Source organism: Enterovirga sp. CN4-39 (assembly GCF_049446235.1).
Lineage (GTDB): Bacteria > Pseudomonadota > Alphaproteobacteria > Rhizobiales > Beijerinckiaceae > Enterovirga.
The window spans coordinates 56,106-113,047 of the sequence record NZ_JBMSEF010000013.1 but is presented as its reverse complement, the minus strand read 5'-3'; the positions used below and the strand labels follow the sequence as shown (position 1 = coordinate 113,047).

Sequence of the window (56,942 nt, the reverse complement as noted above, 5' to 3'; positions counted from 1 at the left end):
CCAGCCCCTGCCCTCGATCCGAGCCGCCGAGGCTTACGAGCGCCTCAGGGACCGGTCCGACGCGTTTCTCGCCAAGGCCGGCGCACGCCCGCGCGTGTTCCTGGCCAATCTCGGCCCGATCGCGGCCTTCTCGGCCCGCGCCACCTTCGCCAAGAACGCCTTCGAGGCGGGCGGCATCGAGGCCGTGACGAATGACGGCTTCGGCAACTTCGACCAACTCGCCGCCGCGTTCCGGGAATCCGGGGCCCGCCTCGCCTGCATCTGCTCGTCCGACGAGATCTACGGCACGCATGCAGCCCAGGCGGCCTCGGCCCTGAAGAATGCCGGCGCAGCAGCGATCTATCTTGCCGGCCGTCCAGGCGAGATCGAGGCGGCGCTGCGCGAGGCCGGCGTCACGGGTTTCGTTTTCGTGGGCTGCAACCTCTTGGCGCTGCTCGAGGCCGCACAGGCCGAAGCCGCGGCCTAGTCGTGGCAGAACTGGCGCAAGAGATCTAAGTTAGAGCGACGGGAGGTCGCGACGACAATGAGCCGGATACCGGACTTCTCCACCCTGCCCTTCGCGGGCCAGAGCGGGTCGACACCGCCGATTGCCGCCGAGCCCTGGGCGACGCCGGAGGGCATTGCCGTGCGCCCGGAATACGGGCCGGGCGATCGGGCGGGGCTCGACTTCCTCGACACCTATCCGGGCCTGCCGCCGTATCTGCGGGGTCCCTACCCGACGATGTACGTCAACCAGCCCTGGACGGTCCGGCAATATGCCGGCTTCTCCACGGCGGAGGATTCGAACGCCTTCTACCGCCGCAACCTTGCGGCCGGGCAGAAGGGCCTGTCCGTCGCCTTCGACCTCGCAACGCACCGCGGCTACGATTCCGACCACCCGCGGGTCTCCGGCGATGTCGGCATGGCCGGGGTGGCGATCGACTCGATCTACGACATGCGAACGCTCTTCGCGGGTATCCCCCTCGACCAGATGAGCGTCTCCATGACGATGAACGGCGCCGTGCTGCCCGTTCTGGCGCTCTACATCGTGGCTGCCGAGGAGCAGGGCGTGCCGGCCGAGAAGCTGGCAGGCACGATCCAGAACGACATCCTCAAGGAGTTCATGGTCCGCAACACGTATATCTACCCGCCCGCCGGGTCGATGCGGATCATCGGGGACATCTTCGCCTTCACGGCGCAGAACATGCCCAAGTTCAACTCGATCTCGATCTCCGGCTACCACATGCAGGAGGCGGGAGCGACGCAGGATCTGGAGCTCGCCTACACGCTCGCGGACGGCGTCGAATACATCCGGGCCGGGCTCGGCGCCGGACTGACGATCGACCAGTTCGCGCCGCGCCTGTCGTTCTTCTGGGCGATCGGCATGAACTTCTACATGGAGGTGGCGAAGATGCGCGCCGCCCGCCTCCTGTGGGCCAAGCTGGTCAAGGGGTTCGAGCCCAAATCCGACAAGTCGCTGCCCCTGCGCACCCATTGCCAGACGAGCGGCTGGTCGCTGACCGCGCAGGACGTGTTCAACAACGTCATGCGCACCTGTATCGAAGCCATGGCGGCCACGCAGGGCCACACGCAGTCGCTGCACACGAACGCGCTCGATGAGGCGCTGGCGCTCCCGACCGACTTCTCGGCGCGCATCGCCCGCAACACGCAGCTCTTCCTGCAGCAGGAGAGCGGAACGACGCGGATCATCGATCCCTGGGGCGGCTCCTTCTTCATCGAGCGGCTCACGGCCGACCTCGCCGCCAAGGCCTGGGAGCACATTCAGGAGGTCGAGAAGCTGGGCGGCATGGCGAAGGCCATCGAGGCCGGGATCCCGAAGCTCCGCATCGAGGAGGCCGCCGCCCGCACCCAGGCCCGGATCGATTCTGGCGCCCAGACGGTCGTGGGCGTGAACAAGTACAAGCCCGACCAGGACCGCCAGATCGACGTGCTTCGGGTGGACAACTCGACCGTTCGTACGCTGCAGATCGACAAGCTGAAGCGCCTCCGCTCCGAGCGCGACCAGGGTGCGGTCGACGCCGCTCTGGCAAGGCTCTCGGAGGCTGCGGCGGGCTCCGGCAATCTCCTCGCCATCGCGGTCGAGGCAGCGCGGCACAAGGCGACCGTGGGCGAAATCTCCGAGGCGCTGGAGCGCGTGTGGGGTCGGCACCGGGCCGAGATCAAGGCGATCTCGGGCGTTTACAAGCGGGAGGCAGGCAAGATGTCCGCAGCGGTCGAGCGCATGCGCAAGCTCGTCGAGATGTTCGAGACCGACGATGGCCGCCGTCCGCGCATCCTGGTCGCCAAGATGGGCCAGGACGGGCACGACCGCGGCCAGAAGGTCATTGCCTCGGCTTTTGCCGACCTCGGCTTCGACGTCGATATCGGGCCTCTCTTCGCCACCCCGGCGGAGGCGGCCCGCCAGGCGATCGAGAACGACGTCCACATCATCGGCGTCTCCTCGCTCGCGGCCGGGCACCTGACCCTGGTGCCCGAGCTGAAGCAGGCGCTGGCCGAGTACGGACGCGACGACATCATGATCGTGGTCGGGGGCGTGATCCCGCCCGGCGACTTCGACGCGCTCTATGCGGCCGGTGCGTCCGCGATCTTCCCGCCCGGGACCGTCATCGCCGAGGCGGCCGAGCGGCTGATCCACGAGCTCAATCTACGCCTCGGTTTCGCGGCCCGGGAGGCGGCCGAGTAAGGCGCTCGGGAAAGGCTCGAGAAAAGCAGGAAAACGTCCCTAGGCGGAGCGGCGATGTAGCCCTCCAGGCGTTCATCCGGTTCCGTCCTGGGCGATGCGATCGTAGCATCGCGTCGCATTCGATGGCGAAAGCGAGCGGCGAGCGTGGCATCCAAGAACTTCCCCGCTGCCTATCAGGCCTCCCCCGGATCGCCGCTCGCCGTCGATCGCACCTTTTATGAACGCGTCGCGTCGATGCCCGGTCGGGAGCTGGTCGACAGCTTCACGATCCCGATCCGCACCGGCCGCGCCTGGGAGGTGCCGGCCGGCCATGTCTTCCGGCTGTTGACCGTCGAGGGCCCGCAGGTCGGCGACCTGAACATCTGGAACCGCCACAACCCGCGCGAGCGCTTCTGGGCCGCGCGCACCCGCCAGCTCCAGGCGGCGCATGTCACGACCTTCGACCGGCTCTGGTCCACCCTGCCCTATCTGCGCCCGCTCGCGACCATCACGAGCGACACGCTCGCCGGGTATGGCACCGACGAATATGGCGGGCGCGTGCACGACCTCCTCGGGACGCGCTGCGACCCCTACGTGAACAAGCTCCTCACGGGTGAGGATTTCGACCACCACTGCCACTCGAACCTGGTTCGGGCGGTCGCGCCCTACGGCCTGACCGAGGTCGACGTGCATGACGTGCTGAACGTCTTCCAGGTCACGGGCCTGAACGCCGAGGACAAGTATTTCATGCGCGACTGCCCGGCCCGGCCGGGCGATCACCTGGAGTTCTTCGCCGAGATCGACCTCCTCTGTGCGCTTTCCACTTGCCCGGGCGGGGACCTCTCCGTTCCGCTCTGGGGACCCGAGGCGCGCGATCCTCTCGACGTGTGCCGCCCGATCGGTGTCGAGGTCTACCGGCTCGATCCGGCTGCCCTCGAAGGCTGGTCCTCGCCGAAGGTGGCCGACTACAAGGGCCAGCACGGCATGCAATTGCGGACACCTTTCTGGGAGGCCTGAGCGTCACCTCCCGACACTCCGGATCTTAAGAGCTTTCTGAGTTTTCTATCCGGCCCGCTGATCTACTCTCCCGTGAGCGCGGCACAGACTGCGCCGATACGGGAGACGTCCATGACAAGGCTCCAAGGTCCTGTGGCGGCGTTCTTCGCCACGATCCTCGCCAGTTCCGGCGCCAGCGCGCAGCCAGCCGCGCAGCCGGCCCCGGCGAGCGAGACGCTGGAGAAGATGTCGAGCTTCCAGACGACGGGTGTCGGCGACCTGCCGACGATCCCGCAGACCGGGCCGAAGGCCGATGCGGTCCGGAAGAACCTCTCCCAGATCAAGCTGCCGCCAGGCTTCAAGATCGATCTCTATGCGCTCGTTCCCGACGCGCGGGCCATTGCTGTCGGGCCGCAGGGGATCGTGACCTTCGTCGGCACGCGGAAGAGCCAAGTCTACGCGGTCACGGACCGCGCCAAGATGGGGACCGCCGAGGAGGTGAAGCGCTTCGCGCCGACCCTGGCCATGCAGGTGCCGAACGGCGTGTGCTTCTCGAAGGACGGCTTCCTCTACATCGTCGAGCGCAACCGGGTGCTGGTCTTCCCCGCCGCCGAGTTCTTCTATGAGGGAGGTGACGTCGCCGTCGCGGAGGTGGTGAAGCAGGGCGATCTCATCCCGAAGGGCGAGGAGAGCTTCAACCACACCGCCCGGATGTGCCGGATCGGCCCGGACGACAAACTCTACATATCCCTCGGGCAGCCCTTCAACGTGCCCGCCCCGGCCAAGATAGACCTCTACACGAAGCAGGGCATCGGCGGGATCGTCCGCATGTCGCGCGAGGGCAAGGAGCGCGAGGTTTTCGCCACCGGGGTGCGGAACTCAGTCGGGATGGACTTCAACCCGAAGGACCGCGTGCTCTGGTTCACGGACAACCAGGTCGACGGGATGGGTGACAACATTCCTCCGGGCGAGCTGAACCGTGCGCCCCAGATGGGCCTGAACTTCGGCTTCCCCTGGTATGGCGGCGGCAAGATCAGGACGACGGAATACAAGGACCAGACCCCGCCCCAGAACGCGGTGTTCCCGCAGATCGAGATGGACGCGCATGCGGCCGATCTCGGGATGGTGTTCTATTCCGGCGACAAGTTCCCGGCAAAGTATCGCGGCGGCATCTTCTCGGCGCAGCACGGCTCCTGGAACCGTACGACCCCGGTCGGGGCGCGGATCATGTTCACGAGCCTGAAGGACGACGGCACCGCGGACAAGACCGAGGTTTTCGCCGAAGGCTGGCTCACCGGAAGCGGCGAGTATCTCGGGCGGCCCGTGGACGTGGCGATACTCCGGGACGGCTCGCTCCTCGTCTCGGACGATTTCGTCGGCGCGCTCTACCGCATCACCTACGAGGGCAGATGAGAGCCTGTCTCACCGCGCTGATCATGGTGTCGGCCGCGCTCGCGGCCGGCACTTCCCCCGCCTGCGCGGGCGATGCCGTCGCCGGCCGCCAGAAGGCCCTCCAGTGCCAAGCCTGCCACGGCCTGGACGGCATGTCGAAGATCCCGGACGCGCCGCACATCGCGGGTCAGGTCGAGGCCTACCTCGTCAAGGCGATCACGGATTACAAAGCCGGCGAGCGCAAGAACGAGATGATGTCGGTCGTCGCACCGAACCTTTCGGACGACGATATCGCCGACCTCGCCGCGTATTACGCGAGCATCGAGATCACGGTGGCGAATCCGGCCCAGTGAAGGAGCTCAGTCGAGTTCCCCGAGCCGGAAGGAGATACCCTCCAGATCGGCGGCCTGCGGCCGCACCACGCCGGAGGCCGGGACCTCGACGATGCTTGCCCAGCCACCTCGGCCCGGCCACCGGTGGACGTAGGTGGTCCGGCTATTCGCCTCGACGACCCACAGTTCCTGCACCCCGTAGCCGGCATAGAGGCGCGCCTTCTGGTTCCGATCGAAACCGAAGCTCGTATCGGCCACCTCCACGGCGAGAAGGATGTCCGGTCCACGCACCTCCCGAAGCTTCAAGCGCTTTGGGTATATCACGAGGTCGGGCTCCACGAGCGTCATCTCGGACATCTCGAGCGAGCTCTCCACGCCCAGCCACAGCTCCGGCGGCAGACCGCGTGCCAGCGTCAGGAGGATGGTCGACTTCACCCGCTCGTGCACGTGGTTCTTGGCGGCCATCGGCACGATCTCGCCTTCGATGAGCTCGAGGTTCTCGCTGTCGTCCAGGATGCCGGTCTCGAACATCCGCTCGAACTCCGCGACGCTAAAGGCGCGCCGCGCGTAACCGTCGAGGGCGCGCGTGATATGAGCGGTCATCGTGCCGGCCTCCCTGGCCTCATCCGATGAACTGGGGCCGCAAGGCTACCATTGCGGGCAGGGCCTGCCCACCCGCATCAGGTTCCCGCCATGATCCCACCGCGCTTCCACGGAAGGCGGGCCTCGATCGCCTTGATCCGCGCTGTATGCGCCGCCCAGAAGGCCCTTCCCGTTCGGCGCGGGCCAGCGCCCCCCACTCTCACGAGACGCCCGGCGACGCGCCGCACCTGCGGGCTCGCTCCTCCCGAGAAGGTCGGCCCGACCCCGCCGGACAGGGTTCCGAACTCGGCCTTTGGCAGAGGACCGGCCGCAAGCGGCGAGCCGATGGCTGCCAGGTGGGTCTTCGCCCGGCGGCAATATTCGACGGACAGCGCCGACATGCGCTCCTGATTGTGCCCGGCGCGGTATTTCATCAGCGCCCGGCAGAGATCGCCATTGGCGAGCTTCCAGGCATCGGCCAGGTAGCTGACCCCCAGCCGGATGTTCGTCGAGGGCTCAGCAAGCTCCTCCAGGGAGCCCTTGAAGCCGAGCATGGCGGCGGTCGGGGGCATCACCTGCATCATGCCCCGCTCGCCGTCTCCCCCGATCGCAGCCGGGTTGTAGGCGCTTTCGATCCGGGCAACGGCATCGGCGACCTCCGGCGGCAGCCCTCTCGCCTTCGCCTCGGCGGCAATCATCGGAAGGTAGAGCTTCCGCCCGCTCGGAAGCGTTGCGTCGACGGCCGACGCGGCGAGAGGCGTGTCCGGCGGCGCCGGCACATCGGGGAAGCTTCCCGGCCGTGGAGGCGGCAGCGGTTGCTCGCCGGCCCGCGCGGCGTCTGCAAGGCACAATGCAAGACATGCCGCGGCGGTTGCGGCCGACATGGTCCGTGACGTCAAGCCAGATCCTCGTTCGCGGCCAAAGACCCGATCAACGGGGCACATTCGTGGCGGGTCAGCATCGCAGCGAAACGTTACCTGAACGCCACCGTCCTGCAGCAACCCACTGCTCTCGTGGCGGTTGCGCGGTGGGGCACCTACATTCGACCTTCCACGAGCTTTCCGCCCGCCGGCGGGAAGCGCCTGCCGAACACTCGATGACGACCATCGCTCTTCGCGTCCTCCTCGCGATCCTGATCCTCTTCATCCTGCCTCTCGCCACCCATGCGCTCTGGTGGGCGCTGCGGCACGACCTTGCGCCGGACTGGTCCCGCGCCGATTGGACGAGCGCCAAGATCCTGCCGGATGCGCGCGAGCACCGCCCGGCCCTCGTTCGCATCTACGCCGCCCGGACGGGGCGCTGGAAAGGCATCTTCGCCCATCACAGCTGGATCGTCGTGAAGGAGGAGGGCGCCTCCCGCTACAGCCGCTATGACAAGGTCGGCTGGGGCTCGCCGGTGCGGACGAATGCCTGGGCGGCCGATGCGCGCTGGTTCGGCAACGACCCGCAACTCGTCCTGGCGATCGACGGCGAGGAGGCGCAGCGGCTGATACCGGAGATCCGCAGGGCCGTCGCCGAATACCCCTATTCCCGTTTCGGGGATTACCGCGTCTGGCCCGGACCGAACTCGAACACCTTCGTGGCCTATGTGGTCGGGAAGATCCCGGCGCTCGGGACGGCACTGCCACCGACCGCCGTCGGCAAGGACTTCCACCCCTTCGGGGACTTCGCCGGCCTGACCCCGAGCCGCACCGGCTTCCAGCTCCAGCTCGGCGGATTTCTCGGCCTCACCGTCGGATGGGTCGAGGGCTTCGAGCTCAATTTTCTCGGCCTCGTGACGGGCATCGACCTTCGCCACCCCGCCTTCAAGCTGCCGGGCTGGGGCCGCATCGGCCTGCCGCTTCCGGCCGAGGCCTGAGCGGAGCGCAAAGGCTCCCTTCGCGAAGAGAGGCTGGACGAGAGCAGCCGCCTGGTCCCAATGGGCTGGTGGACAGCAGCACGCCCCCTTCCCTCCGGCCCTCGCCAGGGCTTCGGCCCGCCTTCGCCGGTGCTGCGGCGACGTTTTCGGGAATAGGGCTCAGTCGCTTCGCCTATGTGCCGCTCTTCCCGGCCATGGTTTCGGCGGATTGGATTACCGGCCCGGAAGGCGCCTTCCTAGGGGCCTTGAACCTCGCCGGCTATCTCGGCGGCGTGGTCGGTGGCCGCGGTCTCGGGCGGCGGCTCGGCACGCCCGCTGCTCTTGATCTCGGGATGGCGCTGGCGGTGCTCGGCTTTGCGGCTTGCGCGGTCAATCTCGGCTCCTATTGGCTTGCCGGCTGCCGCCTCGTCTCCGGGGTGGCAGGCGGAATCCTGATGGGGCTCGCCGGGCCGGCCGTGCAGGGCGCAGTCGATTCACACCTGCGCGGCCTGGCCGGCGGCGTCGTCGTTTCCGGCGTGGCCATCGGAATCATCACGGCCTCGCTGGCGGTGCCGGCCGTCCTGCCGCTCGGCCTCTCGGCCACATGGCTCGTCCTTTCGGCGATCGTGGCGGTGCTCTGGCTCGTCGTTCGCCCGGCCTGGCCCCGAACCCCGATCACAGCGCCCACGGGAACGCCCGCCCGCTCGGCCGTGCTCGAGATCTCCTACGGGATCTCGGGAGCCGGCCTCGTGCCGCACATGGTGTATTTCGCCGACCTCGCGGTCCGGGGCAACGGGCACTCCGTCGGCTTCGGCTCGGTCCTGTGGCTGGTCTTCGGGGCCGGGGCCCTGACGGGCACACTGGTCGGCGGCCGGAGCGCCGACCGGCTCGGCGCCCTTCTGGCCCTCCGCCTCTGGTTCGCCGCGCAGGTCGTCGCGCTTACCCTCTCGCTGTTCGGACATCCCGTCATGCTGCTGCTTTCCGGCTTCGCGGGCGGGTTCAGCGCTGTCGGCCTCGCGGCCATCGCACTCGCCCGGGCGCGCGAGCTCGCGGGCGCGGCTGCAGGAGCAGTCTGGGTCAGAGCCACGGCCGCCTTCGCCGTGGCGCAGGCCGGAGCTGGCTTCGCCCTCGCCGCCTTGTTCGGGCAGACGGGCTCCCATCTTTATGTCTTCGTGGCGGGCCTCGCGCTGTCGGTCGCGGCTCTTCTCATCTCCTTCATCAACGCGGACCGAGCGGCGGCTGAGGCTTGAGGCTCGACGACGCGACGGCGGGACGGCAGAAGACCGGAATGCGCCCTCGTTCCTCCCCCGACCTCGACCGCCTTCTCGCCGGAGATCGTGCAGAACTCGCCCGGGCGATCACGCTGGTCGAGTCCTCGCGTCCCGACCACAGGGCGAGCTCGCGCGACCTGATCAGTGCCGTCATGCCGCACACCGGCAAGGCGATACGCGTCGGGATCACCGGCGTACCCGGGGTAGGCAAGTCGACCATGATCGACTCGCTGGGGGCCTTTCTCATCGAGGCCGGCCACAAGGTGGCCGTGCTGGCCGTCGATCCGAGTTCGACCCGGACGGGCGGTGCGATCCTCGGCGACAAGACCCGGATGGCCAGGCTCGCGACAGATCCCGCGGCCTTCGTGCGGCCCTCTCCCTCCTCCGGCACGCTGGGCGGCGTCGCGGGACGGACGCGTGAGGCCATGTTCCTGTGCGAGGCGGCCGGCTACGACGTCGTCCTGGTCGAGACGGTGGGCGTCGGGCAGTCTGAGACCGCGGTGGCGGACCTGACCGACATCTTCCTCGTCCTCGCCCTCCCGGGCGCCGGTGACGAGCTGCAGGGCATCAAGAAGGGCGTGATCGAGCTCGCCGACATCATCGCCGTGAACAAGGCCGATGGGCCGGGAGGCGAAAAGGCGGCCGCGGCCGCTGCCGATTATCGCGCGGCGCTGCACATCCTGGTGCCGCCCGGTGCATTATGGACTCCGCCCGTCCTCCTCGTCTCCGGCCTTGCCGGGATGGGGCTGGACGGAATCTGGGACAAGGTACTCGAGCATCGCCGTACTCTGGAGGGTGCAGGCGAGCTTGCAGCAAAGCGGCGGAAACAGGACCTCAAGTGGATGTGGGCGCTCGTCGAGGACCGGATCCGCGCCAGGCTCCGGGCGGATCCCCGCCTTCGCGAGCGGGTGCCCGAGCTCGAGGCGCAACTCGCCATCGGAGCGCTCTCCCCCGCCGCGGCGGCCGACGAGATCGCCGCCATGCTGGGGGTCTGAAGGCGCGATGCGACGGCTGCTCGTCACCGGCTTCGGACCGTTCCCGTCCATGCCGCGCAACCCGAGCGCCGCGCTTGCCCGCTCCGTCGCAGCGTCCCCCCGCTGGCGGATCCTGGACATCGAGGCGCAAGCGCTCGTCCTCACCACGGCCTACGCCACCCTGCCGCGGGAGTTCGATCCGGCCCTGGCGGAAAGGCCCGACGCCGTGCTGATGATCGGGGTCGCGGGCCGATCCCGCGCGATCAGGATCGAGTGGCGGGCCACCAGCCGGCGCAGCACGCTCTTCCCCGATGTTGCGGGGGAGCGGGCGGAGAAGCCGCACATGACGAAGCAACGACCCGTGCTGCGGACCCCTCTCCCAGCGCGAAAAACGCTGCTCGCGCTCCGCCGCCACCATCTCCCTGCGCGGCTGTCACGAGATGCGGGCCGCTATCTCTGCAACGCAGCCTACTTCCGCGCCCTCGGAACGGGGCTGCCCATCCTGTTCATCCATATCCCGAGGAACCCGGATCCGACCCGGCCACGGCCGGGAGCGGCCAGGCGCCGGACCGCGACCTGGCCGGACCGGCTCGCCCGTGCTCTCGTCGAGGTCGGTATCGGCATGTTGCGGGAAGCTCGGCCTGCACGCGTTGAAGCCCGAAGCAGGCTCCGGTAAGCCAGAGGCGTCCGGCTGGGCCGGCGCATGAGGGTGCGGATGCAGACGTTCTTCGTCGAGATCAAGTGCAAGCTGGGCAAGACGTACCCGGTCGCGAGCGCTCTCGCAGACCGGGAGATCGCGTCCGAGATCTACTCCACCGCCGGCAATTACGACATCCTGGCCAAGTTCCACGTCGACGACGATGTCGATATCGGCCACTTCGTGGCCGAGAACGTCCACCCGATCCCCGACATCGCCGACACCCGGACGATCATCACCTTCAAGGCGTTCTGACGCCTCGAGTACCTGGGGCCGGCCGCTCAGGCCGGCTCCGCCGCGTGCGCGAGCAGTTGGGCGTTCGTCCGCTCCAGCCGGTTCGCGAGCTCCCGCATGATGGCGATGGACATCTGCGGGAACTGGCTCAGGAGTTCGAGGAAAACGCGCTTGTCGATCCGAAGCGCGGATGACGGTTCCGTTGCGACGACCGTCGCGGAGCGGGGGGAGTCGGACAGGATCCCCATCTCGCCCAGAAGCGCATTGCGGCCGAGTTCCGCAACCTTCACGGCGCCGCCAGGGTTCTCGAGGAGGACTTCCGCGCACCCGTCCAGGATGACGTAGGCCGCGTCCGCCGCATCGCCCTGCGAGAAGAATCGCTGGCCGCGCGCGAAGTGGATGCGCTCGGACGTGAACGCGAGAAGCTTGAGCCGGGACGGATCGATGTCCTTGAACATCGGCACCTGCCGGAGCGATTGAACTTCCGTATCCAGCGTCATCATGACCGGTCCACCACAGTTACTCAGCTGCCGCCCGGGCGCGCTGGTCGCGCCCCGCCTCCCGAGCTGCCGCCCCCTCCTCGACCTGAACCGCGCCGCCGCGGAACTGGATCACCACGTCGAATAGCTTCGGCTGCCTCTCGTTGGGCAATACCGCGATCAAGCTCCGATCCTTCATCTCCTCGGCGATCAACTCAAGAGCCGGACCGACACGGCTCTCGCCCAGCGGCGCCAGCGCTCCGTCGAGAACCAGGATGTCCGGCCGCTTCACCAGGCAGCGCAGGAGATTGACGATCGTCCGTTGAGGAGAGGTTAGGAGGCGGCCGGCCGGACCGACCTGCTGGTCGAGGCCCACCCTTTCGATGCCGGCGCGAAGCGACATCTCGTCGATAATCTCCGCCCCGAGGGCCCGGACGCGCTCGCGCGCATCGGCGATCCGCTCGTTCACGCGGCCGAACAGCAGGTTGTCGCGGACCGTCGCGGCCGGGTTGAGCGTCTGCACGTCGTAGAAGCTGATATCCTCCCGCTCGTGGCGGGCCATGATCTCTCGCACCTGGGCACGCCCGGCGAGCAGACGCTCCATCATTCCATCGTTCAGCAGGCCGAGGCGGTGGCGCGGTTCGACATAGGGCAACGTCAGCGAGAGAAGCCGGCCACGATCCTCCCGCGTCGCTCCACCCCGCCCCGTCATCCCGAGGCGCTTCACGATACCCTCGAAATCCGACAGCTCGTCGGCATGGACGAACGAGAACTGGTCGAAGAGCGGATGGCCGAGCGGAAGGCCCCGGAAGATGTCCACCATCGTCTCGGCGATGCGCGCGCCCATCTGGACGAGGTCCTGCGTGAGCTCAGCCTGGTCGAGCGCCTCGCGGAAGTGGACGTCGTTGGCGAGCGCCCGTCCCATGAGGCTCTGGCTCGTCGGCACGCCGAACAGCAGGTTCTCGGCGACCGTCGCCTGGATGTTGTACCGCTCCGGATCGAAGAACTCGACCAGCTCGGCGAGCCCGTCGCGCTGGAGCCGTTCGTGCAGGCGTTGCCGCGCTTCGAGAAGTCGCTCCGACAGCTCCGGGTTCCGATCCGGGTCGATCGTGCCGGCTAGCCCGAACCGGTAGAGGTCGTCCCCGAGCCCCAAGCCGGTCAGCAGTCGGATGATCCGCTCGTCCAGCTCCTCCCGGGTCGCAGCCCCCGAGCGCGAGAGGTCCACCCAGTCGGCCTCGGGCGTGTCGAGCGAGTTCCCCGTCCACGACGCCTCGAGGCGTCGCCGCCGCTCGACGTCGTCCTTCTCGGCCTCTGTGAGCGGCCGCGAACGCATGCCGTAGAGGATGTTGTCCCGGATGCTGCCCGGGAACAGCACGGGCTCGACGCCGGCATAGGCCATCCGGCGCGCGACCACCGAGTGCGGCAGGTCTGAGAGGTCGTGGCCGGCGATCCGCACCTCGCCCGAAAAATCGATCGGCCGGCGCGCGATCAGGCGAGCGAGGAAGCTGGCCGCCGCCGTTCCGTCGGCGGCGACCGCGACATGCGCCGGCAGGTCGATCCGCAGGTCCGCATGCTGGATGAGAGCCGTACCGTGGGCGTCCAGTATGGTCAGGTCCTTGATCTCGATCGCGCTCTCGAGCGGGAAATCCTGCTCTTCCTGCTCCTTGCTTTCGGGAAGCAGCTTCTCGGCCGCGAAATAGGCGACCACCTGGTCGTATTTCACCTGCACGTCGAGGCGCTGCTGATCCCAATCGATCAGCTCCTTCAGGGGAGGCGGAAGCTCGCGATAGGCCGCAATGACAGCGACGAGCTGGCCGATGTCGAGCCGGCCCTGGAGCGCGAAATAGCCGCCGAAGGCGTAGAAGAAGAACGGCGTGAGCTGCGCGAGCAGGTTGTTCAGGAATTTGACGATGAACTTGCGCTTGTAGATCCGGAACCGGATGTCGAAGAGCTCGAACAGCCGGTGCCCGATCTCGGCCCGCTCCCAGCGCCCGGTATTGTGGACATGGACGGCCTCCATGCCGTCGATCACCTCGCTTACCCTGCCCGCGAGCCGCCGGGAGGCGAGCTGGCGCATGCGGCCGAGCCGGAGGAGCTCGCGCCGCATCCGGGGAATGACGACGAACTGCACCCCGACGACGGCCGCCGCCGCCAGGCCGAGCCATAGGCTCTGCATGATGATGAACAGCAGGGCGGTCGCGGCCTGCGTGCCCAGGAAGACGGGCTGCACGAAGGCATCGCCGATGAAGCCTCCGATGGGTTCAACCTCGTCCTTGATGATGGTCGCGGCCTCCGAGGACTTCACGCCCCGGAGCGTTTCCGGAGTGAAGCGCAGCGCCATGCTGAACAGCTCGAACCGCATGCGGCGCATCATGCGCTCGCCGAGGGCGCCCTTGGAGACGTTGATCCAGTACTTGAAGGCGCCGTTCACCAGCACGAAGAACAGGAACAGGAGCGACAGGCCGAACAGGAGATGCAGCCGGCCGACGTCGAACCCCGGGAAGAGATCGAACCGGTACCCACCGAGCCAAGCGGGGAGCGAGAAGCTGATGTCGAGAAACTTGGCCGTCTGGCGGCCCTGCTCGAACGCGCGGCCCTGAATGGCCTCGTTCACGATCTTCCGCGGGAGATCGAGCGACATGTAGTAGAACGGCAGGGACGCGAGCACGACCGCGAAAATGATCAGCTGGTCGCGCTTCGAGTGCCGCCATATGTAGCGGAACAGACTCTTGTTCATCTCCCTCAAGGTTATCATGCCCGGGACCGGAAGCGAGACCACTTTCCCGGCCCCCGGCCGCTGCAGGTCAACGCCGTCCGGCAGGTCGGCCGGAGCAGTCCTCAGGGGGGTGATCGAGGGGCGGATCCTGTGCTAGGAACGGCACCGCGGTCGCCGCACTTGGCCCACCCTCTGCGCGGACCAGAAAGCATGGCGTTTGGAGGGGAAGAGGATCGCTTCTCGCCTTATGGGATGGTGCAAGCGCAATCAGGGGGCGCGGGATCCGTTCGTGTCCTGAGCTACAGCCACGATACGTTCGGCCTCGGGCATCTGCGGCGGACCAGGGCGATCGCCAATGCCTTGGTGCCGGAACGCCCGAACGCGTCCGTCCTCATCCTGTCGGGCTCGCCCGTCATCGGCAGCTTCGAGTTCGGGCGTGGCGTCGATTACGTGCGCATCCCGGGCGTGACCAAGCAGCCCGACGGCGACTACCGCAGCCTCAACCTCAACCTGTCCATCGAGGAGGCGGTGCGGCTGCGCGAGGCCCTGATCCTGCAGACGGCCGAGACGTTCCGACCGGACATCTTCATCGTCGACAAGGAGCCCACCGGCTTCCGGGGGGAGATCGTTTCGGCGCTCGAATTGCTGCGCGCCCGCGGCTGCCGCATCGTGCTCGGGGTGCGGGACGTGCTCGACGACCCGTCCCTGCTCGTTCCGGAGTGGGAGCGGAAGGGGGCCACCGAGCTTCTTGCCCGCGCCTATGACGAGATCTGGGTCTATGGCCTGCCGGAGGTCTATCGGCCGCTCGCCTGTCTGCCGCTGCCTTGCAACCTCGCCCGGCAGACGACCTATACCGGCTACCTCCGGCGCGACATCCCGACGACGTCGTCGCTGACCTACCATCCGAACCTGACGCGGCAGCCCTTCATCCTCGTCACCACCGGGGGCGGTGGGGACGGGGAAGACGTGATCGACTGGGTGATCTCCGCCTATGAATCGGGTGAGGAGATCGAGCTGCCCGCCCTCATCGTCTTCGGGCCCTTCATCAACCGCGACCACAGGCGCGGCTTCATGGAGCGCATCGCGCGCCACCCGAAACTCGACGCCATCTCCTTCGACACCAAGCTCGAACTCCTGATGAGCAAGGCCGCGGGCGTGGTGGCGATGGGGGGCTACAACACGTTTTGCGAGATCCTGTCCCTGGACAAGCGCTCGCTCATCGTGCCCCGGACAAGGCCGCGCCGCGAACAGCTCATCCGCGCCGTCGAGGCGGAACGCCTCGGGCTCGTCAGGGCACTTGTCGAGGACGGGGACGGCCGCGATCCTGCCTTGATGGCGGCGGCGCTCCGGGCGCTGCCCGGTCAGAACCGGCCGTCTGAGGTCGTGATACCGGGGCTGCTGGACGGGCTGGAGGTGATCAAGTCCCGCCTCTCGGCCGTGCTGGGGGGCGAGGCGGGATTGCAGGCGGCAGAGTGAACCCCAGAGAACCCGACAAAGCCGCGGGCCGGATTGCGATCGTCGTCAAGGGATATCCGCGGCTTTCCGAGACCTTCATCGCCCAGGAGATCCGCGGGCTCGAACAGCGCGGGCTCGAGCTCGAAATCTGGTCCCTGCGCCATCCGACCGAGCGGTTCACGCACCCCGTGCACCGGGAGATCGAGGCGACGGTGCGGTATCTGCCCGAGTATCTCTACCAGGAGCCGGTGCGCGTCGTCCGGGGGCTTCTGGCCGGCCTGAAACGGCCGGGTTTCGGCGCGTTCATCCGGGCGGGCTGGCGCGACCTCAGGCGCGATCCGACCCCGAACCGGATGCGGCGGCTTGGGCAAGCTCTGGTACTCGCGCGGGAATTGCCCGCCGACATCCGGCACCTGCATGTGCACTACCTGCACACGCCCGCCTCCGTCGTCCGGTATGCCGCGATCCTGACGGGATTGCCCTGGACCTTCTCGGCGCACGCCAAGGACATCTGGACGACACCGGACTGGGACCTTGCGGAGAAGCTAGGAGAGGCACGCTGGGGCGTGACCTGCACACGCGACGGGCATGGGAGGCTCGCGGCCCTGGCCCCGGCAGAGGAGAGGGTGGAGCTCCTCTACCACGGCCTCGATCTGTCGCGCTTTCCGGCTCCGCCCGCCAGCCGCCCAGCCCGGGATGGGTCCGACCCTGCCGATCCGCTACGCGTGATCTCCGTCGGCCGCGCCGTGGCCAAGAAGGGCTTCGACGACCTCTTGCGGGCGCTCGCGGGGCTGCCAACCGACCTGCATTGGCAACTCGTCCATGTCGGAGGCGGCGAGGGGCTCCCCCGGCTCAGGGCGCTCTCGGAGAGCCTCGGCCTCGCAGGCCGGGTCGTCTTTCTCGGCCCGAAACCGCAGCCGGACATCGTCGCGATGCTGCGCGAGGCCGACCTGTTCGTGCTGCCGGCAAAGGACACCAAGAGCGGGGACCGCGACGGCCTGCCCAACGTGCTGATGGAAGCGGCCTCGCAGGCACTGCCACTCGTGTCGACGCGCTTCGCCGGGATACCCGAATTCGTCCGCGACGGCCTGGATGGGGTTCTCGTCCCGTCGGGTGATTGGGAGGCGCTCTCCAATGCCATCAACGGCCTCGCCCGCGATCCCGCCCGCCGCGCGACGCTCGGCCGCTCGGCCCGGGAGCGGCTGACGACGACCTTCACGGCGGACAAAGGCTTCGACCGGCTCGCCTCACGGCTGTCCGCCGGGCCTCTCCCCCAGGAGAATTGCAAGGCGCTCGCCGTGGACGCGGCACCGTGAGCCGGCAGCCAATTGCCTTCTATGCACCCCTGAAGGCCCCGGACCATCCGCACCCGTCCGGCGACCGCACCATGGCGCGGCTGCTGCTGCGCGCTCTCGATCGCGCCGGCTTCGCGCCCGCCGTTGCGAGCGGCCTGCGCACTTGGGAACCGGCCGGCGACCCTGCCCGCCAGAATGCGATCCGGGCGGCGAGCTTAGCCGAGGCAGACCGCCTCACGGCCAGCTACGAGGCCCTGCCCGCCGACCGAAGGCCACGCGCCTGGTTCACCTACCATTGCTACTACAAGGCCCCGGACCATCTCGGCCCCGAAATGGCCCGCCGGCTCGGCATTCCCTACGCGATCGCAGAAGCGTCGCGCGCGCCGAAGCGGGCGCATGGTACCCATGCCGCCGGCCACGCCGCCGCCGAGAGGGCGATCGACCGCGCCGACATCCTGTTCGTCATGACGCGCCATGATCGGGCCTGCCTGGAGCGCGCCGCCCGGCCCGGTCAGGCCCTGGTGAACCTGCCGCCCTTCATCGATACGGACGCCTTCGCCATCGCTCCCGGCCCAACCGGGGAGGGGCGCCCTCCCCGGCTCCTCGCCGTCGCCATGATGCGGGATGGCGACAAGCTCGCATCGTTCCGCCTGCTCGGCGAGGCGCTTGCCCGGATCCCAAATCGCCCCTGGGTCATAGACGTCGTCGGAGATGGCCCGGCACGCCCGGAGGTCGAGCGGATCCTCGCTCCCTTCGGTGCCCGGGTGGCGTTTCGCGGTCGGCTCGAGGGAGCGGATCTCGCTGTGGCCTACAACGAGGCAGACCTCCTCGTCTGGCCGGCCGTGAACGAGGCCTATGGCATGGTCCTCCTCGAGGCGCAGGCGAATGGCTGCCCGGTCGTCGCCGGCTGCTTCGGCGGCGTCCCCGACGTTGTGGTCGATGGCGCCACCGGCCTCCTGGCCGAGCCCGGCAATGCGGCGGCTCTTGCCGAGGGGGTCGCATCCCTCCTTGCCGATCCCGCCCGGCGCGCCACGATGGGAGAGGCGGCCCGGCGTTTCGTCCGGGAGGAGCGCAGCCTCGATCGCGCCGCGCGGATCCTCGGCGACGCCCTTCATCCTCTCATTGGGACCGAAGCCGCGTCATGAGCCTGAGGGTTCTGATCGCGGTCACGCATCTTCTTGGGGCCGGCCACCTGACCCGCGCGGCGGCGATCGGCCGGGCGCTGGCCGCTGCCGGCCACGAGGTGACGCTCGTCTCGGGTGGGCGGCCGACCGCAATCCTGAGCGAGGGCGGCTTCCGTCTGGTCCAGCTTCCGCCCGTGCAGGCGCGAGTCGGCGAGTTCACGACGCTACGGGACGCGGACGGCCGCGAAATCGGCGCCGATTACCTCGCCGGGCGCCGCGACCTCCTGCTCGCGACCCTCCGCGAGAGCGCGCCCGACATCCTCGTCACCGAGCTCTTCCCGTTCGGCCGGCGCGTGCTCGCCTCCGAGTTCATGGCCCTTCTCGAAGCCGCGCATGCGCTCCGCCCGCGGCCGCTCGTCGTCTCCTCCGTCCGGGACATCCTGGCCGCGCCATCCGGGCCGGAGAAGCTCGCGCGGACGCACGACCTGCTGGCCCGGCTCTATGACGCCGTACTGGTTCACGGCGATCCTGCGCTCGCACCCCTGGAAGCGTCCTGGCCGGCGCGGGGCGGGATCGGCGCGCCGATCCTCTACACGGGCTACGTCGATACGGAACCGCGAGGCACCGCTTCGCCTCCCGCCACGGACGAAATCCTCGTCTCCGGAGGGTCGAGCGCGGCCGGGCTGCCGCTTTACCGGGCAGCGCTTGCCGCCGCCCGGCTGATGCCGGACCGGCCCTGGCGCATCCTCGTGGGGCGCGGGATATCCGAAGCCGACAACGCCGCTCTCGATCGCGACCGGCCGGACAACGTCCGGCTCGAGCCGGCCCGTCCCGACTTTCGCGAGCTCATGGCGGCGAGCGCCCTCTTCGTCGGCCAGGCCGGCTACAACACCGTGCTCGATCTGCTCGCGGCCCGGCCCCGGGCCGTGCTCGTCCCGTTCGAGCAGGGGAACGAGACGGAACAGCGGCTCCGGGCGAAGATGCTGGCCGAGAAGGGGATCGCCATCGTCCTTCCCGAGGCGGAGCTGAACGGGGACAGCCTCGCCCGGGCGGTCCGCGCCGCGCTCACCCGGCCTCGTCCCGACGACATCGGCATCACGCGAGACGGCGCTGGGCGGACGGCCGAGATCCTGGCGCGGCTGGCGCAGGGCGAGAGCCCGGCCGGATGATACCGCGGCTTCGCGCCATCCTCGACCGCGCGGCGGATAGGGGCGCCGAGATCCCTTTCTGGTGGCGCGACGATGACGCCGTCACGGCAACGCCGGCGCTCGACCGGCTGCTGGCGCTCGGCCGGCAGTTCGGCGTGCCGATCGCAATCGCGGCGATCCCGAACGGGCTTCAGCCAACTCTTCCGGCGCGTCTCCGCGAAGAGCCGGGCGCGCGAATCCTCGTCCACGGACTATCCCACCGGAACCACGCAGCCCCTGGCCGGAAATCGGCGGAGTTCGGGGCGGATCGACCGGAAGACGTTCTCCGTGAGGAGGCATCCGCCGGTGTTGCCATGGCTCGGGCGAAAGCCGGAGAGCTGCTTCTGCCGGTTTTCGTGCCGCCCTGGAACCGGATCGCGCCCGGGCTGGCGGAGAGGCTGCCTGCCCTCGGCTATCGCGGCCTGTCGACCTACGGACCCCGGCGAGCTTTCCGCGGGGTGACCATTGTCAACACTCACCTCGACCCGGTCGATTGGCGCGGGTCGCGGAGCGCCCTCCCCCTTGAACGGCTCCTGGATAGCCTGGAGACGGCGCTTGCCTCGGCCGAACCAGGGCCGATCGGACTTCTGACGCACCACCTGATGTTCGACGAGCCGCTCTGGGCCGCAACACAGGTGCTTCTCGAAGCCCTGGCGGACCACCCGGCCGTTCGCTTCCCCCCGCTGGACAAGCTCTGGGCCGACGAACTGCGTGATTGAATTGCAACCGGTTTAATGACTTAACCTAAAGCACCGAAGCAGTAGCCGAGGCGATCACGGGTGCAGACGCCGCTTCTTTCTGTGCGCGACCTGGCGGTGGAGATCCGGTCAGATCTCGGCGTGTTGCGGGCCGTCGACGGCCTGTCCTTCGACATTCCTCGCGGAAAGACGGTCGCCGTGGTGGGCGAGTCCGGCTCGGGCAAGTCGGTCACGGCCCAGGCCATCATGCGGATCCTGCCGAAGGTCGCCTCGATCGCCGGCGGTAGCATCCTGTTCGACGATCCGGCGGACAAGCATCCTCCTCTCGACATCGCCGCCCTCTCTGCCGAGAGCGAGCGCATGCGGCAGCTGCGGGGCGGTCGCATCGCGATGATTTTCCAGGAGCCGATGACCTCGCTATCGCCCCTGCATACGGCGGGCGATCAGGTCACCGAGGCGCTGAAGATGCACGCCCGCGTGAGCGACGCGGAGGCAAAGGAGCGAGCGATCGAGGTCTTCGAGCGTGTGGGCTTTCCCGATCCAAAGCGCGCGCTCGTCACCTATCCTTTCGAGCTCTCGGGTGGGCTGAGGCAGCGCGCCATGATCGCCATGGCGCTGATCACGCGCCCGGCGCTCCTCATCGCGGACGAGCCGACGACGGCCCTCGACGTCACGACCCAGGCCCAGATTCTCGACCTGATGCGCGAACTGCAGGGCGACATGGGGATGTCCATCCTGCTGATCACGCACGACCTCGGCGTGGTGGCGAACATGGCCGACGACGTCGTCGTCATGTACCGCGGACGGATGATGGAGGCAGGCGAGCGCGAGGACATCTTCCGCCGCCCGCAACATCCCTACCTCAAGGCCCTGATGCGGGCCGTCCCCCGCTTCAACATGCAGCCGGGCGAGCGGCTCACGCCCCTGCGCGAGGTGAAGGCCGCGCCGGCGCTCCTGGAACGCCCGCCGGCCCCGCCCGCGGCACACCGAAACATCCTGAAGGTGCAGCACGTCAGCAAGACCTTCACGCTCCGCTCCGGTTGGTTCAGCGGACACTCGCGGACCGTGCGCGCCGTGAACGACGTGTCCCTGGTTGTTCCGGCCGGCAAGACGCTGGGCCTGGTCGGCGAATCCGGCTGCGGCAAGACCACCCTCTCCAAGATCATCTCGCGCGCGATGGCGCCGGATGCCGGCGCGGTCCTGTTCGACGACGGCTCTGGGCCGCGGGACGTCCACTCGCTCTCGGGCGAGGCGCTCACGGCCTATCGCCGCTCCGTCCAGTTCGTGTTCCAGGACCCGTTCTCGTCCCTCAACCCCCGCATGACGGTCTACGAGTTGCTGACGGAGCCCCTTCGCATCCACGACATCGGCACTCCGGACGACCGCTTCGAGAAGGCGAAGGCGCTGCTGGACATGGTCGGGCTGGATCGCCGGAGCCTGCGCCGCTACCCGCACTCGTTCTCGGGCGGGCAGCGCCAGCGGCTCGGGATTGCCCGCGCGCTCGCGCTCGAGCCGAAGGTCCTTCTCTGCGACGAGCCGGTCTCGGCGCTCGACGTGTCCGTCCAGGCTCAGGTCCTGAACCTCCTCAAGGACCTGCAGGCAGCGCTGGGCCTCTCGTATCTCTTCGTGTCGCACAACCTCGCGGTGGTGGATTACGTGGCCGATACCATCGCGGTGATGTGCCGCGGCTACATTGTCGAGCAGGCTCCCGCCGCCGATCTATTTCGGGAGCCGCGCCATCCGTACACGAAGGCGCTCCTCGCGGCCGTGCCGGACCCGGACCTCGACCGACCCCTCGATTTCGGCAAGTTGCGGTCGGGGCGCTTCTCAGAGCCTGCAGCATGGCCCGAACCGTTCCGCCTGGCCGGCGAGGACGCGGGCGAGATGATCGCGGTCTCCGGAGATCATTACGTGCGAATGATGTCGACCAGGCTTCAGGAGGCAGCATGACCTGGAGAGGTGCTGCCGCGGCGCTGCTCGCGCTCGTTCTTCTGCCCGGGAGCGCAGCCGCGCTCGAACTCGTGGAGACGCCGTTCTTCCAGGAGCGGGTCGCCAAGGGAGAATTGCCGCCGATCGGCGAGCGCGTGCCGAAGGCGCCTCTCGTCGCCGACCTGGCCGGGCAGGGTCGGGAAATCGGCCGCTCCGGAGGCGAGGTCGTCTCGCTCGTCTCGCGCGCCCGGGACATCCGCTATCTGTCGGCGAGCTCCTACGCCCGCCTCGTCGGCTACACGGCCGACCTGAAGCTGAAGCCGGACCTGCTGGAGAGCGTCGAGGCGGAGGACAACCGCGTCTTCACCTTCAAGCTGCGGCCGGGCCACCGCTGGTCCGACGGCCACCCCTTCACGGCGGAGGATTTCCGGTTCTACTGGGAGGACATCGCGACCAACAAGGAGCTGAGCCCGGCCGGGCTGCCGGACTTCCTCATGGTCGACGGCAAGCCTCCCCGCTTCGAGGTGATCGACCAGCAGACCGTCCGCTATACCTGGGAGGCGCCCAATCCTCGCTTCCTGCCGACGCTCGCGCAGCCGCGAGACCCGTTCGTGTATCGGCCGGCCCACTACCTGAAGCGCTTCCACGCGGCCTACGCTGACCAGGCAAAGCTCGAGGAACAGGCGAAGAAGCAGAAGCTGAAATCCTGGGCGGGCCTGTTCAACCGGCTCGACGACATGTTCGAGAACTCGAACACCGAGCTCCCGACCCTGCAGCCCTGGAGGGTGATGACGACGGCGCCCGCGAACCGCTTCGTCTTCGAGCGCAACCCCTTCTACCACCGGGTCGATCCGGCCGGGCAGCAGCTTCCCTATGTCGATCGCGTCCTGCTCGACGTCGCGGCGGGTGGGCTCATGGCCGCGAAGGCGAATTCCGGCGATGCGGACCTGCTCTTCCGCGGCCTCACCATGGCGGATATCCCGATCCTGAAGGAGGGCGAGAAGGCCAAGGGCTTCAAGACCCTGATGTGGCCCTATGCCCGCGGCAGCGAGATCGCCCTCTACCCGAACCTCACCGTCACCGACCCGGTCTGGCGGAAGCTGAACCGCGATGTCCGGTTCAGGCGCGCGCTGTCGCTGGGGATCGACCGGCACACGCTCAACAACTCCCTCCTCTTCGGGCTCGGCACCGAGGGCAACAACACCGTGGTGCGGGAATCGCCGCTGTTCGAGGATCGCTTCCGGACGACCTGGGCCTCCTACGATCCCGGCGAGGCATCCCGGTTGCTGGACGAAATCGGCCTGACCAAGCGCAACTCGGCCGGCATCCGCCTGCTTCCGGACGGCCGGGAACTCGAGATCATCGTGGAGACCGATGGCGAGAGCGGGCTCGTCGTCGACGGGCTCACGCTGATCGCAGAGTTCTGGCGCGAGATCGGGGTGAGGCTCTTCGTCAAGCCGCAGGACCGGGGCGTGCTCCGCAACCGGACCTATGCGGGGCTCACCGTGATGGTGGCGTCGCAGGGGCTCGATCTCGCCCTCGCGACCGCCGCCATGCCGCCATCGGAGCTCGCCCCCCTGCGGCAGGACTATTATTCCTGGGCGAAATGGGGCCAGTACCAGGAGACCAAGGGGGCGTCGGGCGAGCCGTGCGACATCCCGGAGGCCCGGCGCCTGATCGAGCTCTACCGCGAGTGGCTCTCCGCGGCAGATCCGGAGACGCAGAACCGCGTCTGGCGCGAGATGCTCGCCAACCATGCCGAGAACCTGTGGTCGATCGGCACGGTGGGTGGCGCGCTGCAGCCGATCGTGACCCGCAATGGGCTCAAGAACGTGCCCCGCAAGGCGGTCTATTCCTGGGAGCCGACCTCCATGCTCGGGGTCTACCGAATCGACGAATTCTTCTGGGAGCGGCCGGCCGGCCGCGAGGCCCGCCGGGCGCTGCCATTCGCCACCGCCTCGGCGCGCGCGGCAGCGCGGGACACGAACCGTCGATGATCGCCTTCCTCGTCCGCCGGATCGGGACCATGGCGGTCACCCTCGCCATCATCTCGGCGCTCGTGTTCTTCATCATCAAGCTGCCGCCGGGCGACTTCCTGACGAACCAGATCGCCGAGCTGCGCGCCCAGGGCGAGGCCGCCTCGGCCGCGAAGGCCGAGTTCCTGATCAAGCAATACGGGCTCGATCTGCCCGTCTGGAAGCAGTACCTGATCTGGATCGGGCTCTGGCCCGGGCCGAACGGCTTCTCGGGCCTGCTTCAGGGCGACTGGGGCTGGTCCTTCGAGTTCGACAAGCCCGTCACGGACGTGGTGGGCGACGCGCTCTGGCTGACGCTCCTCATCAACCTCGTGGTCGTGGTCTTCGTTCACGTGGTCTCGATCCCGATCGCGATCTACTCCGCCACGCGGCAGTATTCGGTCGGCGACTACATCGCGACCTTCATCGGCTATATCGGGCTCGCGACCCCGAGCTTCCTGCTCGCTCTGATCCTGCTCTACTACACGAACCGGTGGTTCGGGATCTCGATCGGCGGCCTCTACGACGCGAAATATGCCGGGCAGCCCTGGAGCTGGGACAAGTTCACTTCCCTCCTCTCCCACCTCGTGGTGCCGACGATCGTCATCGGCCTTGGCGGGACGGCCGCCATGATCCGGCGCATGCGGGCCAACCTGCTCGATGAGCTCGGCAAGCAGTATTATGTGACCGCGAAGGCGAAGGGCCTGCCACCCACCCGGGCGCTGCTGAAATATCCCTTCCGCATGTCGCTGAACCCCTTCATCGCGGATATCGGCAACCTCCTGCCGCATCTCGTGTCGGGTTCGGTCCTAGTGTCGCTGGTGCTAAGCCTGCCGACGGTCGGGCCGATCCTGCTCGCCGCCCTCAAGAGCCAGGACCAGTTCCTGGCAGGGTTCATCCTGATGTTCGTGGCGGCCCTGACCGTGGTCGGGATGCTGGTCTCCGACCTTCTCCTGGCGTGGCTCGATCCGCGCATCCGCCTCGGCGGGCGTTGATGACGCCCGTCTCTGCCCGGCCTGCCTCCGAGTCAGACAGCATGCCTGAACGGGTGAACGCCGACGCGATGCCGCGGCCCCGGCACTTCGTCGATACGCGTCCGTTCGATCCCGGCGCGAGCGAGCCCGGAGGGGCGGAGAACGAGGAGTTCTACCGCGCGTCGTCCTGGCGGCTCACCTGGTGGAAGTTCCGGCGGCACAAGGTGGCCGTCGCGGCCGCCTTCGTGCTCCTCGCCTTCTACATGATGGTCCCGTTCGTCGAAGTGATCGCGCCGTACAACCAGGCCAAGCGGCACGGCGACTTCCTGTACGCGCCGCCCCAGGCGATCCACCTCTTCCACGAGGGCGAGTTTGTCGGCCCGTTCGTGTACCCCTACCGGTTCACGTTCAACCTGGACACCTTCAAGCGCGACTACGTGGTCGACAGGAGCACCCCGCAGCCGATCCGCTTCTTCTGCCGGGGCGATGCCTACGAATTCTGGGGCATGAAGGAGATGAGCGGCCACATCGTCTGCCCGCCCGAGGGCGGCACGATGTTCCTGCTCGGCACGGACCGGCTCGGCCGCGACCTCTTCTCGCGCATCATCTACGGCGCGCGGATATCGCTCACGATCGGCCTCGTCGGCATCGCGGTCTCCTTCACGCTCGGACTCTTCTTCGGCGGGATCGCTGGCTATCTCGGCGGCTGGGTGGACCATGTGGTCCAGCGGATGATCGAGATCCTGCGCTCGCTGCCCGAGCTGCCGCTGTGGCTCGCTCTCTCGGCGGCGCTGCCGCCGAACTGGAGCCCGATCCTCGTCTTCTTCGGGATCACCATCATCCTCGGCCTGCTCGACTGGCCGGGCCTTGCGAGGGCGGTACGGTCCAAGCTCCTCGCGCTGCGCGAGGAGGATTTCGTCCGGGCGGCGGAGCTGATGGGCGCCTCGCGCACGCGAATCATCGCACGCCACCTCATCCCGAACTTCATGAGCCACCTGATCGCGTCGGCGACGCTGTCGATCCCGTCGATGATCCTCGGCGAGACGGCGCTGTCGTTCCTCGGCCTCGGGCTGCGGCCACCGGTGACGAGTTGGGGCGTGCTGCTGAACGAGGCGCAGAACCTCGCCGCCGTGCAGCTTCACCCCTGGCTGCTCTTCCCGATCGTCCCGGTGGTCCTCGTCGTCCTCGCCTTCAGCTTCATGGGGGATGGGCTGCGGGACGCGGCCGATCCGTATCACTGAGCCGCCGCTCGTCTCGGCGAGAACCGGGATCCGAGCCAAGCCGGACGCGAAACCCCGGCTTGCGCCGGGGTCAGCAACTGCGTGGTCAGCTGCGCGGTGCCGAGCGGGCCCGCTCAAGCCAGGCGAGCTGCATGCCGCCCTGATCGCCACCCCGCTCGGAGCGGGCGGCATCGGACCGCACGGGCTTGTTCGGACGGCCCTGGCCGCCTTGCGCCGGGCGGCCCTGCCCGGTCTTCTGCCCCGGCCGGTTCTGGCCGCCATCGCGCCCGCGGCCCTGGCTCTGGCGAGCACCATTGCCCTCGCCGCGTCCGGCACCAGGACGGCCGCCCTCCGGGCGGCGCTTCGGCTGGCGGTGCGGCTGAGCCGGCGCGGCATCGGTCGCGACCGGCGCCGTCACCTGGAACCCGGCCGGCGGGGTCGCCACCGGGACCGCGAGGCGCGTCAGCTTCTCGATGTCCCGAAGATAGGCCCGCTCCTCGCCGTTGCAGAAGGAGATCGCGACGCCCGTCGCCCCCGCCCGAGCCGTGCGGCCGATGCGGTGGACATAGGATTCCGGGACGTTGGGCAGGTCGAAATTGATCACGTGGCTCACGCCATCGATATCGATGCCGCGCGCCGCGATGTCGGTCGCGACGAGCACGCGCGAGCGCCCGGACTTGAACTCGGCAAGCGCCCGCTCGCGCTGCCCCTGGCTCTTGTTGCCGTGGATGGCTGCCGCCTGGATGCCGTCCCGCTCAAGATTGCGCACCACCCGGTCCGCCCCATGCTTCGTCCGGGTGAAGACCAGCGCGCGGTCCACCGGCTCGGCCTGAAGCACCGCCCGCAGGAGGCCCTGCTTGTCCGCCGTCGAGGCGAAGATCACGCTCTGCTCGACCCGTTCCGCGGTCGTTGCAACCGGCGTGACCGCGACCTTCACGGGGTTGTCGAGAAGCTGCTCGGCAAGCCCCGAGATCGTGTTCGGCATGGTCGCCGAGAAGAACAGCGTCTGCCGCTTCTTGGGGATCAGGGTCACGATCCGGCGCAGCGCATGGATGAAGCCAAGGTCGAGCATCTGATCGGCCTCATCGAGGACGAAGATCTCGACGCCGGCGAGCGAGAGCGACTTGCGGTCGACCAGATCGAGCAGTCGGCCCGGAGTTGCGACGAGGATATCGACGCCCTGCGCAAGCGCCCTCTCCTGCCGTCCGAGCGGCACGCCGCCGAAGACGACGGTGGTGGAGAGGCGGAGGTGCCGACCGTAGGCGCGGAAGCTCTCGGCGATCTGGCTTGCGAGCTCACGCGTCGGGCTCAACACCAGAGCCCGGCAGCCGCGCCGCTGGGGAGGCTGCTGCCGGCCGGCCAGATTGTGGAGGATCGGCAGCGCGAACGCGGCCGTCTTGCCCGTGCCGGTTTGGGCAATGCCCAGGAGATCGCGCCCGGCGACCACGTCGGGGATCGATTGAGCCTGGATGGGGGTGGGAGACGTATAGCCCTCTTCGGCGAGGGCCTTGAGGATCGGCGCCTGGAGGCCGAATCCGGAAAATGACGACAAGGAGAGTCTCTCGAATACGAGTCAGGGCCGCCGCGCGCATCCTGCGCCGGTCGGTCCGGGGAGAACCCGCGTGATCGGGGCTCTCTTGGCGATGAAGCGAATGAAGGGGGAGGCCGGGCCGCTTATTGCGGGCCGTCACGCAGCCTCTCTCACGCAGCCCGCTAGGCGCGGGCGCTGACGCCTGAACTCATCTGGCCTCGAACCTCACCCCTGTCAAGATACCTCGTGGGTAGGGGGACGGCTGGAACTAAAGAAAACGCGCCCGTGTTGATCGCCCGACAAGTCGACATCAAGGAGTGGTAAGATGCCAAGGGACAATCCGGCGTCCGGGCGAGGATTCGCGTCCATGTCGGAAGATCGGCAGCGCGAGATCGCAAGCAAAGGTGGCCGAAGTGTGCCGGCGGAGAAGCGATCCTTCTCACAAGATCGTGGCCTCGCCTCGCAGGCCGGCCGCAAGGGCGGGCAGGCATCGGGCTCTTCCCGACACGCCTGAAGCTCCTCGGAACGGCCCCTGACGAAATTTTTTCGGCCCGGCTGGAACCGGGTGATGGGCCGCACGTTGAGGAATCAACCGGCCCCGCTTTGCCCCCATCGGCCGGCACCTTTCAGGCGTGATCACCTCTGGTGATCACGCCTTTCTTCTTTCTGGTCGAGGCTGACCGATGGGCACAAACGAAAAGAGCGCCGGAGTTACCGGCGCTCTCGGAAGGCTGAGACGGTCTGCCGAAGCTACGCGGTGACGCGATCCGAGCGCCGGGCGCTCTGCTGGAAAAACAGCGCCTGGCTGATCACCGCCGAGACATGGGCGGGCTGGAAAGGCTTTGCGATCAGGAAGGCCGGCTCCGGCCGCTCGCCCGTCAGGAAGCGCTCCGGGTAGGCCGTGATGAAGATGACCGGGACCTCGAAGGTTTCCAGGAGGTCGTTGACGGCATCAAGGCCGGAACTGCCATCGGCAAGCTGGATGTCGGCGAGGATGAGGCCGGGCCGCTTCTTCTCGGCCAGGGTCAGAGCCTCGGCGCGCGTCCGGGCCACACCCGTGACCTGGTGACCCAAGCCCTCCACCAGCGACTCGAGGTCCATGGCGATGAGCGGCTCGTCTTCGATGATCATGATCTCGGTCGCGATATCGGCCGCGAGTTCGCGGCCGGCCTCGTCCACCAACTGGCGGACACGGTCGACATCGGTGTCGAGGATCGAGGCCGCCTCCTCCTCCGTGAAACCTTCCAGGCTCGACAGCAGAAAGGCTTGGCGCGGGAGAGGCGTGATCTGGCCCAGGCGAATCTCGGCCGGAAGATCGCGGGCGATGTGCTCGTTCTCGCCGTTCACGGCGAGGGAATTCCAGATCCGGGTATAGATGGTGAACAAGGCGACTTTGACGTTCTGGCTGCCTCCGATCATCCCGGGGTCGCTAACCAGGGTCTCGAGGGTCGCGGCCACGTAGGCGTCGCCCGCGGCCTGGCTGCCTGTCAGGGCACGCGCGTAGCGGCGGAGATAGGGCAGGTACTGCACGACAAGCTGTGCTGCGGACATCCAGTGGCCTCTAACAAAAAATTTGCGAGCCGTTAGGCGGGCTCGTAGACAATCGCCCGGCAACCCGCAAGGTTGCGAAAAGTTCCAGGGCTCCAGGAACCGGGCGGCTCCAAGAGCGTTGAACTGCGATTTTTTCGTCCTGATGTCTAAAGAGGTTTTTCATGGCGGGCTCGCCGAAGCGGGAGGCCAAAAATCCCGGAGCCGCAACCAAGCAGGGCAAGCCCGAGAGTCGTCAGCATAACCCGGGACTCGATCGGGTCATCCAGGCTCAGATCGGAGACAAGCTGCGCTCAATGTATGGCGAACTGATCGAGCAGCCCGTGCCCGATAAGTTGACGGCCATCCTGGAGCGGCTCGGAACCGGGAAGAACGGTGACGGCGCGTGATCCCCGCCACATAGGAGGTGACCGAGCGCCGCTTGTAGTCGGCGCCCGGCCTTTCAGACGTTAGACCGTCGGGGATCGCCCGCGCAGAAGCCCGACGACCGCCGAGATCGCGAAGAGAACGATCGCGACGAAGAAGATGAGCTTGGCGATCTCGACCGCGGTGCCCGCGATCCCGCCGAAGCCGAACACCGCCGCCACGAGCGCGACGAGCAGGAAGGTCAAAGCCCAGCCAATCATGTTATTGCCTCTGTCTGTGCCGCGAGGCGGCGATGGCAATAGAACACTCAAGCTATAGGCGAGTTCCCGCGCAGCTTGGCCGGAAGCGTAAACGGGCGTCATTGCCCGCGTATTCTTGAAACGGCCGCTCACTCGGCGGCCGCAGGCACTCCGTCGGGCCTTCGTTCCCCGTCGCTCCCGAGCACGCGGTCCGCCAGGGAGAGAGGCCCGACCACCATCATGACGTAGTCGAACTCGCCGGGATTGTCGTTCGCCATCAAAAACTGGAAGTGCATCCGGAATGGCTTGAAGAGTATGGACTCGTAGGTCTTCGGCGAAAGGATCTCGCGGAACTTGGGGGACCTGATCACCGGGTTGTAACAGGCGGCCGGCTCGAGGCGGAGCCCGAGATCGGTAACCGGATTGAACCCGGCGAAATTCAACCAGTCCTGCGGGGCCTGATATTCGACCCAGAGGACGCCCGGCGCACCGATGATGCGGGCGATGTCCTCACGGCACCGCTTCGCTCGCGGGTTCACGGCAACCAGAGGCAGGCACGAGCCCATGGTCAGGAGGGAGACGGCAGGACCCGCCCGGCCAAGTTCAGGCTCGCGCTGGAGCGCGCGGGCCATCACCTCGACCGCCATTACTGCACCGGAAGAGTGTCCGACGATGAGAACCTCGTCCGCCTCGGCGGCCCGCACGATCTCGACCACGCGCGCTGCGAAGCTGTCGACCCGCCCCTCGTAATCGGCCCTGAGCCCGGTGCCGTGCTGCCAGTTGAAGACCCAGTCGTGCATGAGGTGCCAGACGAACCAGCGCTGGCCGAGCGGATATGTCAGCCTGAACACCCCGAAGGCGATCGCGACGGTGGCGATCCAACCCACGATGGGCGGGATCGGGACCGCGAGCCCGGCGAGCGCAACCAGGCCCCACCCGACCCCAAGCCCCAGAACCAGACTCAGCAACACCATCAAGGGCGGGTAGACGGTCACTCCGCCGAACTTCCAGTTCAGGCGCCAGAACCGGACCATCATGCCGGTCGCGATCACGTAGAGCAGCGCGCCGAAGAGCGTGACGATGGCGAGCGGCAGCGGCCGCGCGAAATCTCGATGGACGATGTCGTCCCAGCGCAGCACCTCGAAGGTCGTCGTCGTGCGCCAATCCTCCCTGGCGACGTTCAGGTTCCAGCGCAGCCCCCACGGGCTATCGACCTTCTCGACCGGCGAGATCGCCCGCTCGGCGAAGCCGAACCGCTTGGCGTACCGGATCAACTCCCGCACCAGGAGCATCCGGTAGCGCGTCTCCGCCTCCGGGTCGTAACCGGGAACGTAGACGACGTGGCGGCGCTCGACCCGTGGCCCCCGGGGTCCGTCGAGAGACCTGTCCGGGGGTGTGTAGGAGAGTGACTTCGGCATGCCTGCTCGATTAAGCGGGCGGCGGTTCCGTTCTGTCCACAATGAACACTCGGCACCGGTCCGGGAGACCTTCAAGGCCGCGACTTGCAATTTTCCCGGTGTCCAGTAAACCCCGCCGCCTCCCGCGTAGCTGCTTCCAGGACAACGATTGCCCTCTTGCAAAGGGCAGAGACGGCTTTGGCTCGCGGGCAATAGTGCTCCCAGGGTCAGCCCGAAAGTCGGGCATGTCTTGGGGAAGGAGCACGATCGTTAAGTTGTGCGCTTTATGTACCACACGCTGGGATGGCGGCGCGCGGCTTGGGGCAAACCGTTGAAGCAGCTACCCTGGGCGTCTAAGACACGCGCTTCTGTTAAGAACAACTCTATGCGGAGTCCGGTTAGTGCGAAGGACTGAGCAGCGCCAGGATGTCGTGGTTGTAGGCAGGTCCTGCCGTCTGCCCGGCGCTTCGTCTGTCGCGCAACTCTGGGCGAATCTCCTCGAAGGCCGCTGTTCGGTCACTGAGATTCCCGACGATCGCTGGTCGAAGGAGAAGCACGGCCATCCGCGCCCGAAGGAGCCGGGCAAGGCCTATACGTGGCGCGCGGGCGTCCTCGACGATCTCTGGAGTTTCGATCCCGCCGTGTTCGGGATCTCTCCCCGCGAGGCCGAGCAGATGGACCCGCAGCAGCGGCTGCTGCTCGAGCTCACCTGGGAGGCCATCGAGGATGCCGGCCTTCCGCGCTCGAAGCTTGCCGGCCGCGACGTCGGCGTCTTCGTCGGCGCGTCCTCGCCCGAATACACGATCATCCGCAACACCGACATGGCCGGCGGCGATGCCTACACGGCCACGGGCGGCGCGATCTCCATCATCTCCAACCGCATCTCGCACGCCTTCGACTTCCAGGGGCCGAGCTTCACGGTCGACACGGCCTGCTCCTCATCCCTCGTCGCCCTGCACGAGGCCATGCAGGCCCTTCAGAGCGGGCGCATTGACACGGCGATCGTCGGCGGCATCAACCTCCTGATGAGCCCCTTCGGGTTCATCGTCTTCTCGCAGGCCTCGATGCTGTCTCCGGACGGCCTCTGCCAGACCTTCGACGCCAAGGCGAACGGCTATGTGCGCGCCGAGGGCGCGGTGGTTCTGGTTCTCCAGACGGCCGAGCGCGCGCGGCAGGACGAGACGCGCATGTATGCCCGGATCGCGAATTCGGGCGTGAACTCGGACGGCCGGACGAACGGCATCGCCCTGCCGTCCCGCTATTCGCAGGGCAAGCTGCTGCGGCAGCTCTATGGCGAATCCGGAATCTCGCCGGCGCAGATGGCCTTCGTCGAAGCGCACGGCACCGGCACCCGGGTCGGCGACCCGATCGAGGCCTTCACCATCGGCGAGGTGCTGGGCAAGGGCCGCCCTGCCCCGCTGCCGGTCGGCTCCATCAAGACCAATATCGGCCACCTGGAGCCCGCCTCCGGGCTCGCCGGAATGCTGAAGGCGATGCTCGCGCTCGAGCACGACCTCCTGCCGCCCTCCATCCATTTCAGCGAGCCCAATCCCGAAATCCCGTTCGACGAGCTGAACCTCCGGGTCGTCACGGAGCCGACCCGCCTCGCCCGGACGGACGAGCCCCGCTTCGCCGGCATCAACTCCTTCGGTTTCGGCGGCACCAACGCCCACGCCATCATCAGCGACGCGCCGCGGGTCTCGGACCGGGCGAAGCGGTACACCGGCGGGACCGACCGCTTCGCGATCACGGGTGCGAGCCGCGCCGCCGTGCTCGACCTCGCGCGCGACTATTCCGCCCGGCTGGCCTCCGCCACGCTGGACGAGGCGCAGGAGATCGCGGCCGCTGCCGTCCACCGGCGCGAGCTGCTGGGCGAGCGCATGGTCGTCGACTGGCGCTCTCCCCGCGACCTCGCCCGCAAGCTCGAGCGGATCGCGGACAAGGAAGAGGACGTCCCCGGTTCGGCCTGGGGCACGGTAACGGAGACGGACGGACCGGTCGCCTTCGTGTTCTCCGGCAATGGCGGGCAGTGGCCCGGCATGGGCCGCGCGGCCTACGCCACCAATCGCCACTTCCGCGAGGGCCTGGACGAGGTCGACTCGCTGTTCGACAGCCAGTTCGGCTGGTCGGTGACCGAGGCGCTCTTTGCGAGCGATCTCGAACAGCGGCTTCCGCTGACGCATGTCGCCCAGCCGCTCATCTTCTCCATCCAGATCGCCACCGCGCGGGCACTGGCCGCCCAGGGCATCACCCCGTCCGTCGTGCTCGGCCATTCGGTCGGCGAGATCGCGGCCGCCGCCGTGTCCGGCGCCGTGTCGCTCAAGGACGCCGTCCGCATCATCCACGCCCGCAGCGCGCACCAGGAACTGGCGCGCGACACCGGCCGCATGGGCGTGATCGTCGGCGCCCTGGAGCAGGTTCAGGCGATCGCCGCCGAGTTCGAGGGCGTGGAGATCGCGGCCTACAACTCGCCGCGCACCTTCACGCTCGCCGGCCCCACCGACGAGCTGAAGAAGCTCGGCCAGGCGGCCCGCAAGCGGCGGATGGTCTACCGCCAGCTCGACCTCGACTACCCGTTCCACTGCGCCCTGATCGACTGCGTGCAGGAGCCGCTCCTCCGCGACCTCGAGGGTGTGCGGGGCACCGAGACCAGGATTCCCTTCGTCTCGACCGTCACCGGCGAGGTGCTGGACGGAACCACGCTGGACGCGGAATACTGGTGGCACAATGTGCGCGAGCCTGTCCGCTTCGCGCCGGCAGTCGAGCTCGCGGCGCGCAACGGCGCCCGGATCTTCATGGAAATCGGGCCGCGGAGCGTACTGCTTTCCAACATCAACGAGACGCTCGAGCCGACCTCCCTGCCCTTCTCGGCGCTCGGCGTGCTGGAGAAGAAGGACGAGGCGGAGCATACGGACCCGATCCGTCCGGCCGCGATCAACGCCTTCGTCAAGGGCGCCGCGATCGACGTCGCCAAGCTCTTCGGCCCGGAGCCGACCTCGCCCGTGTCGCTGCCGCTCTACGCCTGGCAACGCAAGGAATTCCGCGTCCAGGCTTCGCCCGAGGCTGTCGGCTTCACGCTCGACACGCGGTGGCACCGGCTGATCGGCGGCCGCAACACGCATGACGGCACCGAGTGGACCGGCCAGCTCGACACGACCCAGGTCCCGGAGCTCGGCGACCATGTCGTCGGCGGGCAGCCCATCCTACCGGCCGCCGCCTTCATCGAGATCGCGCTCTCCGTGGCGAGGGAGTGGTTCGAGACCGAGACTGCAGCCGTTCTCGACATCGACATCTCCGTGCCGCTTCAGCTCGAGCGCGAGCGCGCCAAGGAGATCAAGGCGCGCCTTTCGCCGAACACCAACACGGTCGAGATCCTCAGCCGCGCCCGCCTGTCACGCTCCGGCTGGCAGCTCCATGCCGTTGCCCGCACTACGCGCGGCGAGGAGGAGCCGATCCGCAAGACGCTCCCGGCCGAGGCGGGCGAGGTGATCGGCCCCGAGGCGATCTATGCCGCCGCCGAGGCCGTTGGCCTGCATTACGGGCCCGAATTCCGCCTGCTGAAGTCCGTGACCCGCGTCGGCGACAAGGCGATCGTGGTCGAGCTCGAGCCCTCCGCCGCCCATGGCGACTACCGGCTCGATCCGGCGCGGCTCGACGCCTGCTTCCACGGGCTGTTCGCTCTCTTCTCCAGCCTCGGCGCCGAGCGCCGCGGGACGGCCTACCTCCCGGTCCGGTTCGGCCATATCCGGCTTGCGCGCTCGGGGGCCCTGCCCGCCAAGGCGCTGATCGAGATCACCCGCGCCGGCGAGCGCTCGATCCTCTCCGAATTCACCCTGTTCGACGCTGACGGCCAGCCGATCGGCGCGCTGAGCGAGGTCCGGTTCCAGGCCGCGCGCGTGCAGCGCGGCGCCCTGCTCGCCGAGCGGGCGCTGCTGATGAACGCCGTCCCCGGCGACAGCAAGGTCGTCGGCCGCAAGGGGGTCGGCACCGACACCCAAGCCCTGCTCGAGGGCGCCTCCCGGCTCGGGCTCGCGCTCGGCGATGTCGCCGAGGAGAGCCAGGAGCAGCTTCTCCTGGAGGGCTGGGCGACCTCGGCTTCCTATGAGATCGCACGGCTCATCGACCCATCGCTGACCATCACACGCGAAAAGCTTGCCTCCTTCCCGGCCGAGACCGCGGCCTGGCTGGCTACCATCCTCCACTCGCTCGAGCTGAGCGGGCTGGCGACCCCGAATGATGACGGCTGGGTGCTCGCGAAGGCCGCCAAGCTGCCGGACCCGGCGCTCGTGCTCCGCACGGTCGTCGGCGAAAGCCCGGCCCGCTCGGCCGAGATGCTTCTCGCCTCCGCCATCGGCGCGACGATCCAGAATGGCGAGTTAGACGCAGAGTCGGCGCTCTCTCCGGCATCGGCCACGATCGACGGGTTCGAACTCGGCGGCGTCTCCGTGCGCGGCGCAAGCGAGGTCTTGGAGAGGCTCGCAGACGAGGCCAAGCTCTTCGATCTCGACGGTCGCGCCCGCAACGTCCTTCAGATCGGCTACGGCCCGCTTTCTCACGCGCTCAAGCACCTCGCCGATGCGGACAGGATCCGCCTGACGGTGTTCGAGCCGGACGCACGCCGCCTCGAGCGGGCCCGCCTGGCCCTCGGCGGTGGGCATGGCCTGGCACTGGTCGAGACTGCCGACGAACTCGGGCAGGAAGCCTTCGATGTCGCGCTTGCGGCGGAGCGGCTGTACCGGGTCGGGCCGGCTGCCCTCGGCAAGCTGCGCGAGGCCATCGCGCCCGGCGGCCTCCTTGCCGCAATCGAGCCGCTTCCGTCCCATTTCCGCGACCTGACGCTCGGCATGAACTCGGGCTGGTTCGACACCACGCTGTCGGCCGAGTTCCCGGTCAGCCCGCTCCAGAACGAGGAGGGCTGGACTGCCGCCCTCCAGGCCGGCGGCTTCGCCGAGGTCACGGCGACCGCCATCGAGCTCGGGCGCGAGGCGGCGATCCTGCTCGTCGCCGAGCCCCCGCGGGCGCATGCGGCTCCCGCCGTTCCCGAGCGCAACATTCGGATCGAAACGACGGCCCTTGGTGCCGACGCCGACCTTCCCACAAGCCTCGACGCCCTCCTCGCGATGGATGGCCACAAGGTCGACCTGCGCCTTCCGGGGGCAACCCTCCCGGCGAGCGGCGCGAACACGGATACCGTGCTGTTCGTGGCCAACCCTGCTCCTCCGGCGAAGGGCTGGACGGAGGCGGACCTCGTCCAGGCGCTCTGCCTCGAGCTGAAGGCCTGCGCCGAGGCGGCCTCCCAGGAAAAGGCCGAGCTGTGGATCCTGTCGGCCTCGACGGCTCCGGGAGCCGCGCTGGCGGATCCCGTCACGGTCGCGCTCCTTTCCTTTGCGCGGACGCTCGCGAACGAAACGCCGAACATCGCCATCCGGCGGGTCTCGGCTTCATCCGAACTGTCGCTCGAAGCGATCGCGGAGGCGATGCGCTGCCTGATGGCGGCAGAGCAGACGGAGACGGACTTCCTGATCGCGGCCGATGGCGTGCGCGTCCTTCGCGTGGAGGCGCTTCCTGAAGGCGGCTCCGGGCTGACGGCCGGCGCGGCCCGGCTCGAACGGGGCGTCGCCGGCGGCCTCGCTGGCCTGTCCTGGATCGGAATCGACCGTCCCTCCGCTGCTCCTGGCGAGGTGGAGATCGCCGTCGAGGCGACCGGTCTCAATTTCCGCGACGTGATGTGGGCGATGTCGCTCCTCCCGGACGATATCCTCGAGGACGGCTTCGCCGGCCCGACCCTCGGGCTCGAATGCGCCGGCACGGTGATCCGCGTCGGCGAGGGCGTCACCCGATTCAAGGCCGGCGACCGCGTCATCGCCTTCGCGCCATCGGCCTTCGCCACGGTCGCGGCCGTGCCGCAGAACGTCGTGGCGAAGATCCCCGAGGGGGTCGAGACCGAAGCGGCGGCGACCATCCCGGTCGCCTTCCTCACCGCCTATTACGCGCTGATCACGCTTGCCGGCATGCGCCGGGACGAGTGGGTGCTGATCCATGGCGCGGCAGGCGGCGTGGGCCTCGCGGCCGTGCAGATCGCGCAGCATCGCGGCGCCAAGATCATCGCGACCGCCGGCTCCCGCGAGAAGCGCGAGCTGCTGCGCTCGCTCGGCGTCGAGCATGTCCTGAACTCGCGCTCCTCGGCCTTCGCGGACGAGATCCGCGACATCTGCCCGGACGGCGTCGGCATCGTGCTGAACAGCCTGGCGGGCGAGGCGATGGAGCGGGGCCTCGGCGTCCTGAAGCCGTTCGGGCGCTTCATCGAGCTCGGCAAGCGCGACTATGTCGCCAATACCCGGATCGGCCTGCGCCCGTTCCGCCGCAACCTCTCGTATTTCGGCGTGGACGTGGACCAGCTCCTGTCCGACCGCGATCGCGCCTCGGAGATCTTCGGGGAGATCATCGAACTGTTCGAGGCGGGCGCCTTCAGGCCGCTGCCCTACCGGGTCTATCCCGCCGGCGAGACGGTCGACGCCTTCCGGCTCATGCAGCAATCCGGTCATATCGGTAAGATCGTGCTGCGCCCCCCGACCGAGCCGGTCGCCGTGTCGGGCGAACCGGATTTCCGCTTCGACCCCGAGCGCACGCACGTTCTCACCGGCGGCTTCGGCGGCTTCGGGCTGGAGACGGCGCGCTGGCTGGCGGATCGCGGCGTGAAGCATCTGGTGCTAACCGGCCGCAACGGGGCCGCGACCCCCGAGGCGCAGGCCGTGGTTGCCGAGCTGCGTGATCGCGGCGTCGACGTACGCCCAGTCGCCTGCGATGTTGCGGACGAGGCGAGCGTGAAGTCGCTCCTGACGCAGATCCGGGCCGAGATGCCGCCGCTCGCCGGGATCATGCACGCCGCGATGGTGCTGGAGGACAGCCTGATCGCGAACATGACCGAGGAGCAGTTCGCCAGCACCCTTCGGCCCAAGGTCACGGGCGTCGGCCATCTCGATCGGCTGACCCGTGGGGACAAGCTCGACTACTTCATCCTGTTCTCTTCCATCACGACCTTTGTCGGGAATCCGGGGCAGGCTGCCTATGTGGCCGCCAACGGCTACCTGGAGGGCGTCGCCCGCAGCCGCCGCCAGGCGGGTCTTCCGGGGACGGCCTTCGCCTGGGGCGCGATCGGCGACGTGGGCGTCCTCGCCCGCCAGAAGGGGCTCGCCGAATCGCTGGCCAAGCGCGTTGGCGTGAAGGCGATGCCGGCTCGCGAGGCGCTGGACCTGATGGCGCAAGCGCTCGCGCGCGATCCGGCAAACGTGAACGAGGCCGTGATGGCGGTCGGCTCGCTCGACTGGTCGGCGGCGCGACGCCTGCCGGCCCTCGCCTCGCCCACCTTCGCGGCCCTGGTCCGCGAGGGCGGCGCGATCGAGTCGAGCGACCGCAAGACGATCGACCTGCGGGCGCTCGTCGGCTCGCAGGAGGCGGATACGGTCCGGAAGCAAGTGATCGAGGTCATCGTCGAGGAGATCGCGACCGTGCTCCGCGTCCCCAAGCAGGACGTCGCGCTCGGCAAGCGGTTGTCGGAGATCGGCCTCGATTCGCTGATGGCGATCGAACTCGCGACCGGCCTTCAGGACCGGTTCGAGCTGAGCTCGCCCCCAAGCGGCTCGGTCGGGGCCCTGACGGTCCCCGGTCTCGCCGAGACCATCATCGCCTCCGTTCATTCCGGCGCGCCGGACGACGAGGCGCGCGTCACGCAGGCCCTTTATGACCGTCATGCCGGCGCCGAGGTCGACATGAGCGTGGTTGCCCCGGTACTGGAAGTCGTTCAGGCGGACGCACAGTCCCGGAGAGGCTTGCTGCAGTGACAGAGGACAGGGGTGGCGGCCTCTCGGCTGAAGACCGAGAAGCCCTCTTCGCCCATGTGAGCCGGCGGCGGGCGAGCGCCCCCGCGCCGCGTGTCGGGCCGGCCTCGATCGCCGCTCCCGAGGGCGCGACCGATTTCACCACGCTGCCCGGGTTCAAGGAGCTCCAGACCCAGAGCACCTTCGCGGCGATGATCGGGCTGGAGAACCCGTTCTTCCGCACGCACGAGCGGCGCGCCGGGGCCGAGACGCTGATCGGCAACCGCACGCTCTCCAATTTCTCGTCCTACGACTATCTCGGGCTGAACGGACATCCGGAAGTCCAGGACGCCGCTAAGGAGGCGATCGAGCGCTACGGCACCTCGGCATCCGCGAGCCGGCTCGTGGCAGGCGAGCGGCCGGTGCATCGCGAGCTGGAACGTGCCCTCGCGGAGGTCTACCAGGCCGAGGATTGCGTCGTCCTGGTCAGCGGCCACGCCACCAATGTCGGCGTGATCGGCCAGCTCGTCGGCCCGAAGGACCTGATCGTCCATGACGAGCTGATCCACAATTCGATCGTCGTCGGCGCGCAGCTCTCGGGCGCGCAGCGCCGCTCCTTCGCCCATAACGATCTCGACGCGCTGGAGAAGCTGCTGGTCGCGAGCCGGCGGCAGTACCACCGCGTCCTGATCGTGGCGGAGGGCCTCTATAGCATGGACGGCGACTGGCCCGACCTTGCCCGGCTCGTCGACCTGAAGAAGCGCTTCGGCGCCTGGCTGATGATGGACGAGGCGCATTCCCTCGGCGTGCTCGGCAAGTCCGGCCTCGGCATCTGGGAAGAGACCGGCATCGACCCGCGCGAGGTCGACATCTGGATGGGGACGCTCTCCAAGACCCTGTCCGGCGCCGGCGGCTACATCGCGGGATCGGCCGCCTTGGTCGAGTACATCAAGACCAGCGTCGGTGCCTTCGTGTTCTCCGTCGGTTTGTCCCCGCCGGTCGCCGCGGCCTCCCGCAAGGCGCTGGAGATCATGCTGCGGGAGCCCGAGCGCGTGGAGCGCCTGCACCGCAACGGCAAGCTCTTCGTCGAGGTTGCCAGGGAGCATGGCCTGGACACCGGCACGGCCGCCGGCACCGCGATCGCGCCCGTGATCCTGGGCGAGTCCCTCAAGGCCGCGATGCTCTCGAACAAGCTTTCGGAGCGCGGCTTCAACGTAATGCCCATCCTCCATCCGGCCGTGCCGGAGCGGCTGGCGCGCCTCCGCTTCTTTATCACCTCCGAGCATACGCCGGAGCAGATCAAGGAAGCGGCCCGCGTCACCGCGGAGGAGATCGCCGGGCTCGCCGGGACGACCGAGGTCCTGCAGAACCTCGCCAAGTCCTTCAGCTGATGGACGGGCCGCCTGGCGCAGCCTCGCCGGCAGCCGAGGCCTTCATCGCTCGCGTCCAATCCCGGGACGCCCGCATCGGCATCATCGGGCTCGGCTATGTCGGCCTGCCACTCGCGCGCGCAGCAGCCGAGAAGGGTTTTCGCGTCGTTGGGTTCGATATCGATCCGGCAAAGGTCGAGCTGCTCAATGCCGGCGGCTCCTACATCAAGCAGGTCGAGGCCGCGGCGATCGCCGGCCTCGTCGGGCGCGGACTCTTCGCCGCGACGGCCGATTTCGACCGCCTGGCGGAGGTGGACGCGATCCTGGTCTGCGTCCCCACGCCCTTGGGCAAGCACCGCGAGCCGGACCTCACCTTCATCGAGCGGACGGCCGAAGCGATCGCCCCGCGCCTCAAGCCCGGCCAGCTCGTCGTCCTCGAATCCACGACCTACCCCGGCACGACCCGCGACGTGATGCGCCCGATCCTGGAGCGGGGAGGAATGGGCTCCGGCCAGGATTTCTTCCTGGCCTACTCGCCGGAGCGCGAGGATCCCGGAAATCCCGAGTTCGGCACCTCCGCGATCCCGCGTGTGGTGGGCGGCGATGGTTCGGATGCCCTGGCGATGGCGGTCTCTCTCTACGGCGAGATCGTCGTGCAGGTGGTTCCGGTCTCGTCTCCCGAGACTGCCGAGGCCGTGAAGCTCACGGAGAACATCTTCCGCTCGGTCAACATCGCGCTCGTGAACGAGCTGAAGGTCGTCTACGCCGCGATGGGGATCGACGTCTGGGAGGTGATCGAGGCCGCGAAGTCGAAGCCCTTCGGCTTCATGCCCTTTTATCCCGGGCCGGGGCTCGGCGGGCACTGCATCCCGATCGACCCCTTCTACCTGACCTGGAAGGCCCGCGAGCACGAGATCGCGACGCGGTTCATCGAGCTCGCCGGCGAGGTGAACTCGGCCATGCCCGGCTACGTCGTCGAGCGGCTCGCAGCGGCGCTCGACCGGCAGAGCGGCCGCGGGCTGAACGGCGCGAAGGTCCTGCTCCTGGGCGTCGCCTACAAGCGCAACGTGGACGACCAGCGCGAGAGTCCCGGCCTGCGGCTCATGGAGCTCCTGGAGGCCCGGGGTGTGATCGTCGGATACCATGATCCTTGGATCCCGGAGATCAGGCCGACACGCGATCACCCGACACTCACCGGCCGGCGCTCGCTCGACCTCTCCCCCTGCGCCATTCATGCGCAGGATGCCGTCCTCGTAGTGACGGACCATGACGCCGTCGACTACAAGCTGGTGGCGAGCCATGCGCGCCTCGTCGTCGATACGCGCAACGTTTTCGGCCGCCTCGGGATCTCGGCGCCAGGCATCGTGAAGGCCTGAGGCGCCGCGGAAAACTCACGCTACATCAAGGCCTGACATGCTTCCCTTCATCGACCTTGGCGCCCAGCGCCGGCGGCTCGGCCACCTCGTCGACGACGCCATCCTGCGCGTCGTCAATCACGGCCAGTACATCATGGGACCCGAGGTCGGGCAGCTCGAGGCCGAGCTGTCTGCCTTCTGCGGCGCGCGCCACGTCGTCTCCTGCGCCAACGGAACGGATGCCATCGCCATGGTGCTGATGGCGAAGGGCGTGAAGCCCGGCGACGCGATTCTCTGCCCCAGCTTCACCTTCGCGGCGACCGCCGAGGTCGTCGCCTGGCTCGGCGCGACGCCGGTCTTCGTCGACATCCACGAGGACACGTTCAACATGGATCCGGCGAGCCTCGAAGCCGCGATCCGCACCGCTCGCGAGCTGAAGCTGAACCCCGTGGGCGTGATACCCGTGGACCTGTTCGGCGCCGCGGTGGATTACGACGCGATCCTGCCCATCTGCGAGCGCGAGGGTCTCTGGGTGCTCTGCGATACCGCGCAGAGCTTCGGCGGCAGCTACAAGGGCCGGCGGCTTGGAACCTTCGGGCTCGCCACGACGACCAGCTTCTTCCCGGCCAAGCCGCTCGGCTGCTATGGCGACGGCGGCGCCATCTTCACGAACGATGACGAGGTCGCCGCCATCCTGCGCTCGATCCGGAACCACGGGCAGGGCGTCGACAAGTACGACAACGTCCGCATCGGCCTGAACGGGCGGCTCGACACAATCCAGGCGGCGGTGCTCCTGGAGAAGCTGAAGATCTTCGACGAGGAGATCGTGACCCGCAACGACATCGCCGCCCGCTATGCGGAGGGTCTGGGGGACGTCGCGATCACCCCGATCGTCCAGGAAGGCATCGTTTCGACCTGGGCGCAGTACACGATCCGTGTCTCGGCGGAGAGGCGCGACGCGCTGGGCGCGGCTCTCCGGGAGCGCGGCATCCCGACCGCCATCTACTACCCCAAGCCCGTCCACCGGCAGACGGCCTACCGCCATTATCCATGCGCGGGCAATGGGTTGCCGGCGTCGGATAAGGTTTCGGCTGAGGTCATTGCACTGCCTATGCACCCCTATCTGGACGAGGAGGTTCAGGACGGCATCATCGCGGCCGTCCGCGAAGCCCTCGCCAAGTAAGATCAGTCTCTTAAGGCAGATATCTCAGCTTCGGGGTGAAGGACAGAGATCCGTACCCGGTCTCAACCTGCCAATCGGCCGGCCTGCCGGCCGATTGGCGCAGGGCCTGCTCGGGCCAGCGCGGAGATCGCCGCCTGGCCCAGTATCAGCCTGGCTGAACGGGATTGCCGCCCGCAACCGGTCCGTCCTGTGATCCTGCGCTTCCATGATCAGGCGATGCCGTGATCCCGTTCCGCCCAGGTATGGTTAAGGGCAGCTTACCTCTTAGACGATGACGTTCCGCAACTCCTCGCCGCGGCTCAGTCTGTCGAGGTTCTCGGAGAAGATCTCGATGACGTTCTTCTCGTAGCGGCTCGTCTCGCCGGCGCTGTGCGGCGTCACGACGACGTTCGACATGGCCCAGAGTGGCGATTGCGCGGGAAGCGGCTCCTCGACGAAGCAGTCGAGCCCGGCCCCGGCGATCCGGCCCGCCGACAGCGCGTCGATCAGCGCATCCTCGTCCACCACCTTCCCGCGCGCCACGTTGATAAGGTAGGCGCTCGGATTCATGGCCGCGAAATGCTCGGCCCGGATCATGCGCTCCGTCTCGGGCGTGAGCGGGCAGGTGAGCGCCAGGATGTCGGCCCGCGGCAGCACATCGAGCAGGTGGTCCGGCGAGACCACCTCGTCCGCGATATCGTCCGCCGTGCGCGGGCTACGCCGAACGCCGATCACGTGCAGGTCGAAGGCCCGCGCAAGCTTCGCCAACCGGGTCCCGATCCGCCCGAGCCCCACGATCACCAGCGTCTTGCCGCCGAGTTCCTGCTGGCGCTCGGCCGGATCGCCGATCATCCCGCGCCAGCGGTGCTCGCGCTGGTCGTCCCGCGCTCGGCCGAGGTGGCGGGTCAGGCTGAGGATGAGCGCCATCGCATGCTCGGCGACCACGCGCTCGTTGGCTCCCTGAGCGCTCGCGAGCCGGATGCCGTGGCTCTTCAGCACCTCGCGCGAGAACTGGTCGGTCCCGGCGCTGATGGACTGGATAAAGCGGAGCCGCGGAGCCAACGCGGCATACTCGTTCCGCCACAGGAAGGATGCGACGAGAATGTCCGTCGCGGGGAGCGCGGCCTTCAACTCGTCAGCGTTCTTGGCCTGGATCACCCGGTCGCCGGCCCGCGGCTCGTAGGCCTGCACGAGCTGGTAGGCCGGGTGTGCGAAGCAGATCACGCGCTCGGCCGTTCCGGTATCCGCCATCTCTGCTGCCCCTCCTTTGTCGCTCTGTCCCGGCCTTGCCCATGTATGGCTGGGACCGGGAACCAAGCACGTCCGGCCGGGGGCCGCCATAGGTTGAGCGCGGGTCACGCGCTCGTTATGAGAATCGGGTCATCGGCTTTTGGCTGGTGCGTCCGCGCCGCCGTTGCGGCTCTGTCGGTGCCGAAACACACACGAGGCTGATGCGCTGGTTCGTTGGAAGCGCGATTGGGCTGGTCCTGCTCTGGGCGGCCTACGTCGCGTCGCCCTATTGGGCGCTGGTCGGCCTCGCCAGGGCCATCGACGCCCGGGACGTTCAGGCGATCAGCGAGCGGGTGAATTTCCGCGCATTCCGTCTGTCGCTGACCCGGCAGGTTGCCGCAGCCGGCATGGGCTCGCGGTCCGGATCAGCCGACGCCAACATTGCCGCCAGCACGCTCGCGCTCGCGGCCGAGCCGCTGCTCGAGCGCATCGTGACGCCTGAAGGGGTGATCAGGTTGCTCGACGAGATCGGGGCGAGCGGACGGCCTGGCCCCGAATCATCCGCTCGCGGCATCCGCCTCGATCGCGGAGCGCTTCAGACGGTGATCGATCTTGTCCGCGCCTCCAGATGGCGCGGCTTCCGTAATGTATATTTCTCGCTGGCGTCCAAGGCGGACCCGAACCAGCAGTCGCGACTGCAGCTCCGCTTCAGCCGCCTGAGGTGGCGCCTTGTCGCCGTGGACCTGTCGCCGGAGGCGCGCCAGCGCCTCCGGGACGAAGCGGTGCGGCTCTACGAGGAGCGGAGCCGCCGCTGATCATCAGCGCCGGGCGAGGCGGAGGAACGCCTGGTAGATCGCCGGGAACGCCAGGGCAGCGATCGCGAGCTTGATCGCGTTGCCGAGCATGAAGGGCTGGACGCCGAGGGCCCACGCCTTGGCGAAGCCGAGGCCCATACCGGACGACGTCTGGGCGATCAGGGCGATCCAGGCTGCGCCGATTGCCATCATGGCGACGTTGGCGGCCGTCAGCGCGAGCGCGAAGGCGATCGGCCGGCGCATGAGGCCGCGATCCGCCGCGTAGCCGACCATTCCGGCCGCAACCACGAACCCGAGAAGGAAGCCGCCCGTCGGTCCGAGGAAATAGGCAAGGCCGGGCACCATCGGGGGCGTGTTGGCGAAGACGGGCAGTCCGAAGGCGCCCTGGGCGAGGTAGAGCACCACCGACGCGATCGCGAGCCTCATTCCGAGGGCCGCGCCGAGCGCCATCACGGCGAGCGTCTGCAGCGTCATCGGAACCGGCCCAGGAACCTGCATCTTTGCCGACAGGGTCAGGAGGCAAGCGCCGCCGACGGCAAACAGGACGCCGCGGGCCAGCCCGGCGCTGCCCGTCGCGGCGGGCCAAAGAAGGCCTGCCGTCCCGGCCTGCCGTGATTGGACGGGAGATGCGCTCTCCGGCATGTATGTCACCTCTGTGTAATGGCCGAGTGGCCGGTGGTGTCGAGCCTGTATACGGAGTGCCTGATCCCCCTCAAATGATTTTGTGATCGCCCGACACATGGCAGACGAGCTTTCCTTCGACCTCGACTTTACGCCGGAGCCGGAAGCGGCCGCAGAAGTGAGCCCTCTCATCCGGCGCGTCGTCGCGGCCAATCCCGGACCATTCACGTTCAAGGGAACGTGCAGCTACGTCATCGGCCGCGGCGAAGTCGCCATCCTTGATCCCGGGCCGGCCGATGAGCGCCATATCGGCCAACTCCTCGCCTGCCTCCCGGGCGAGCGCATCGCCGCGATCGTCGTCACGCATACTCATCGGGACCATTCGCCAGGCGCGCGCCTCCTGAAGGAGGCCACCGGCGCTCCCATCATCGGCTGCGGGCCGCATCGGCGCTCGCGGCCGCTTGGCGAGGGCGAGACGGACTCCATGGAAGGGTCGGGAGACATGGCATACCGCCCCGACCGGGAACTACGCGAGCACGACCTCGTCGAAGGTCCAGGCTGGACTCTCGAAGCCGTCGAGACCCCTGGACACACCGCCAATCATCTGAGCTTCCGCTTCCGCGAGGAGAACGCGCTCTTCTCCGGCGACCATGTCATGGCCTGGTCCACCACCATCGTCGGCCCGCCGGACGGCTCCATGTCGAGCTTCATGGCCTCGCTCGAGAAGCTGCGCGGACGCCCCGAGACCACCTTCTGGCCCGGCCATGGTGGGCCGGTCCGGGACCCGCAGCGATTCGTCCGCGCGCTCATCCACCACCGCCGCCAGCGCGAGGCCTCGATCCTGAACCGGATCCACTCGGGAGACCGGACAACGGCCGAGATCGTCCGGGCGATCTACCAGGGGCTTGCGCCGAGTCTGTTCAACGCCGCCCGCCTCTCGGTCTTCGCGCACCTCGAGGACCTGGTCGGACAGGGGAAGGTCACGACACCCGGCGCGCCTCAGGTAGACGGCGAATATCACCCCGCCTGACCGCTGGCGCTGCAACCCACATACCATCTCGCTCGTTTGCTCGTCGGGAGGACCTCGCCGATGATGCTGAAACGGGACGTCACCTTCGCGTTGGCCTGGCTCATGACCTGGCCGGCCCTCGCCCAGACCACCACGCCGGCGCCGACCACCCCGGCGCCGACGGCTCCCGCACCGGCCGCCCCCACAGCGCCCAGCACCGGAACGGCGGCCCCGGCCATGGGATTGGACGATTACTGGTGGCTCGTCCTCCTGGTCCTCATCGTCGCCGCTGCGCTCTGGTACTTCAGCCGCCGCCGGCGCGGGATCTGACCGCCAGACCGATCACCACGGGACGTGATCGGTCGCATCACGAAGTTGCGCGTGCATCCTCCGCCGCATCGGCTAGCTCGATGCGGCTGCAAGGATGCGACTTATGCTTCTCGTTGGAATGCTGGACAGCCCCTATGTGCGACGGGCTGCGATTACGGGAACCCTGCTCGGCCTGACCTTCGAGCATCGCTCGGTCTCGGTGTTCCGGCACATGGACACGTTCCGCGCGATCAATCCGCTCATCAAGGCGCCGAGCTTCGTCTGCGAAGACGGCACCGTGATCACCGACTCGATCCTCATCGTGCAGCATATGGAGGATGTCGCAGGCAGAACGCTCCGCCCGGCGGATGCCGCCGAGCGCCGGCGGGACCTCGGCCTTCTTGGGATCGGCATCGTGGCTGCCGACAAGGCCGTCGGCGTGGAATACGAGCGCAAACGCCCGGAGGCGCAGCGCTATGCACCCTGGCTTGATCGCGTGGTGGACCAGCTCCGGACGGCGTTCGATCTCCTCGACGAAGCCGCACGGGAGAAGCGCCTCGCCGCCGGCCCGCAGCTCCGGCAATCGGACATCGCAGCCGCCGTGGCCTGGAGCTTCGGCCGGTTCGTGATTCCGGACCTCGCCGAGGAAGCCCGCTGGCCCGCCCTCGCCCGTCACACGGCCGAGTGCGAAGCGCTCGATGTCTTCAAGCTCTGGCCGATCGATCGCGAGTGATCCGCAGGTCCCGCTCAGGCATTCCTCGCGCGAGCGTCCCAACGCTCGCGTTTCCGGCCGGCCGTTGCCGGCAGGCGATCCTGCCCGTTGCCCGGGATGACGACGATCCGGCGGACCTCTCCCCGGAGATAGGCCTGTAGGAAGCGGTCATAATCCTTGAACGACACGCACCCATTCGAGTCGCCGTTCGGGCCGAGGAGATAGCTGTGCGCCAGGATGCCGGCGCGCCCGAAGATGGCCCCGCTCCCCCCGACGGGATGGAGCCGCAATGCGCGCACGCCGTGGAAGGGAGCCTCGCGCTCGGTCAGGTCGTAGGTGCCGGGCGGTGTCGCACCCTTCATCCGCACATGGACGAAGCGGGGATCGTCCATCTTCTCGCCCAGCCCGGAATGCGCCTCAAGCCGCTCGCCGCTCGGCAGCGTCACCGTTTGGGCGCTGATGTCGTAGACGGCGACGCCCGCCTCGGATCCGGTGGGAGGAAGCGGGCTGGGGCTAAGCCGGGGCTGCGGCGCCACCGGGACGGCACGCGTGTCGAGCGCGGCATAGGAGACGCCGGGCGCTGTCGGCGCGTTCAGGTCGAAGAGCTTTTCGAACCAGGAGCGATCGTCACCCTGCGGGGCCGCGACCGCCGCGCTGCGCAAACGGCGCTGGGCCGGACGCGCAGCGCGCGCAACGGCGGGACTGGCGGCCGGGGCCAGATCCGCCGGACGCGGAGCGGGAAGCGGGATCGGATGCAGGAGCTGCGAGGTGCGCTGGGGTTCCGGCGCTGCATTCTGCTGAGCGGGCGCAGGCCTCCCAGCGGGCACGGCACGCGGCGCAACGGTCGACGCCGCCCCAGCAGGCGAGGCTTTCGGCAGCAGGCCAGCGGCGAGAGGCGCAGTCGACCAACCCTGCGCAGCCTGTTTCCCGAGCATCGGGACCGGATCGAGCAGGCTGGCGTCGATGCGGATGGGCGCCGGCGAGACGCTTCCCGTCACGTCCGGATCGGCCTGCCGGAGGGGTGGAACGGAGATGATCCCGAGCCCGGCCGTCACGGCGAATACGATGGGGACGGCCGCCGCGGTCATCAGCGCAGTCGCCCGGAGGGAGCGCCCACGAAGCAGGTCGCCGTGGCCACCGCGGGCGGAGGGAGAACCGATACGCAACATGGGACGCGACTCGACGATACGCGTGCCCGGCGAAGCTTCCCTCCAGCGCTCACCCCGCGGCATCGCTGCGCGTCGGGGCGAGACGACCGGTCCGGTCGAACCTGCCGTTCACCTTGGCCTATTCAGCCACGGCATGGTTAACCGAGCGCTACCGAAGAAGAATAAAGACGATTATCTCCGGAAAGATCGCCTTTCGGTCTACCAGCGGACCTGCAAGGCTGGCGGGTCAGCCGGCCGTTGGCAGGCGGTAGTCCCGGAAGCGCTCGCGAAGCGTCGTCTTCTGGATCTTGCCCGTCGCGGTATGCGGGATGTCCGGCACGAGGACGACATCGTCCGGCATCCACCATTTCGCGATCCGAGGCCGGAGGTACTCGAGCACGTCCTCCTTTTTCGGCTCGCAGCCCGGCTTCGGCACGAGGACCAGGAGCGGCCGCTCGTCCCATTTCGGGTGCTGGATGCCGATCACGGCCGCCTCGGCCACCTCCGGATGGCCCACCGCGAGGTTCTCGAGCTCGATCGAGGAGATCCATTCGCCGCCGGACTTGATGACGTCCTTCGAGCGATCGGTGATCCGCATGTAGCCGTTCTCGTCGAGCGTGGCGACGTCACCCGTGTCGAAATAGCCCTCCCCGTCGAGGATCTCCTCGTCCTCGCGCTTGAAGTAGCGGCGCACGACTGCGCTGCCGCGGACCTTCAGCCGGCCGAAGGTCTTGCCGTCATGCGGCAGTTCCACCCCGTTGTCGTCGGTGATCTTCCACTCGACGCCGAACGGCGCGTAGCCCTGGGTGACCTTCACGTCGAGGAGCTTTTCGTAGTCCTCGCTATGGACCTCGGGCTTGATCGAGCAGATCGACCCGACCGGGCTCATCTCTGTCATGCCCCAGGCATGGAGCACCGGCACGTCGAAGCGCTTCTCGAAGGCCTCGATCACGGCGCGCGGGCAGGCCGAGCCGCCGATCGCGACCCGGGTGAGATCGGGAAGCGTGCCGCCCGTCTGATCGAGATGCTGCAGGAGCGAGAACCAGATCGTCGGCACCGCGGCCGTGAACGTCACCTTCTCGGTCGTGAGGATGTCGTAGACCGAGGCGCCGTCGAGCTTCGGTCCAGGCATGACGAGGGCCGACCCGGCCATCGGCGCCGCAAAGGCGAGCGACCAGCTATTGGCATGGAAGAGCGGCACGACGGGCATGACGACGTCGCGGGTCGAAAGCCCGAACGCGTCGGGCATCACCGTCATCATTGCCTGCATGAGATTCGAGCGATGCGAGTAGAGGACGCCCTTCGGCTCGCCCGTCGTGCCTGAGGTGTAGCAGAGGCCCGCGGCCGTGTTCTCGTCGACGCTCAGCCACCGGAAGTCGCTATCCGCCTCGGCAATCCAGTCCTCGTACGCAATGGCGTTGCGAAGGGCGGTCGCGGGCATGTGCGCAGCGTCGGTCAGGACGATGTAGCGCTCGACGAAGGGCAACCTCGATGCGATCTTCTCCACGAGCGGCACGAAGGTGAGATCCAGGAACAGGATCCGGTCCTCCGCGTGGCTCATGATGAAGACGATCTGGTCCTCGAAGAGCCGGGGATTGACCGTGTGGTAGATCGCACCGACGCCCGTGATGCCGTACCAGGTCTCGAGATGGCGCCAGGTGTTCCAGGCGAGGGTCGCGACACGGTCGCCCACGCCGATGCCCTCCATCGTGAGGCGCTTGGCAACCCTGAGGGCGCGCTCGCGCACCTCCGAATAGGTCGTCCGGTGCATCGGCCCCTCGACCGAGCGCGAGACGACGGGCCGGTTCGGGTGCTCCGTGCCTGCGTAGTCGATCACCTTGTGGATCAGCAGAGGCCAGTCCTGCATAAGGCCGCGCATCAATTTCCTCCCTTGTGCCCGCTTTCGGGGCCCAGGCTTCGCGCACCATAAGCGACTGGAAGGGCTCCGCAATCTGGACGTTGGTGCGAGAGCCGGGGCTCAGGATGTCGCAGGCCGCGGAGCCGGGCGTGCGCGCGGCAGAGGCCGCCGTGAGGGGGAAAGAAGGCTCAAGACCGTCACGATTAGGCCCGCTCCGAGGACCGGCCAGCCGGGACGGATGCCGAGATCGGGATCGAGGATCGCACCGCCATAGAGCGGGACGAAGTCGAGGAAGGGCGGCCTGCCGGCCGTGATCCAGAGCCCCAGGAGGTCGCCCGCGAAAGTGAGTGCCGCGGCGATCACGGCGAGGAGAAGAAGACGCGGCCAGCCGAGCGCGCCTTCTCCCAGACCGGCGAAGATCCGGTAGCCCATCATCCAGGTGAAGAGCCCGGCAAAGAGCGTCGGCTGGGTGATGTCGGCCTTGGTCTGCTGGAAGAAGTGGATCAGCGCGAGCAGCGAGATCACGTAGGCGAGTTGGTGAAGCCGCCGCCATTTCAGGCCGCCCAGCCGGCGCAGCATGGTGTCGTTCGAGGTCGCGGCGAGCGCGGCCAGCCCAAGCAGCGCGACGAAGCCGATCGTCAGGTAGATCCGCGAGACGATCTCCGTCGCGACCTTCACCAGGTTGAAGTTCTGGTCGACCACGTAGAGGCAGATATGGGCCGCCGCGTAGCAGAAACACGCGACGCCGATCATCCGCCTCACCTCGAAGAGGCGCGAGAATCCACCCGACTGGCGCAGCGGCGTCACTGCGAGCGAAGCCATCAGGAAGACGAGGGCCCACCAGCCGGAGCGATGGATGAGCTCGTTCAGAGGACGGCCGCCGAGGCCTCCCCGGCTTGCGTCGAAGACGGCGAGCACAGCGGGCCATACCAGGATCGCAAGGGTCGCGATGCGCAGGGGCGACAGCTCGCCCTTGCGGCCGCGCCAGAGTGTGAGGGAAGAGGCCATCGAAGCTCCAATCCGATCACCCCGGAGATGGTGCCGCCCGGCGCGGCGCACAGCGCCCGCACAGCCGCATCCTGTTCACATTCTCAGGCGCAACCTAGACGACATGCTCGGGCGCGAGCGCGCAGACCGTGTCCGGGTCCGTCTCGACCTGCAGCGTCACGTGCCCGATGCCGAAGCGGCTCTTCAGCTCGGCCGCCAGACCCATCAGGAAGCCATCGCCCGGGTGCCCCCCTGGGATCGAGAGGTGGGCCGTGAGCGCGGTCTCCGTCGTGGACATCGGCCAGATGTGGAGGTCGTGGAGGCCGGCGACCCCCTCGCGGGTGGCCAGGAAGGTGCGGACCTCTTCCGGATCGATTCCGGCCGGCACGGCGGCAAGCGACATGACGATGCTGTCGCGCAGGAGGCTCCAGGTGCCCCAGACGATCACGACGTTGATGGCGAGGCTGACGATGGGATCGACCCAGAGCCAGCCCGTCAGGAGAATGACGAGGCCTGCGATCACGACGCCCGCCGACACGGCCGCGTCCGCCGCCATGTGGAGGTACGCGCCCCTGATGTTGAGGTCACCCTTCCGGCCACCGGCGAAGAGCCAGGCCGTGAAGCCGTTCAGCACCATGCCGATTGCCGCAACCACCATCACGGTGACGCCGGCAACCGGTTCGGGGTCGGCGAGGCGGCGCAACGCTTCCCAGGACAGCGCCCCCACGGCGACGAGCAGGAATACAGCGTTGAACATCGCGCCAAGGATCGACGATGCACGAAGCCCGTAGGTGAAGCGCGAACTCGGAGGTCGCGCGGCCAGCACGGTGGCGGCCCAGGCCACCACGAGGCCCAGCACGTCGGAGAGGTTGTGGCCCGCATCCGCGATCAGCGCGACCGAGTTCGACAGGTAGCCATAGACGCCCTGCAGCACCACGATCGCGACGTTGAGCGAGATGCCGATCGCAAAGGCGCGGCCGAAGCTTGCAGGCGCATGCACATGGCCGAGCCCGCCGTGGTGATGGTGGCCATGCCCGTTATGGCCATGATCATGGCCATGGCTCGCCCCGGCGTGCCCGTGATCGTGCGGGACCTCAGCCATCGGCGCCTCCGCTCAGCCAGGCAGGAAGATCCGCGATCGAGACGAGCAGGTGATCGGCCAGAGGCTCCACATCCTCCCGCGCCGCCTCCCGCAAGGGACCCGTCAGGACCGCGACCGCCACGACGCCGGCGGCCCGTGCCGCCAGGAGATCGTGCTTGGAATCGCCGATCAGCGCCACGCGGGCGGGGTCGAGACCATGCTGCTCGACGAACGCCGTCACCATGCCGGGATCGGGCTTGCCGCCGAAGCCGGAATCATAGCCGGCAACGAAACTCAGCATCGGCGAAAGGCCGAGCGCCTCGGCCTGCGCCCGGGCGGAGGCTTCGGCATCATTGGTGGCGATGCCGAGGCGAATCCCCCTCCCCGCAAGCTCCCCCAGGATCGCAGCGGGCTCGGCTATAGGCGCAAGATGCCTCAGGCCGCCGATCCGGAAGAGCTCGTCCATCTCCGAGTAGAAGAGCTGTCCAGGCTCACGGCCGAGCGCTTCCGCCCAGAGCGGGCCGTAATGCGCGGAGGAACCCGCGACCAGCGGCGATGTCGGCAGGAAGCGGCGCTCCTCCTCGATGTACTCGCTGACGAGCATCAGCCGCTCCAGGCTCGCCCGGTCGCCCCCGGCGAGAGTCGTCATGACCTCGTAGGCCGCCGGCCCCCAGGTCGCGTCGAAATCGATGAGTGTGCCGTCCTTGTCGAAAAGGAGAGCCTGGAGCGTCCCGGGCCCCGGCATCGTGGCGGACGACGAGGTCAGGCGGCCACCTTCTCGACATCCAGGGTGATGCCCTGCGGGGTGCGCCGCTCCCGCGCGACGATGCGGTCGTTCGGCCCCATGATGCCGAGCGGCACGTCGCGATCGGGAAGAACGACGGTCGCGCTCTTGTTCAGAAAGACGATGACTTGCCGCCCCTGCGCGATACCGGCGGCGGCCCAGTTCTTGAGCTGGCCGTAATAAGGATCGCGGCGCCAGGCCCCCGGCGAGCCGGGATCGACCTGCACGAGGAGGAAGCGCGTCTCGGGGTCGACCGTCAGGACGAGCTTCGCCTTCTCCGGCTTCCACTCGGGGCCGAGCCATGTCTCCAGCATCCACATGCAGTGGAAGCTGCGGCAATGCTGCGGCCGGGTCTCATGGATGCCGCAGCCGCGCCCCGGCTGGCAGTGGCGGCACCAGCTCCCCGCCGGCTTCTCGAGCGCGGGAACGTCATAGACCTTGCAGCACAGCGTGCAGGTGCCGCAGTCGCGGCCCGGCGCGGGCGTCGAAGCGAAAACGGCGGGGTCGAGCATCCTTCGCTTCTACCCGACGGACGAGTTCCGGTCGAGGCGGCGGTCAGGCCCGCGCACGGCGCTCCGATGACAGGCGGGAGATCGACGCGAGCGCACCCGCGAGCGCGAGAACCGCTCCGACCGACAGCGCGATGAACTCGCCATGGGTTGGCGTGAGGGCGAGGAAGATGGCCACCAGCGTCGCCCCGAGCGTCTGGCCCGTGAGCCGCGCCGTTGCCAGCATGCCCCCCGCTGCGCCGCTCCGCGGACGGGGTGCCGCCGCGATCATCGTGCGGTTGTTCGGTGCCTGGAACAGGCCGAACCCGATGCCGCAGATGACCATCCGCCAGGCGATGTCCCCTGTCGTGGCCGTCGTGGGCATGATCGCCAGGAGAGCCAAGCCGACGGCAAAGATCAGAAGCCCTACCCCGCCCAGGATCGAGGCCGGATACCGGTCCGACAAGCGGCCGGCGAGCGGCCCGACGATCGCGAGCGCGATCGGCCAGGGCGTCAGGAGGAGGCCGGTCTCCACGGCGCTCCGCCCCATGGCCCCCTCGAAATGGAAGGGCAGCGACACCAGCGCCAGCATCTGGGCGCAGAACGAGCAGATGGAGGTCGCGACCGAGAGCCCGAAGATCGGAATCCGGAGCAGGTCCAGGGGAAGGAGGGGGTGGGTCCGGTTCAACTCGCGGGCGGCGAGCGCAGCGGCCGCCGCGACGCCGCCTGCCAGGATGGCGATGCCGAGAAGCATGTTCGACGAGCGCGTGGTGACGTCGATGCCCGCGATGATCAGACCGAAGGCGAGCGCATTCAGGATCGCACTGACAAAATCGAACCGCCGCGCCGTCGTAACTGTCCGGGGAAGCGCCTTGGCGGCGATGATGAAGGTGAGGATGCCGATCGGCACGTTGATGGCGAAGAGCCATTGCCAGGACGCCGTCGCGAGAATCGCCGCGCCGACCGTCGGGCCAACGGCGGAGGCGAACGACACGATGAAGGCGTTGAGGCCGATCCCGCGCCCGAGCAGACGGCTGGGATAGGTGAAGCGCACCAGCGCGGCGTTGATCGCCATGATGCCGGCCGCCCCGAAACCCTGCAGGACGCGGGCGACAGTCAGTTCGAGGAGCGTGGACGAGAGCGCGCAGGCGAGCGACGCCAGGGTGAAAAGCGCGAGGCCGATCAGGTAGATACGGGCATAGCCCAGGATCTCGCCGAGCGCTGCGAACGGCAGGAGCGAGACGACCACCGCGAGCTGGAACGCGTTCACGATCCAGATCGCGTCTGCCGAATCGACCTGGAACTCGCGCGCTATGGTGGGCAGGGCTACGTTCGCGATCGCTCCGTCGAGCACCGCCATCGTGATTGCGAGGCCGATCGCAATGATCGACCAGTACCTTTGCGGGAGCGGCAGCCCTTCTTCCGGATCGACCCTGTCTGCTGCCACCCTGCCCTCGCCTTCCGCTGCCCGGGGGCTTAGCGCGCCGGATGTCGCCTGGGCAACGGCCGCCTCGGCCGTCAGCGACGCGGCCGCTTCTTGGCGCGGGCCTTCTTTTGCCGGACGGGCTTCTGCGTGGGTTCCACCGCGGGCGCCGGGGCCGCGCCCTGGGGCGGAGCCCCGATGAAGGGCGAGGTAGACATGCCGAACTGGGCTCGAGCCGGCTCAACGGGCAGGAAGGCCGCCGCCGCCAGGGTGAGAAGCACGATCGTCTTGCGCATGCCCAGCCCCTCTTTCAGCAACCGGCTGCGAGGCGGCGCTCGACCCGACCCCGTGGCGAGATGCGGTCGGCCGTTCGCTACCGGACGATGACCTTAGTGCCGACCGGCACGCGGTTGAAGAGCTCGACCACGTCCATGTTCCGCATGCGGATGCAGCCGGACGAGACGGCCTGCCCGATCTTCTCGGGCTCGTTCGTCCCGTGGATCCGGTAGAGCGTGTCCTTGCCGTTCTGATGCAGGTAGAGCGCTCGGGCGCCCATCGGCGAGTTCGGGCCGCCCTCGACCGGGTGAACATGCGGCCAGCGCTTCTTCATTTCCGCAGGGGGATTCCAGGCTGGCCACTCGGCCTTGCGGGCGATCTCGGCCGTACCCGTCCAGCCGAAGGCCTCGTCGCCGACGGAGACCCCGTAGCGGATCGCCTTCTTGTTGGGCAGCACGTAGTAGAGCTGGCGCTCCTTGGTCTCGACCACCACCGTGCCGGGCGCCTCGCCCGTCGGATCGTTGATCTGGTAGCGCGCGTAATGCGGATCGATCTCCGCCTGGGGCACCATCGCCATGTACTTGGCGTCGAGCTCTGAGACCTTCGGATCCGGCACCGCCGAGAAGCAGCCGCCCAGAAGAAGCGTTCCGGCGAGAGCAATCGCCAGAGCCGGTAACGTCGTACGCATGATCTTGCCCCCACCCCGTCCGATCAGCCGTGACAGGGCATCGTTAACCATGAGCTAAGCCGTTACCGCCCAATCGGGGCAGGACTTGTCCGAATGAGGCGGGCCATGAGGATCATTGAGCCCTGTTGCAACCACGTCACAACTAGGCGTGTGGACACGACCGGGCCGGGCTGCGAGGGTTGGTCGACAGAATCCCGGACGGGTCCATGACCACGCTTCTGCTGCACCATCCCGCGACGCTCGAGCACAAGACGCCGACTGGTCACCCCGAGCGGCCGGACCGGATCAGGGCGGTCGAGCGCACGCTGGCGGCCGAGGAGTTCACCCCGCTCATCCGGCGACTTGCCGAAAAGGCCGATACGGACACGATCTGCCTCGCCCATCCCCGCGCCTATGTGGAAGCCATCCAGGAGGCGGCGCCGGATACGGGCCTCGTCGGCATCGATTCCGACACCGTCATGTCACCCGGAACCCTGGAGGCGATCGAGCGCGGGGCCGGAGCGGCCGTCCAGGCCGTCGACGCGGTGATGACCGGGGAAGTCCAAAATGCGTTCTCGGCGATGCGCCCCCCGGGCCACCATGCCGAGCGCACGAAGGCGATGGGATTCTGCTTCTACAACAACGCCGCCATCGCGGCGCGGCATGCCCAGACCAAGCAC

Annotated in this window: 49 protein-coding genes (2 of these 49 cut by a window edge); 30 read left to right on the top strand and 19 right to left on the bottom strand. The window is 68.2% G+C overall.

The window, feature by feature from the left end; all coding sequences use genetic code 11:
• From ACO2SS_RS19950 to ACO2SS_RS19930, 5 genes are all read left to right on the top strand, one after another.
• A protein-coding gene (locus tag ACO2SS_RS19950) for a methylmalonyl-CoA mutase family protein (RefSeq protein ID WP_423279527.1) crosses the window boundary here: on the top strand, positions 1-466 show its 3' portion. 1,469 nt of this gene lie to the left of the window's left edge; 466 of the gene's 1,935 nt are visible here — the last part of the coding sequence; the start codon falls outside the window, past its left edge; the stop codon is at positions 464-466.
• Positions 467-523: 57 nt separating this feature from the next.
• Positions 524-2,683 (top strand): methylmalonyl-CoA mutase, encoded by a 2,160-nt coding sequence (gene scpA, locus ACO2SS_RS19945; protein ID WP_423279526.1) that lies wholly within the window; start codon positions 524-526, stop codon positions 2,681-2,683.
• A gap of 144 nt (positions 2,684-2,827) precedes the next feature.
• Entirely contained in the window at positions 2,828-3,679 is an 852-nt protein-coding gene (locus ACO2SS_RS19940; RefSeq protein ID WP_423279525.1) for an urea carboxylase-associated family protein, read from the top strand.
• Positions 3,680-3,790: 111 nt separating this feature from the next.
• Positions 3,791-5,071 (top strand): PQQ-dependent sugar dehydrogenase, encoded by a 1,281-nt coding sequence (locus tag ACO2SS_RS19935; RefSeq protein WP_423279524.1) that lies wholly within the window; start codon positions 3,791-3,793, stop codon positions 5,069-5,071.
• The gene (locus tag ACO2SS_RS19930; RefSeq protein ID WP_423279523.1) at positions 5,068-5,403 is read left to right on the top strand and encodes a c-type cytochrome; all 336 of its coding nucleotides are present in this window, start codon (positions 5,068-5,070) and stop codon (positions 5,401-5,403) included. The genes ACO2SS_RS19935 and ACO2SS_RS19930 overlap by 4 nt, the downstream gene beginning before the upstream one ends.
• Positions 5,404-5,409: 6 nt before the next feature.
• Here ACO2SS_RS19930 and ACO2SS_RS19925 read toward each other — a convergent pair whose 3' ends face one another.
• Positions 5,410-5,985, bottom strand: a complete 576-nt coding sequence (locus ACO2SS_RS19925) for a Uma2 family endonuclease (RefSeq protein WP_423279522.1) — start codon at positions 5,983-5,985, stop codon at positions 5,410-5,412.
• A 77-nt stretch (positions 5,986-6,062) separates the two neighbouring features.
• Positions 6,063-6,743, bottom strand: coding sequence for a lytic transglycosylase domain-containing protein (locus ACO2SS_RS19920; RefSeq protein ID WP_423279521.1), 681 nt, complete (start codon positions 6,741-6,743; stop codon positions 6,063-6,065).
• A 317-nt stretch (positions 6,744-7,060) separates the two neighbouring features.
• On the opposite strand from ACO2SS_RS19920, the gene ACO2SS_RS19915 reads away from it, so the two are divergent.
• The 5 genes from ACO2SS_RS19915 (at position 7,061) to ACO2SS_RS19895 (ending at position 10,998) form a co-directional block, all read left to right on the top strand.
• Entirely contained in the window at positions 7,061-7,822 is a 762-nt protein-coding gene (locus ACO2SS_RS19915; protein ID WP_423279520.1) for a DUF3750 domain-containing protein, read from the top strand.
• A 68-nt stretch (positions 7,823-7,890) separates the two neighbouring features.
• The gene (locus ACO2SS_RS19910; protein ID WP_423279519.1) at positions 7,891-9,051 is read left to right on the top strand and encodes a YbfB/YjiJ family MFS transporter; all 1,161 of its coding nucleotides are present in this window, start codon (positions 7,891-7,893) and stop codon (positions 9,049-9,051) included.
• Between the two features lie 38 nt (positions 9,052-9,089).
• Positions 9,090-10,067 (top strand): methylmalonyl Co-A mutase-associated GTPase MeaB, encoded by a 978-nt coding sequence (gene meaB, locus ACO2SS_RS19905; protein WP_423279518.1) that lies wholly within the window; start codon positions 9,090-9,092, stop codon positions 10,065-10,067.
• 7 nt (positions 10,068-10,074) lie between these two features.
• Positions 10,075-10,722: a peptidase C15 gene (locus tag ACO2SS_RS19900; protein ID WP_423279517.1), complete on the top strand. Its 648-nt coding sequence runs from the start codon at positions 10,075-10,077 to the stop codon at positions 10,720-10,722.
• A 39-nt stretch (positions 10,723-10,761) separates the two neighbouring features.
• Positions 10,762-10,998, top strand: coding sequence for an Lrp/AsnC ligand binding domain-containing protein (locus tag ACO2SS_RS19895; protein WP_171220339.1), 237 nt, complete (start codon positions 10,762-10,764; stop codon positions 10,996-10,998).
• Positions 10,999-11,024: 26 nt separating this feature from the next.
• Here ACO2SS_RS19895 and ACO2SS_RS19890 read toward each other — a convergent pair whose 3' ends face one another.
• Both ACO2SS_RS19890 and ACO2SS_RS19885 read right to left on the bottom strand, forming a co-directional pair.
• Positions 11,025-11,477: a cyclic nucleotide-binding domain-containing protein gene (locus ACO2SS_RS19890; RefSeq protein WP_423279575.1), complete on the bottom strand. Its 453-nt coding sequence runs from the start codon at positions 11,475-11,477 to the stop codon at positions 11,025-11,027.
• Positions 11,478-11,496: 19 nt separating this feature from the next.
• Positions 11,497-14,193 (bottom strand): ABC transporter transmembrane domain-containing protein, encoded by a 2,697-nt coding sequence (locus tag ACO2SS_RS19885; protein ID WP_423279516.1) that lies wholly within the window; start codon positions 14,191-14,193, stop codon positions 11,497-11,499.
• A 231-nt stretch (positions 14,194-14,424) separates the two neighbouring features.
• On the opposite strand from ACO2SS_RS19885, the gene ACO2SS_RS19880 reads away from it, so the two are divergent.
• From ACO2SS_RS19880 to ACO2SS_RS19840, 9 genes are read left to right on the top strand one after another with little or no spacing between them, the layout of a single operon-like run.
• The gene (locus ACO2SS_RS19880; RefSeq protein WP_423279574.1) at positions 14,425-15,648 is read left to right on the top strand and encodes a glycosyltransferase family protein; all 1,224 of its coding nucleotides are present in this window, start codon (positions 14,425-14,427) and stop codon (positions 15,646-15,648) included.
• On the top strand, positions 15,645-16,943 hold the full coding sequence (locus tag ACO2SS_RS19875) for a glycosyltransferase family 4 protein (RefSeq protein WP_423279515.1): 1,299 nt from the start codon (positions 15,645-15,647) through the stop codon (positions 16,941-16,943). Before ACO2SS_RS19880 ends, ACO2SS_RS19875 begins: the two co-directional genes overlap by 4 nt.
• Positions 16,940-18,067: a glycosyltransferase family 4 protein gene (locus tag ACO2SS_RS19870; protein WP_423279514.1), complete on the top strand. Its 1,128-nt coding sequence runs from the start codon at positions 16,940-16,942 to the stop codon at positions 18,065-18,067. The genes ACO2SS_RS19875 and ACO2SS_RS19870 overlap by 4 nt, the downstream gene beginning before the upstream one ends.
• Entirely contained in the window at positions 18,064-19,215 is a 1,152-nt protein-coding gene (locus ACO2SS_RS19865) for a glycosyltransferase family protein (protein ID WP_423279513.1), read from the top strand. The genes ACO2SS_RS19870 and ACO2SS_RS19865 overlap by 4 nt, the downstream gene beginning before the upstream one ends.
• Positions 19,212-19,952, top strand: coding sequence for a polysaccharide deacetylase family protein (locus tag ACO2SS_RS19860; RefSeq protein ID WP_423279512.1), 741 nt, complete (start codon positions 19,212-19,214; stop codon positions 19,950-19,952). Before ACO2SS_RS19865 ends, ACO2SS_RS19860 begins: the two co-directional genes overlap by 4 nt.
• Positions 19,953-20,012: 60 nt before the next feature.
• A complete protein-coding gene (locus ACO2SS_RS19855; protein ID WP_423279511.1) occupies positions 20,013-21,881 on the top strand; it encodes an ABC transporter ATP-binding protein in 1,869 nt (622 codons plus the stop codon).
• Positions 21,878-23,857 (top strand): ABC transporter substrate-binding protein, encoded by a 1,980-nt coding sequence (locus tag ACO2SS_RS19850; protein ID WP_423279510.1) that lies wholly within the window; start codon positions 21,878-21,880, stop codon positions 23,855-23,857. Before ACO2SS_RS19855 ends, ACO2SS_RS19850 begins: the two co-directional genes overlap by 4 nt.
• Positions 23,854-24,870, top strand: coding sequence for an ABC transporter permease (locus ACO2SS_RS19845; protein WP_423279509.1), 1,017 nt, complete (start codon positions 23,854-23,856; stop codon positions 24,868-24,870). Before ACO2SS_RS19850 ends, ACO2SS_RS19845 begins: the two co-directional genes overlap by 4 nt.
• 41 nt (positions 24,871-24,911) lie before the next feature.
• Positions 24,912-26,090, top strand: coding sequence for an ABC transporter permease (locus ACO2SS_RS19840; protein WP_423279508.1), 1,179 nt, complete (start codon positions 24,912-24,914; stop codon positions 26,088-26,090).
• Between the two features lie 85 nt (positions 26,091-26,175).
• On the opposite strand, the gene ACO2SS_RS19835 is transcribed toward ACO2SS_RS19840, so the two are convergent.
• Positions 26,176-27,621 (bottom strand): DEAD/DEAH box helicase, encoded by a 1,446-nt coding sequence (locus ACO2SS_RS19835; RefSeq protein ID WP_423279507.1) that lies wholly within the window; start codon positions 27,619-27,621, stop codon positions 26,176-26,178.
• Positions 27,622-27,925: 304 nt separating this feature from the next.
• Here ACO2SS_RS19835 and ACO2SS_RS19830 point away from each other — a divergent pair, with 304 nt between their 5' ends.
• Complete coding sequence (locus tag ACO2SS_RS19830; RefSeq protein ID WP_423279506.1) at positions 27,926-28,114, top strand: KGG domain-containing protein; 189 nt, start codon at positions 27,926-27,928, stop codon at positions 28,112-28,114.
• Positions 28,115-28,350: 236 nt separating this feature from the next.
• On the opposite strand, the gene ACO2SS_RS19825 is transcribed toward ACO2SS_RS19830, so the two are convergent.
• Positions 28,351-29,151, bottom strand: a complete 801-nt coding sequence (locus ACO2SS_RS19825; RefSeq protein WP_423279505.1) for a response regulator — start codon at positions 29,149-29,151, stop codon at positions 28,351-28,353.
• Positions 29,152-29,312: 161 nt separating this feature from the next.
• Here ACO2SS_RS19825 and ACO2SS_RS19820 point away from each other — a divergent pair, with 161 nt between their 5' ends.
• Entirely contained in the window at positions 29,313-29,537 is a 225-nt protein-coding gene (locus tag ACO2SS_RS19820; protein ID WP_423279504.1) for a NepR family anti-sigma factor, read from the top strand.
• Positions 29,538-29,597: 60 nt separating this feature from the next.
• Here ACO2SS_RS19820 and ACO2SS_RS19815 read toward each other — a convergent pair whose 3' ends face one another.
• Positions 29,598-29,774: a DUF1328 domain-containing protein gene (locus tag ACO2SS_RS19815; RefSeq protein WP_171220317.1), complete on the bottom strand. Its 177-nt coding sequence runs from the start codon at positions 29,772-29,774 to the stop codon at positions 29,598-29,600.
• A 128-nt stretch (positions 29,775-29,902) separates the two neighbouring features.
• Entirely contained in the window at positions 29,903-31,171 is a 1,269-nt protein-coding gene (locus tag ACO2SS_RS19810; RefSeq protein ID WP_423279503.1) for an alpha/beta hydrolase, read from the bottom strand.
• Between the two features lie 380 nt (positions 31,172-31,551).
• Between ACO2SS_RS19810 and ACO2SS_RS19805 the strand changes: the two genes are divergently transcribed.
• Genes ACO2SS_RS19805 through ACO2SS_RS19790 form a run of 4 tightly spaced genes read left to right on the top strand, consistent with a single transcriptional unit; the run spans position 31,552 to position 42,875 of the window.
• Entirely contained in the window at positions 31,552-38,991 is a 7,440-nt protein-coding gene (locus tag ACO2SS_RS19805) for an SDR family NAD(P)-dependent oxidoreductase (protein WP_423279502.1), read from the top strand.
• Complete coding sequence (locus ACO2SS_RS19800; RefSeq protein WP_423279501.1) at positions 38,988-40,358, top strand: aminotransferase class I/II-fold pyridoxal phosphate-dependent enzyme; 1,371 nt, start codon at positions 38,988-38,990, stop codon at positions 40,356-40,358. The genes ACO2SS_RS19805 and ACO2SS_RS19800 overlap by 4 nt, the downstream gene beginning before the upstream one ends.
• Entirely contained in the window at positions 40,358-41,713 is a 1,356-nt protein-coding gene (locus ACO2SS_RS19795; RefSeq protein WP_423279500.1) for a nucleotide sugar dehydrogenase, read from the top strand. The genes ACO2SS_RS19800 and ACO2SS_RS19795 overlap by 1 nt, the downstream gene beginning before the upstream one ends.
• Positions 41,714-41,750: 37 nt before the next feature.
• The gene (locus ACO2SS_RS19790; protein ID WP_423279499.1) at positions 41,751-42,875 is read left to right on the top strand and encodes a DegT/DnrJ/EryC1/StrS family aminotransferase; all 1,125 of its coding nucleotides are present in this window, start codon (positions 41,751-41,753) and stop codon (positions 42,873-42,875) included.
• Positions 42,876-43,139: 264 nt separating this feature from the next.
• Here ACO2SS_RS19790 and ACO2SS_RS19785 read toward each other — a convergent pair whose 3' ends face one another.
• Positions 43,140-44,105, bottom strand: coding sequence for a D-2-hydroxyacid dehydrogenase (locus ACO2SS_RS19785; protein WP_423279498.1), 966 nt, complete (start codon positions 44,103-44,105; stop codon positions 43,140-43,142).
• Between the two features lie 200 nt (positions 44,106-44,305).
• Between ACO2SS_RS19785 and ACO2SS_RS19780 the strand changes: the two genes are divergently transcribed.
• Positions 44,306-44,899, top strand: coding sequence for a DUF2939 domain-containing protein (locus tag ACO2SS_RS19780; protein WP_423279497.1), 594 nt, complete (start codon positions 44,306-44,308; stop codon positions 44,897-44,899).
• A 3-nt stretch (positions 44,900-44,902) separates the two neighbouring features.
• Here ACO2SS_RS19780 and ACO2SS_RS19775 read toward each other — a convergent pair whose 3' ends face one another.
• Entirely contained in the window at positions 44,903-45,541 is a 639-nt protein-coding gene (locus ACO2SS_RS19775) for a biotin transporter BioY (RefSeq protein ID WP_423279496.1), read from the bottom strand.
• Between the two features lie 97 nt (positions 45,542-45,638).
• Between ACO2SS_RS19775 and ACO2SS_RS19770 the strand changes: the two genes are divergently transcribed.
• The 3 genes from ACO2SS_RS19770 (at position 45,639) to ACO2SS_RS19760 (ending at position 47,571) form a co-directional block, all read left to right on the top strand.
• Positions 45,639-46,550, top strand: a complete 912-nt coding sequence (locus ACO2SS_RS19770; RefSeq protein WP_423279494.1) for an MBL fold metallo-hydrolase — start codon at positions 45,639-45,641, stop codon at positions 46,548-46,550.
• 60 nt (positions 46,551-46,610) lie between these two features.
• Complete coding sequence (locus tag ACO2SS_RS19765; protein ID WP_423279493.1) at positions 46,611-46,859, top strand: hypothetical protein; 249 nt, start codon at positions 46,611-46,613, stop codon at positions 46,857-46,859.
• A gap of 103 nt (positions 46,860-46,962) precedes the next feature.
• A complete protein-coding gene (locus ACO2SS_RS19760; RefSeq protein WP_423279492.1) occupies positions 46,963-47,571 on the top strand; it encodes a glutathione S-transferase family protein in 609 nt (202 codons plus the stop codon).
• Positions 47,572-47,585: 14 nt separating this feature from the next.
• Here the strand turns inward: ACO2SS_RS19760 and ACO2SS_RS19755 are convergent, their stop codons facing one another.
• The 9 genes from ACO2SS_RS19755 to ACO2SS_RS19715 all read right to left on the bottom strand — a co-directional run bounded on the left by ACO2SS_RS19755 (position 47,586) and on the right by ACO2SS_RS19715 (position 56,283).
• The gene (locus ACO2SS_RS19755) at positions 47,586-48,638 is read right to left on the bottom strand and encodes a tlde1 domain-containing protein (RefSeq protein ID WP_423279491.1); all 1,053 of its coding nucleotides are present in this window, start codon (positions 48,636-48,638) and stop codon (positions 47,586-47,588) included.
• Positions 48,639-48,945: 307 nt separating this feature from the next.
• A complete protein-coding gene (locus ACO2SS_RS19750) occupies positions 48,946-50,577 on the bottom strand; it encodes a long-chain-fatty-acid--CoA ligase (RefSeq protein WP_423279490.1) in 1,632 nt (543 codons plus the stop codon).
• A gap of 99 nt (positions 50,578-50,676) precedes the next feature.
• Positions 50,677-51,564 (bottom strand): sulfite oxidase heme-binding subunit YedZ, encoded by an 888-nt coding sequence (locus tag ACO2SS_RS19745; RefSeq protein WP_423279489.1) that lies wholly within the window; start codon positions 51,562-51,564, stop codon positions 50,677-50,679.
• A gap of 94 nt (positions 51,565-51,658) precedes the next feature.
• A complete protein-coding gene (locus ACO2SS_RS19740) occupies positions 51,659-52,645 on the bottom strand; it encodes a cation diffusion facilitator family transporter (RefSeq protein ID WP_423279488.1) in 987 nt (328 codons plus the stop codon).
• Positions 52,638-53,369 (bottom strand): HAD family hydrolase, encoded by a 732-nt coding sequence (locus ACO2SS_RS19735; protein ID WP_423279487.1) that lies wholly within the window; start codon positions 53,367-53,369, stop codon positions 52,638-52,640. The genes ACO2SS_RS19740 and ACO2SS_RS19735 overlap by 8 nt, the downstream gene beginning before the upstream one ends.
• Positions 53,370-53,386: 17 nt before the next feature.
• Complete coding sequence (locus ACO2SS_RS19730; RefSeq protein WP_423279486.1) at positions 53,387-53,920, bottom strand: hypothetical protein; 534 nt, start codon at positions 53,918-53,920, stop codon at positions 53,387-53,389.
• Positions 53,921-53,963: 43 nt separating this feature from the next.
• Entirely contained in the window at positions 53,964-55,343 is a 1,380-nt protein-coding gene (locus tag ACO2SS_RS19725) for an MFS transporter (protein ID WP_423279485.1), read from the bottom strand.
• Between the two features lie 71 nt (positions 55,344-55,414).
• On the bottom strand, positions 55,415-55,615 hold the full coding sequence (locus tag ACO2SS_RS19720; protein ID WP_423279484.1) for a hypothetical protein: 201 nt from the start codon (positions 55,613-55,615) through the stop codon (positions 55,415-55,417).
• Between the two features lie 77 nt (positions 55,616-55,692).
• On the bottom strand, positions 55,693-56,283 hold the full coding sequence (locus ACO2SS_RS19715; protein ID WP_423279483.1) for a L,D-transpeptidase: 591 nt from the start codon (positions 56,281-56,283) through the stop codon (positions 55,693-55,695).
• A gap of 206 nt (positions 56,284-56,489) precedes the next feature.
• On the opposite strand from ACO2SS_RS19715, the gene ACO2SS_RS19710 reads away from it, so the two are divergent.
• Positions 56,490-56,942, top strand: partial view of a histone deacetylase family protein gene (locus tag ACO2SS_RS19710; protein ID WP_423279482.1) — the 5' portion only. It continues 477 nt past the right edge of the window; the window shows 453 of its 930 coding nt (coding positions 1-453); its start codon is at positions 56,490-56,492; the stop codon falls past the right edge of the window.

What these genes read in the sequence shown, in the direction of transcription:
- ACO2SS_RS19925 (WP_423279522.1), bottom strand. Translation starts at nt 5,985, where the DNA reads ATGACCGCTCATATCACGCGCGCCCTCGACGGTTACGCGCGGCGCGCC.
- ACO2SS_RS19830 (WP_423279506.1), top strand. Translation starts at nt 27,926, where the DNA reads ATGCCAAGGGACAATCCGGCGTCCGGGCGAGGATTCGCGTCCATGTCG.
- scpA (WP_423279526.1), top strand. Translation starts at nt 524, where the DNA reads ATGAGCCGGATACCGGACTTCTCCACCCTGCCCTTCGCGGGCCAGAGC.
- ACO2SS_RS19810 (WP_423279503.1), bottom strand. Translation starts at nt 31,171, where the DNA reads ATGCCGAAGTCACTCTCCTACACACCCCCGGACAGGTCTCTCGACGGA.
- ACO2SS_RS19740 (WP_423279488.1), bottom strand. Translation starts at nt 52,645, where the DNA reads ATGGCTGAGGTCCCGCACGATCACGGGCACGCCGGGGCGAGCCATGGC.
- ACO2SS_RS19915 (WP_423279520.1), top strand. Translation starts at nt 7,061, where the DNA reads ATGACGACCATCGCTCTTCGCGTCCTCCTCGCGATCCTGATCCTCTTC.
- ACO2SS_RS19840 (WP_423279508.1), top strand. Translation starts at nt 24,912, where the DNA reads ATGCCTGAACGGGTGAACGCCGACGCGATGCCGCGGCCCCGGCACTTC.
- ACO2SS_RS19865 (WP_423279513.1), top strand. Translation starts at nt 18,064, where the DNA reads ATGAGCCTGAGGGTTCTGATCGCGGTCACGCATCTTCTTGGGGCCGGC.
- ACO2SS_RS19790 (WP_423279499.1), top strand. Translation starts at nt 41,751, where the DNA reads ATGCTTCCCTTCATCGACCTTGGCGCCCAGCGCCGGCGGCTCGGCCAC.
- ACO2SS_RS19890 (WP_423279575.1), bottom strand. Translation starts at nt 11,477, where the DNA reads ATGACGCTGGATACGGAAGTTCAATCGCTCCGGCAGGTGCCGATGTTC.
- ACO2SS_RS19900 (WP_423279517.1), top strand. Translation starts at nt 10,075, where the DNA reads ATGCGACGGCTGCTCGTCACCGGCTTCGGACCGTTCCCGTCCATGCCG.
- ACO2SS_RS19795 (WP_423279500.1), top strand. Translation starts at nt 40,358, where the DNA reads ATGGACGGGCCGCCTGGCGCAGCCTCGCCGGCAGCCGAGGCCTTCATC.
- ACO2SS_RS19720 (WP_423279484.1), bottom strand. Translation starts at nt 55,615, where the DNA reads ATGCGCAAGACGATCGTGCTTCTCACCCTGGCGGCGGCGGCCTTCCTG.
- ACO2SS_RS19935 (WP_423279524.1), top strand. Translation starts at nt 3,791, where the DNA reads ATGACAAGGCTCCAAGGTCCTGTGGCGGCGTTCTTCGCCACGATCCTC.
- ACO2SS_RS19930 (WP_423279523.1), top strand. Translation starts at nt 5,068, where the DNA reads ATGAGAGCCTGTCTCACCGCGCTGATCATGGTGTCGGCCGCGCTCGCG.
- ACO2SS_RS19850 (WP_423279510.1), top strand. Translation starts at nt 21,878, where the DNA reads ATGACCTGGAGAGGTGCTGCCGCGGCGCTGCTCGCGCTCGTTCTTCTG.
- ACO2SS_RS19770 (WP_423279494.1), top strand. Translation starts at nt 45,639, where the DNA reads ATGGCAGACGAGCTTTCCTTCGACCTCGACTTTACGCCGGAGCCGGAA.
- ACO2SS_RS19880 (WP_423279574.1), top strand. Translation starts at nt 14,425, where the DNA reads ATGGTGCAAGCGCAATCAGGGGGCGCGGGATCCGTTCGTGTCCTGAGC.
- ACO2SS_RS19765 (WP_423279493.1), top strand. Translation starts at nt 46,611, where the DNA reads ATGATGCTGAAACGGGACGTCACCTTCGCGTTGGCCTGGCTCATGACC.
- ACO2SS_RS19785 (WP_423279498.1), bottom strand. Translation starts at nt 44,105, where the DNA reads ATGGCGGATACCGGAACGGCCGAGCGCGTGATCTGCTTCGCACACCCG.
- ACO2SS_RS19775 (WP_423279496.1), bottom strand. Translation starts at nt 45,541, where the DNA reads ATGCCGGAGAGCGCATCTCCCGTCCAATCACGGCAGGCCGGGACGGCA.
- ACO2SS_RS19820 (WP_423279504.1), top strand. Translation starts at nt 29,313, where the DNA reads ATGGCGGGCTCGCCGAAGCGGGAGGCCAAAAATCCCGGAGCCGCAACC.
- ACO2SS_RS19815 (WP_171220317.1), bottom strand. Translation starts at nt 29,774, where the DNA reads ATGATTGGCTGGGCTTTGACCTTCCTGCTCGTCGCGCTCGTGGCGGCG.
- ACO2SS_RS19750 (WP_423279490.1), bottom strand. Translation starts at nt 50,577, where the DNA reads ATGCGCGGCCTTATGCAGGACTGGCCTCTGCTGATCCACAAGGTGATC.
- ACO2SS_RS19745 (WP_423279489.1), bottom strand. Translation starts at nt 51,564, where the DNA reads ATGGCCTCTTCCCTCACACTCTGGCGCGGCCGCAAGGGCGAGCTGTCG.
- ACO2SS_RS19730 (WP_423279486.1), bottom strand. Translation starts at nt 53,920, where the DNA reads ATGCTCGACCCCGCCGTTTTCGCTTCGACGCCCGCGCCGGGCCGCGAC.
- ACO2SS_RS19825 (WP_423279505.1), bottom strand. Translation starts at nt 29,151, where the DNA reads ATGTCCGCAGCACAGCTTGTCGTGCAGTACCTGCCCTATCTCCGCCGC.
- ACO2SS_RS19715 (WP_423279483.1), bottom strand. Translation starts at nt 56,283, where the DNA reads ATGCGTACGACGTTACCGGCTCTGGCGATTGCTCTCGCCGGAACGCTT.
- ACO2SS_RS19885 (WP_423279516.1), bottom strand. Translation starts at nt 14,193, where the DNA reads ATGAACAAGAGTCTGTTCCGCTACATATGGCGGCACTCGAAGCGCGAC.
- ACO2SS_RS19760 (WP_423279492.1), top strand. Translation starts at nt 46,963, where the DNA reads ATGCTTCTCGTTGGAATGCTGGACAGCCCCTATGTGCGACGGGCTGCG.
- meaB (WP_423279518.1), top strand. Translation starts at nt 9,090, where the DNA reads ATGCGCCCTCGTTCCTCCCCCGACCTCGACCGCCTTCTCGCCGGAGAT.
- ACO2SS_RS19755 (WP_423279491.1), bottom strand. Translation starts at nt 48,638, where the DNA reads ATGACCGCGGCGGCCGTCCCCATCGTATTCGCCGTGACGGCCGGGCTC.
- ACO2SS_RS19860 (WP_423279512.1), top strand. Translation starts at nt 19,212, where the DNA reads ATGATACCGCGGCTTCGCGCCATCCTCGACCGCGCGGCGGATAGGGGC.
- ACO2SS_RS19735 (WP_423279487.1), bottom strand. Translation starts at nt 53,369, where the DNA reads ATGCCGGGGCCCGGGACGCTCCAGGCTCTCCTTTTCGACAAGGACGGC.
- ACO2SS_RS19895 (WP_171220339.1), top strand. Translation starts at nt 10,762, where the DNA reads ATGCAGACGTTCTTCGTCGAGATCAAGTGCAAGCTGGGCAAGACGTAC.
- ACO2SS_RS19845 (WP_423279509.1), top strand. Translation starts at nt 23,854, where the DNA reads ATGATCGCCTTCCTCGTCCGCCGGATCGGGACCATGGCGGTCACCCTC.
- ACO2SS_RS19780 (WP_423279497.1), top strand. Translation starts at nt 44,306, where the DNA reads ATGCGCTGGTTCGTTGGAAGCGCGATTGGGCTGGTCCTGCTCTGGGCG.